Annotated in this window: 50 protein-coding genes (1 of these 50 running past the window's edge); 22 read left to right on the top strand and 28 right to left on the bottom strand. The window is 63.4% G+C overall.

Annotation, left to right across the window (positions count from 1 at the left end; translation table 11 throughout):
* Both P3T40_RS30870 and P3T40_RS30875 read left to right on the top strand, forming a co-directional pair.
* Positions 1-1,142: MFS transporter (locus tag P3T40_RS30870; RefSeq protein ID WP_429271506.1), on the top strand; the 1,142-nt coding region annotated here is incomplete at its 5' end.
* 1 nt (position 1,143) lies between these two features.
* The gene (locus P3T40_RS30875) at positions 1,144-2,904 is read left to right on the top strand and encodes an efflux transporter outer membrane subunit (protein ID WP_429271507.1); all 1,761 of its coding nucleotides are present in this window, start codon (positions 1,144-1,146) and stop codon (positions 2,902-2,904) included.
* Between the two features lie 10 nt (positions 2,905-2,914).
* On the opposite strand, the gene P3T40_RS30880 is transcribed toward P3T40_RS30875, so the two are convergent.
* The 3 genes from P3T40_RS30880 to glgX form a co-directional block, all read right to left on the bottom strand.
* Positions 2,915-5,074, bottom strand: coding sequence for an AI-2E family transporter (locus P3T40_RS30880; RefSeq protein ID WP_429271508.1), 2,160 nt, complete (start codon positions 5,072-5,074; stop codon positions 2,915-2,917).
* Between the two features lie 116 nt (positions 5,075-5,190).
* The gene (locus P3T40_RS30885) at positions 5,191-5,418 is read right to left on the bottom strand and encodes a DUF2934 domain-containing protein (RefSeq protein ID WP_429271509.1); all 228 of its coding nucleotides are present in this window, start codon (positions 5,416-5,418) and stop codon (positions 5,191-5,193) included.
* A 77-nt stretch (positions 5,419-5,495) separates the two neighbouring features.
* Positions 5,496-7,724 carry a glycogen debranching protein GlgX gene (gene glgX, locus P3T40_RS30890; protein ID WP_429271510.1) on the bottom strand — a complete coding sequence of 743 codons (2,229 nt, stop codon included), beginning with the start codon at positions 7,722-7,724 and terminating at the stop codon, positions 5,496-5,498.
* Between the two features lie 261 nt (positions 7,725-7,985).
* On the opposite strand from glgX, the gene P3T40_RS30895 reads away from it, so the two are divergent.
* Positions 7,986-8,378, top strand: a complete 393-nt coding sequence (locus P3T40_RS30895; RefSeq protein ID WP_429271511.1) for a PRC-barrel domain-containing protein — start codon at positions 7,986-7,988, stop codon at positions 8,376-8,378.
* Positions 8,379-8,551: 173 nt separating this feature from the next.
* A complete protein-coding gene (locus P3T40_RS30900) occupies positions 8,552-9,052 on the top strand; it encodes a PRC-barrel domain-containing protein (protein ID WP_429271512.1) in 501 nt (166 codons plus the stop codon).
* Positions 9,053-9,149: 97 nt separating this feature from the next.
* Here the strand turns inward: P3T40_RS30900 and P3T40_RS30905 are convergent, their stop codons facing one another.
* The 3 genes from P3T40_RS30905 to P3T40_RS30915 all read right to left on the bottom strand — a co-directional run bounded on the left by P3T40_RS30905 (position 9,150) and on the right by P3T40_RS30915 (position 12,618).
* Positions 9,150-9,605 carry a response regulator gene (locus tag P3T40_RS30905; protein ID WP_429271513.1) on the bottom strand — a complete coding sequence of 152 codons (456 nt, stop codon included), beginning with the start codon at positions 9,603-9,605 and terminating at the stop codon, positions 9,150-9,152.
* 210 nt (positions 9,606-9,815) lie between these two features.
* A complete protein-coding gene (locus P3T40_RS30910; protein ID WP_429271514.1) occupies positions 9,816-11,522 on the bottom strand; it encodes an ATP-dependent DNA ligase in 1,707 nt (568 codons plus the stop codon).
* 10 nt (positions 11,523-11,532) lie between these two features.
* Complete coding sequence (locus P3T40_RS30915; RefSeq protein ID WP_429271515.1) at positions 11,533-12,618, bottom strand: ligase-associated DNA damage response exonuclease; 1,086 nt, start codon at positions 12,616-12,618, stop codon at positions 11,533-11,535.
* A 386-nt stretch (positions 12,619-13,004) separates the two neighbouring features.
* Here P3T40_RS30915 and P3T40_RS30920 point away from each other — a divergent pair, with 386 nt between their 5' ends.
* A complete protein-coding gene (locus P3T40_RS30920; protein ID WP_429271516.1) occupies positions 13,005-14,075 on the top strand; it encodes a hypothetical protein in 1,071 nt (356 codons plus the stop codon).
* Between the two features lie 113 nt (positions 14,076-14,188).
* Here the strand turns inward: P3T40_RS30920 and tkt are convergent, their stop codons facing one another.
* Entirely contained in the window at positions 14,189-16,261 is a 2,073-nt protein-coding gene (gene tkt / locus P3T40_RS30925) for a transketolase (protein ID WP_429271517.1), read from the bottom strand.
* Positions 16,262-16,521: 260 nt separating this feature from the next.
* A complete protein-coding gene (locus tag P3T40_RS30930) occupies positions 16,522-17,067 on the bottom strand; it encodes a cupin (RefSeq protein ID WP_429271518.1) in 546 nt (181 codons plus the stop codon).
* Positions 17,068-17,246: 179 nt separating this feature from the next.
* Between P3T40_RS30930 and P3T40_RS30935 the strand changes: the two genes are divergently transcribed.
* Positions 17,247-19,214 (top strand): potassium transporter Kup, encoded by a 1,968-nt coding sequence (locus P3T40_RS30935; RefSeq protein WP_429271519.1) that lies wholly within the window; start codon positions 17,247-17,249, stop codon positions 19,212-19,214.
* 37 nt (positions 19,215-19,251) lie between these two features.
* Here P3T40_RS30935 and P3T40_RS30940 read toward each other — a convergent pair whose 3' ends face one another.
* A complete protein-coding gene (locus P3T40_RS30940; RefSeq protein WP_429271520.1) occupies positions 19,252-19,488 on the bottom strand; it encodes a hypothetical protein in 237 nt (78 codons plus the stop codon).
* Positions 19,489-19,795: 307 nt separating this feature from the next.
* Positions 19,796-20,041: a DUF6723 family protein gene (locus P3T40_RS30945; protein WP_429271521.1), complete on the bottom strand. Its 246-nt coding sequence runs from the start codon at positions 20,039-20,041 to the stop codon at positions 19,796-19,798.
* Positions 20,042-20,257: 216 nt separating this feature from the next.
* On the opposite strand from P3T40_RS30945, the gene P3T40_RS30950 reads away from it, so the two are divergent.
* The 5 genes from P3T40_RS30950 to P3T40_RS30970 all read left to right on the top strand — a co-directional run bounded on the left by P3T40_RS30950 (position 20,258) and on the right by P3T40_RS30970 (position 25,747).
* Positions 20,258-20,965 (top strand): MgtC/SapB family protein, encoded by a 708-nt coding sequence (locus P3T40_RS30950; RefSeq protein WP_429271522.1) that lies wholly within the window; start codon positions 20,258-20,260, stop codon positions 20,963-20,965.
* Positions 20,966-21,115: 150 nt separating this feature from the next.
* The gene (locus tag P3T40_RS30955; RefSeq protein ID WP_429271523.1) at positions 21,116-23,425 is read left to right on the top strand and encodes an FdhF/YdeP family oxidoreductase; all 2,310 of its coding nucleotides are present in this window, start codon (positions 21,116-21,118) and stop codon (positions 23,423-23,425) included.
* Positions 23,426-23,551: 126 nt separating this feature from the next.
* A complete protein-coding gene (locus P3T40_RS30960; protein WP_429271524.1) occupies positions 23,552-24,466 on the top strand; it encodes a LysR substrate-binding domain-containing protein in 915 nt (304 codons plus the stop codon).
* Between the two features lie 11 nt (positions 24,467-24,477).
* On the top strand, positions 24,478-24,669 hold the full coding sequence (locus P3T40_RS30965) for a hypothetical protein (protein ID WP_429271525.1): 192 nt from the start codon (positions 24,478-24,480) through the stop codon (positions 24,667-24,669).
* Between the two features lie 205 nt (positions 24,670-24,874).
* Entirely contained in the window at positions 24,875-25,747 is an 873-nt protein-coding gene (locus tag P3T40_RS30970) for a DMT family transporter (protein ID WP_429271526.1), read from the top strand.
* 11 nt (positions 25,748-25,758) lie between these two features.
* On the opposite strand, the gene P3T40_RS30975 is transcribed toward P3T40_RS30970, so the two are convergent.
* Complete coding sequence (locus P3T40_RS30975) at positions 25,759-25,890, bottom strand: hypothetical protein (protein ID WP_429271527.1); 132 nt, start codon at positions 25,888-25,890, stop codon at positions 25,759-25,761.
* A 17-nt stretch (positions 25,891-25,907) separates the two neighbouring features.
* The gene (locus tag P3T40_RS30980; RefSeq protein WP_429271528.1) at positions 25,908-26,768 is read right to left on the bottom strand and encodes a LysR family transcriptional regulator; all 861 of its coding nucleotides are present in this window, start codon (positions 26,766-26,768) and stop codon (positions 25,908-25,910) included.
* 180 nt (positions 26,769-26,948) lie between these two features.
* Here P3T40_RS30980 and mdtD point away from each other — a divergent pair, with 180 nt between their 5' ends.
* The gene (gene mdtD / locus P3T40_RS30985; protein ID WP_429271529.1) at positions 26,949-28,349 is read left to right on the top strand and encodes a multidrug transporter subunit MdtD; all 1,401 of its coding nucleotides are present in this window, start codon (positions 26,949-26,951) and stop codon (positions 28,347-28,349) included.
* 80 nt (positions 28,350-28,429) lie between these two features.
* On the opposite strand, the gene P3T40_RS30990 is transcribed toward mdtD, so the two are convergent.
* The 3 genes from P3T40_RS30990 to P3T40_RS31000 form a co-directional block, all read right to left on the bottom strand.
* Entirely contained in the window at positions 28,430-28,576 is a 147-nt protein-coding gene (locus P3T40_RS30990) for a DUF3096 domain-containing protein (protein ID WP_074264617.1), read from the bottom strand.
* A gap of 37 nt (positions 28,577-28,613) precedes the next feature.
* A complete protein-coding gene (locus P3T40_RS30995; RefSeq protein ID WP_429271530.1) occupies positions 28,614-28,736 on the bottom strand; it encodes a hypothetical protein in 123 nt (40 codons plus the stop codon).
* Positions 28,737-28,866: 130 nt separating this feature from the next.
* Entirely contained in the window at positions 28,867-29,640 is a 774-nt protein-coding gene (locus P3T40_RS31000; protein ID WP_429271531.1) for an SDR family NAD(P)-dependent oxidoreductase, read from the bottom strand.
* A 313-nt stretch (positions 29,641-29,953) separates the two neighbouring features.
* Between P3T40_RS31000 and P3T40_RS31005 the strand changes: the two genes are divergently transcribed.
* Entirely contained in the window at positions 29,954-30,694 is a 741-nt protein-coding gene (locus P3T40_RS31005; RefSeq protein WP_429271532.1) for an SH3 domain-containing protein, read from the top strand.
* A gap of 49 nt (positions 30,695-30,743) precedes the next feature.
* A complete protein-coding gene (locus tag P3T40_RS31010) occupies positions 30,744-31,298 on the top strand; it encodes an ankyrin repeat domain-containing protein (protein ID WP_429271533.1) in 555 nt (184 codons plus the stop codon).
* Positions 31,299-31,362: 64 nt separating this feature from the next.
* Here P3T40_RS31010 and P3T40_RS31015 read toward each other — a convergent pair whose 3' ends face one another.
* From P3T40_RS31015 to P3T40_RS31025, 3 genes are all read right to left on the bottom strand, one after another.
* The gene (locus P3T40_RS31015; RefSeq protein ID WP_429271534.1) at positions 31,363-32,112 is read right to left on the bottom strand and encodes a glycosyltransferase; all 750 of its coding nucleotides are present in this window, start codon (positions 32,110-32,112) and stop codon (positions 31,363-31,365) included.
* Positions 32,109-32,708, bottom strand: a complete 600-nt coding sequence (locus P3T40_RS31020) for a class I SAM-dependent methyltransferase (RefSeq protein WP_429271535.1) — start codon at positions 32,706-32,708, stop codon at positions 32,109-32,111. The genes P3T40_RS31015 and P3T40_RS31020 overlap by 4 nt, the downstream gene beginning before the upstream one ends.
* Before the next feature lie 96 nt (positions 32,709-32,804).
* Positions 32,805-33,932, bottom strand: a complete 1,128-nt coding sequence (locus P3T40_RS31025) for an acyl-CoA dehydrogenase (protein WP_429271536.1) — start codon at positions 33,930-33,932, stop codon at positions 32,805-32,807.
* Positions 33,933-34,135: 203 nt separating this feature from the next.
* Here P3T40_RS31025 and P3T40_RS31030 point away from each other — a divergent pair, with 203 nt between their 5' ends.
* The gene (locus P3T40_RS31030) at positions 34,136-34,630 is read left to right on the top strand and encodes a BON domain-containing protein (RefSeq protein ID WP_429271537.1); all 495 of its coding nucleotides are present in this window, start codon (positions 34,136-34,138) and stop codon (positions 34,628-34,630) included.
* A gap of 83 nt (positions 34,631-34,713) precedes the next feature.
* Here the strand turns inward: P3T40_RS31030 and P3T40_RS31035 are convergent, their stop codons facing one another.
* The 4 genes from P3T40_RS31035 to P3T40_RS31050 form a co-directional block, all read right to left on the bottom strand.
* Complete coding sequence (locus tag P3T40_RS31035) at positions 34,714-35,940, bottom strand: acetate/propionate family kinase (RefSeq protein WP_429271538.1); 1,227 nt, start codon at positions 35,938-35,940, stop codon at positions 34,714-34,716.
* Between the two features lie 4 nt (positions 35,941-35,944).
* Positions 35,945-38,329, bottom strand: coding sequence for a phosphoketolase family protein (locus tag P3T40_RS31040; protein ID WP_429271539.1), 2,385 nt, complete (start codon positions 38,327-38,329; stop codon positions 35,945-35,947).
* A 158-nt stretch (positions 38,330-38,487) separates the two neighbouring features.
* On the bottom strand, positions 38,488-39,156 hold the full coding sequence (locus P3T40_RS31045) for an HAD family hydrolase (RefSeq protein WP_429271540.1): 669 nt from the start codon (positions 39,154-39,156) through the stop codon (positions 38,488-38,490).
* A 942-nt stretch (positions 39,157-40,098) separates the two neighbouring features.
* A complete protein-coding gene (locus tag P3T40_RS31050) occupies positions 40,099-41,073 on the bottom strand; it encodes a MerR family transcriptional regulator (RefSeq protein WP_429271541.1) in 975 nt (324 codons plus the stop codon).
* Positions 41,074-41,391: 318 nt separating this feature from the next.
* Between P3T40_RS31050 and P3T40_RS31055 the strand changes: the two genes are divergently transcribed.
* A complete protein-coding gene (locus tag P3T40_RS31055; RefSeq protein ID WP_429271542.1) occupies positions 41,392-42,789 on the top strand; it encodes an MFS transporter in 1,398 nt (465 codons plus the stop codon).
* Positions 42,790-42,944: 155 nt separating this feature from the next.
* Here the strand turns inward: P3T40_RS31055 and ltrA are convergent, their stop codons facing one another.
* Positions 42,945-44,312, bottom strand: a complete 1,368-nt coding sequence (gene ltrA / locus P3T40_RS31060) for a group II intron reverse transcriptase/maturase (RefSeq protein ID WP_429271543.1) — start codon at positions 44,310-44,312, stop codon at positions 42,945-42,947.
* Positions 44,313-44,992: 680 nt separating this feature from the next.
* On the opposite strand from ltrA, the gene P3T40_RS31065 reads away from it, so the two are divergent.
* A complete protein-coding gene (locus tag P3T40_RS31065) occupies positions 44,993-45,199 on the top strand; it encodes a hypothetical protein (RefSeq protein WP_429271544.1) in 207 nt (68 codons plus the stop codon).
* A gap of 133 nt (positions 45,200-45,332) precedes the next feature.
* Here P3T40_RS31065 and P3T40_RS31070 read toward each other — a convergent pair whose 3' ends face one another.
* The 3 genes from P3T40_RS31070 to glcC all read right to left on the bottom strand — a co-directional run bounded on the left by P3T40_RS31070 (position 45,333) and on the right by glcC (position 47,881).
* Entirely contained in the window at positions 45,333-46,202 is an 870-nt protein-coding gene (locus P3T40_RS31070) for an MOSC domain-containing protein (protein WP_429271545.1), read from the bottom strand.
* A gap of 75 nt (positions 46,203-46,277) precedes the next feature.
* Entirely contained in the window at positions 46,278-46,871 is a 594-nt protein-coding gene (locus P3T40_RS31075) for a cytochrome b (RefSeq protein WP_429271546.1), read from the bottom strand.
* Between the two features lie 230 nt (positions 46,872-47,101).
* Positions 47,102-47,881 (bottom strand): transcriptional regulator GlcC, encoded by a 780-nt coding sequence (glcC, locus tag P3T40_RS31080; protein ID WP_429271613.1) that lies wholly within the window; start codon positions 47,879-47,881, stop codon positions 47,102-47,104.
* 235 nt (positions 47,882-48,116) lie between these two features.
* Here glcC and glcD point away from each other — a divergent pair, with 235 nt between their 5' ends.
* From glcD to P3T40_RS31105, 5 genes are all read left to right on the top strand, one after another.
* Entirely contained in the window at positions 48,117-49,616 is a 1,500-nt protein-coding gene (gene glcD, locus P3T40_RS31085) for a glycolate oxidase subunit GlcD (protein ID WP_429271547.1), read from the top strand.
* Between the two features lie 2 nt (positions 49,617-49,618).
* Positions 49,619-50,695 (top strand): glycolate oxidase subunit GlcE, encoded by a 1,077-nt coding sequence (glcE, locus tag P3T40_RS31090; protein ID WP_429271614.1) that lies wholly within the window; start codon positions 49,619-49,621, stop codon positions 50,693-50,695.
* Positions 50,696-50,740: 45 nt separating this feature from the next.
* Positions 50,741-51,958, top strand: coding sequence for a glycolate oxidase subunit GlcF (glcF, locus tag P3T40_RS31095; RefSeq protein ID WP_429271548.1), 1,218 nt, complete (start codon positions 50,741-50,743; stop codon positions 51,956-51,958).
* A gap of 19 nt (positions 51,959-51,977) precedes the next feature.
* Positions 51,978-52,382 (top strand): heme-binding protein, encoded by a 405-nt coding sequence (locus tag P3T40_RS31100; protein WP_429271549.1) that lies wholly within the window; start codon positions 51,978-51,980, stop codon positions 52,380-52,382.
* Positions 52,383-52,508: 126 nt separating this feature from the next.
* Positions 52,509-54,683, top strand: a complete 2,175-nt coding sequence (locus P3T40_RS31105) for a malate synthase G (RefSeq protein WP_429271550.1) — start codon at positions 52,509-52,511, stop codon at positions 54,681-54,683.
* 120 nt (positions 54,684-54,803) lie between these two features.
* Here P3T40_RS31105 and P3T40_RS31110 read toward each other — a convergent pair whose 3' ends face one another.
* A complete protein-coding gene (locus P3T40_RS31110; RefSeq protein ID WP_429271551.1) occupies positions 54,804-55,802 on the bottom strand; it encodes a D-2-hydroxyacid dehydrogenase in 999 nt (332 codons plus the stop codon).
* A protein-coding gene (locus P3T40_RS31115; RefSeq protein WP_429271552.1) for an aspartate aminotransferase family protein crosses the window boundary here: on the bottom strand, positions 55,799-56,543 show its 3' portion. The gene runs 533 nt beyond the window's last position; the window shows 745 of its 1,278 coding nt (coding positions 534-1,278); its start codon lies off the right edge, out of view; it ends in the stop codon at positions 55,799-55,801. Before P3T40_RS31115 ends, P3T40_RS31110 begins: the two co-directional genes overlap by 4 nt.

Below are 56,543 nucleotides of genomic sequence, written 5' to 3' on the forward strand. Positions count from 1 at the left end.
TCTTACCCATGGCTGAAAGAGCCTCGTCACATCGCACGCGAGCGCATCCGAAAATATGGGCACGCGCCACGGGCTTAAGTAAGTGCCATTCGCTCAACGTGCCGGTCGGCATTCTGACCTCGCTCGCCGTGATGCAGTTTGTCGAAGATCCGCCCTGGCGCGAGAAGAACGGCGGCAAGGTGTCGATCGACTATATCGGCATTACGCTGATTGCGATTGGCCTCGGCTGCCTGCAGGTGATGCTCGATCGCGGCGAGGACGACGACTGGTTTTCATCGCGCTTCATCTGCACGTTCGCCGTGCTGTCGGTGGCCGGCATCGTCGGGGCGATTTACTGGCTGCTCTATACGAAGAAGCCGGTGGTCGATCTAAGGTGCATGAAAGATCGCAACTTCGCGCTCGGCTGCGCCAGCATGGCGGCCTTCGCGATGATCCTCTATGGCAGTGCAGTGCTCGTACCACAACTCGCGCAGCAGCAACTCGGTTATACGGCCACGCTGGCGGGACTCGTGCTGTCGCCTGGCGCGATATTGATTGTCATGGAGATCCCGATCATCAGCCGCGCGATGCCCTATGTGCAAACCCGCTTTCTGGTGGCGACCGGCTTCCTGCTGCTCGCCGGCGCCCTTGCCTATTCGCATACGCTGGTGCCGGATGTCGACTACGCGACGCTCGTCAAGATGCGCAGCGCGCAGTCGATCGCCATCGGTTTTCTGTTCGTGCCGATCACGACGCTCGCCTATCTGACCGTGCCGCGCGAACTCAACGACGACGCCTCGGCCCTCTTCACGATGTTTCGGAACGTGGCTGGGTCGATCGGCATTTCCCTGTCCACGGCGCTGATCCGCGAACGTACCCAGGCGCGCATGGCTCACCTGTCCGAACATATGTCGACGCTCTCGCAGAACTACAACGACACGTTGCAGCGGACCGCGCATACGATCGCCGGCATGACCGGTCAGCCGCTCGCGCAGGCCTTGCAAACGGCCACCGGGCAGCTCTATACGACCTTCATTTCGCAATCGACGATTCTTGCCTACGTGGATGTGTTCGCCTATCTCGGCGTGTTCTGCTTCCTTTTCATTCCGGTGACATTCTTCTTTTCTCCGACCAAAGCCGCCGGCGGCGCGGGAGGCCACTGATATGAGCCGCGCTCGACGTACCTTCGTTTCCCGGTTGTCCGCGCTGCAGACCGCTACGCCTTTCGCACCACCTGTTGCACGAGCCATTGTGCGGAGTGTTGCTCGGACAGTTGCATGGCCTGCCCTACCGTTTGCGCTGCTGCTTGCGCCATCCGCAGCGCTGCTGCTTGGCGCCTGCTCGGTCGGTCCGAACTTTCACGCGCCGCAAGCCGAGGCGCCAGCGCAATGGCACGATCCGCAACAGGCGGCCTCGGCGCCGGCTGCTGCTTCGGGGACATCAGGGGCATCGGGCGTCCCGGTTGCCTCGGTGCCGACCATGGACTCGGATCCCGATCCGCGCTGGTGGCGCAGCTTCGCGGACCCTACGCTTGATGGCCTGATCGAGCGCGCCGCCCGCGGCAATCTCGATCTGCAGGAAGCGGTGTTGCGCATCGTCGAGGCCCGCACCCAGGAGCAAAGCGCCGCGGCGCAAGGCTTGCCGAATGTGCGCGCGAGCGGCAGTTACCAGCGCGAACAGTTGGGCGCCAAGGGCTTTCTCGAATCGGCAGGCGTTTATAACAAGGTCGATCAACTGGGCGCGCCAAATTCGCCGATCAACGCTATTGCTCCCGGCGCGGGCGCTGCGGTGGAAAACGGCGCCAACAACGTCCTCAACCAACTGACCTCGCCGATCAATCTCTGGCAGGTTGGCTTCGATGCCTCGTGGGAACTGGATCTGTTCGGCCGCGTGCGCCGCTCGGTTGAAGCGGCCCATGCGCAGACCGAAGCGGCGCTGGAAAGCCGCAACGATGCGCTGGTGTCGCTCGAAGCCGAGGTCGCGCAAACCTATATGCAATTGCGCGGCGCGCAGGCGTTGCGGCAGATTACGCAGAGCCTTGTCGATCAGCAGAGCGAGATTGTCAGGTTGACGCAAAGCCAGGCCAAAGTGGGACTCGCCAGCGAGTTGGACGTGAAGAGCGCCTCGGCGCAACTCGCACAGACGCAAGCGCAGTTGCCGCAATACGATCAGCAGATCGCACAGGCGCTGAACGGTCTGTCGTATCTGCTTGGTGAACCGCCGGGTTCGCTTGAGGCGGAACTGTCCACGCCTGCCGAGGTGCCGCCCGTGCCGCCGGCTGTGCCGGTGGGTTTGCCGTCGACGCTCGCGCGCCGGCGCCCCGACATTCGCCGCGCCGAGGCGAGTCTGCACGCCGCGACCGCCGATGTCGGCGTAGCGGTGGCGCAGTTCTATCCGGATATCTCGCTGACCGGCCAGGTCGGCACGCGCGCCACGAACGCGAGCGGCTTGACCCATTGGTCGAGCCTGTTTTATTCATTCGGGCCGAGCATCTCGCTGCCGATCTTCGAGGGCGGAACGCTCGTGGCCAACCTCCATTTATCGCAGGCGCAACAACAGGAGGCCGCGCTGGATTATCGCAAGACGGTGTTGATGGCACTGCGCGATGTCGACAATGCGCTAGCCGTGTATCGCACCGACCAGGCGCGCCGCACGGCGCTCGGCGATAGTGTGACGGCGTTGCAGGCGTCGTTCGATCTCGCGCGCGACAGCTATCGAAAGGGTCTCGTGACCTTCATCAACGTGCTCGATGCCGAGCGGCAACTCAGCGACGCGCAACAGCAATACGCGCAAGGTACGACGCAGGTCAGCACCGATCTGGTTGCGCTCTACAAGGCGCTAGGCGGTGGCTGGCAAGCGGATGCGGCGGTGTCCGGCGGTGTGGATGATGGTGCGGCGGGCGTAGCGCAAGCGCCGGGTAGCTGAGGCTGCCGGACTACGCAGCGAGACCGTCAACTGCCCGCTCCCGCTCCGGCTCCCGCTGCAACGGAGCCGCCACAGCGATCCTGCGGCACGCGTTCAGCATGTCGCGCATCGAGGTCGCATAGCAATCGGCGCCTATAGCGCTTTGCAGGTCTTCGCTCCACGTTTCAGGCTGCCCTTGCGGCCACAGGCCGACCACGATCGCCGCATGCGGCAGCCGCTGTCGAACGCGCTTGACGAGATAGCGCAGGTGCGATGGAATCCCTTCGATGTTCAGATAGAACAGACACACGATCGTGACCGCCGAAGTGTCTAGCGTGTCGATCGCGGTGCGTGACGCGGCTTCATGCGGCAGCACGCGACAATCCAGATCGTGCTTGCCAAGGACTTGCATGAGGAGGCTCGCCGCCAGTTGATCGAGCGGGCCGCGGCCGGCGATGCACAGCACATGGTGCCGGGCACGATTGAGCGCAGCGCGTTCGTGGTGAAGGCTCTGTTGCAGGCTCGCCTCTTCGCCGGTCCTTCGACTCGAACTCTGACCCGTGGCATCGCGTGTGCCTTCGTTAGCATCTTCGTTCAACCCTTCGCGCATCCGGTTGACCGCGTCTGCCTCGCTCGCGTCTGCCGACCTGCCCTCGAGCGATGTGTCCCTTTCCTCCGTAGGCGACAGTGGATGTGCCTCAGTTGCCGCCACCGCGGTCAAGTTGTTTTCCTGCTCGTCAAGCGCCGGTTCGTGGTCCGCATAACTGTCGAGCCCTTCGACCAGGTCGTTGGTCGTCGATTCGATCCGGGCGAGTTGCGCAGCGCTCACACCGCCTCGCTGGACGTCGTTGGCTGCCAGTTGCAGGCCCTTCAGCGCGACCTCGTCATAGTACGTGCACAGCGAGCGGTCACGCAGCAGAACTTCAGCCTGCGCGAGCGCTTCGTCCGGATCGCCGGCAAGCGCGCGCTGATAGAAGTTTTCGATAGGCGTAAGCGCCGGCTGATCGCCGAGCAGCACGTCGAGAAACTCGAGCCGTCGCACATGACGGCCCAACACCAGCAGGCACAACGTCAACGGTGTCGAGAGGATCAGGCCGATCGGCCCCCAGATCCAGCTCCAGAAAATCGCGGCAACGACCACCGAAAACGGCGAAAGACCCGTGCTATGTCCGTATAGCAGCGGCTCGACCACCTGCCCCACCAGCAATTCCACGGTGACGAATAGCGCGAGCGACCAGATTGCCATCGACCATCCGGGACTGACCGCTGCCGCGAGGCCGGTTGCGAGCGCCGCCGAAATCCAGATGCCCACGTACGGCACGAGCCGCAACAGCGCGGCCATGATGCCCCACAGAATGGGGCTTGGAACGCCGACGCAGAACAGCCCCACGCCGATTACGACGCCCACGCCGGCGTTCACGCCGAGTTGCGACACGAAATAGCGGCTCAGGCGCCGCGCGGCCTCGTCCATGACGGTGGTCGTGCGATGCAGATCGCGCGAGCCGAACAGGCGGATGGCGCGGTCGCGCAGATCGTCGCGCTGTAGCAGGATCACGATGGTGACGACGAACACGATAAACGCAGTTTCGAGCGGACTGATCGCGGGCGACAGAAAACGCCGCGCCAGTTCGAAAGGCGTCGGCACCGGTTCACGGACTTCGACCGGCATGGCGGCAGGCACGTGCGCCTCGGACGACGGCGCGACGGCACTCTGTGAGGACGCCGATGCGGCTGAGGACGACGGCTGCGACGGCTCGGCGGTCACGCGCTGCAGCGCCTGGCCCGCCACGCTCGAGAGACGGTCGAGCTTGCCGATGGTCATACTGTGTGCGGCCTCGATCTTGCGCTCGATGGTGGCCTGATAACGCGGCGCGTTGGTGACGAGCTCAGTGAGCTGCGTGCCGATTACGCTGCCCAGCAGCACGATGACCGATACCGACAACAGCACCGCAGCGAAGACGGAGGCGACGTGCCCAAGACGGATGCGCAACAGGAAATCCGCCAACGGCGCGACGAGAAAGCTGAGCATGATTGCCAGCGTGATCGGAATCAGGACGTCGCGCGCGAAGTAAAGCCCGGCAACAGCGAGGACCCCGACCGCAAGCGTAATCAGGCCCTCGATGCCCAAGGCGGCGGAAGGCGCGATGCGCGTCGCCGGCCGCGTCAGCCGCGAATCGTCGAAGTTTTTCATGCTGAGGCGTTAATCCGGTTGCATTCGGTGGTCGTACACGCGGGCGTTCTGGTCTTCTCCAGCGAATGGCTGAGCAACATTGCACCGCTGCCGCCTCGCGGGCGGCAGCGGCACACCTAGCTTTTGCGCGCCGGTGTCGGCGTTGGTGCGGGCAGAACACCGTGGCCCGGAGTGTCCTCGTTCGGCGACTCCTTTTCTACCTCAGTTCGCGCCTGCTCCCAGTATTCGTCCGGCGTGCCCTTGGGATCAGTCGCCTGCTCCCACAGGTAATACGCGCGAGTGCGAATCTTTTCTTCGTTGCTTGCCTGATCGAGTCCCTGATACTGCTCCTGTTCCTGGTCCATCCTGGCCTCCCGGTGGGGTGTGGTGTGGTGTGCTTCGTCCCCGTATGGTTCAGCAAGCGCTGTACCTGGCGCAAACCTCAACCTACCTTGTCGGGATCCTCCGTGGTCAGTTGCTGCTCGAGCCCGTCCAGCACGCGCTGAGTAGCACGGCTCGATGCGTCGAGCGCGAACAAAAGCAGCGAGCGGCCGGTTACCTGGTAGGACTGTCCTGCGGCAAATGCCGGTAATTCGTCACGCACCGGCATATTGGTATCGAGCAGGACGGTCCACTTATCGCCTTCGGGAACATCCGGAAACGTGAAATTCACCACGTCGTGATGCGCATTGAGGACCAGCAGCAAGGTCGCGTCCGAGGCCGGACGGCGGATGCCGCTCGCCTGGGCGCGGCCGTCGATCACGAGGCCGAAGCAGCGCATCGCCGTGTCGTCCCATTGCTCCTGCGAGAGGTCGGCGCCGGTCGGTGACAGCCAGCGGGTATCGGTGACGTCCAGCTCGGCGTTGTACTCGCCAGTCAGGAAACGTCCGCGCCGCAGTACCGGCAGGCGATGCCGCAGCGTGGTGAGGTTCTTGACGAATTCGGTCAGCGCGCGTCCTTCGTCGTCGATGCCTTCCCAGTCGAGCCAGCTGATCTCGTTGTCCTGACAATAGGCGTTGTTGTTGCCCTTCTGGGTACGGCCGAATTCATCGCCGGCCAGAATCATCGGCGTGCCTTGCGAGAGCAGCAAGCTGGCCAGCAGATTGCGCTTCTGCCGCTCGCGCTGCTGACGGATATCCGGGTCGTCGGTCGGCCCTTCTACGCCGAAATTCCACGACTTGTTGTCGGAGTGGCCGTCCTTGTTGTCCTCGCCGTTCGCCTCGTTGTGCTTGTCGTTGTAAGAGACCAGGTCATTGGTGGTGAAGCCGTCGTGGGCGGCGATGAAGTTCACGCTCGCCCATGGGCGCCGGCCGCGCCGGTCGAATTTGTCGCCGGAGCCGGTAAGCCGCTTGGCAAGATCCGGCACTATGCCCTCGTCGCCCTTCCAGAACGCGCGGGTCGTGTCACGAAAGCGGTCATTCCACTCGGCCCAGCCGGGCGGAAAGCCACCCACCTGATAGCCGCCGGGACCGCAGTCCCAAGGCTCGGCCACGAGGCGCACACTCGAGAGCACCGGATCTTGCCGGCAACTGTCGAGAAACCCGCCGCCCTCGTCGAAGCCATGCGACTCGCGGCCGAGAATCGTGGCGAGATCGAAGCGAAAACCGTCGACCTTCATCTCGCTCACCCAGTAGCGCAGGCTGTCGGTCACCATCTGGAGCACGCGTGGGTGCGACAGGTTCAGCGTGTTGCCGGTGCCGGTGTCGTTGATGTAATAACGTGGTTCGTCTGGCATCAGACGGTAGTACGAGGCGTTGTCAATGCCCTTGAACGACAGCGTCGGCCCGCGTTCATTGCCCTCGGCCGTGTGGTTGTAAACCACGTCGAGAATCACTTCCAGACTGGCGTTGTGAAAGCGGTCGACCATCTGCTTGAATTCTTCCACCGAAGCGTTAGCCCCCGCAAAGAAGCGCGGGTCGGCGGCGAAAAAACCGATCGTGTTGTAGCCCCAGTAGTTCGTCAGACCTTTGTCGAGCAGATAACTGTCGTTGACGAACATCTGGATCGGCAACAGTTCGACGGTGGTGACGTTCAGCCCCTTGATGTAGTCGATCACCGGCTGCTGGCCGAGACCGGCGAAGGTGCCGCGCAGGTTTTCGGGCACCGCGGGATGACGCATGGTGAAGCCGCGCACATGGGTCTCGTAGAAAATCACCCGCTCCCACGGCAGCGCGTTGCGTTCGGGATGACTCCAGGAGAAGTTTGCGTCGACGACCTTGCACTTCGGCACGAAGGGCGCGCTGTCGCGCGCATCGAAAGACAGATCGCCGTCCTCGTGATCCAGCGTGTAGCCGAAGATTTCCGGTGCCCATTTGAGCTCGCCGATATGGGCTTTGGCATAGGGGTCGAGCAACAGCTTGTTCGGATTGAAACGATGCCCTTCTTCAGGTGCATAGGGTCCATGGACACGGTAGCCGTACACCGCCCCCGGCTTCAGGTCGGGCACGAAAACGTGCCATACCTCATCGGTATATTCGGGCAGTTCGATACGCTCGATTTCCTCGCGACCGGTTGCGTCGAACAGGCACAGTTCGACCTTGGTGGCATGCGCCGAAAACAGCGCGAAATTCACGCCGACGCCGTTCCACGTCGCGCCCAGCGGAAAAGGGACGCCTTCGGCGATGCGTGCGGCGTAACGGGCATGAGGAGCCTGGGGGGCCTCGCTTGACATGGTTTTTCCTTGGACAGTGGAATGTATTCGCACCAGGAGCCGGTGCCAGAGGCTTACCGAAGCAAGTTGTGGTCCTGATCTCCTGGCGAACCACCGCACTTACGGTCGCGCGGGCTTTTTGCCTCCTGCGTAGGCGACAAGGCACGCGTTTTGCCTCCTTGCTTATGAACATGGACCAGAGCGGCGGCTTTCGCAAGACCTTGCCGCCTTGTTGCATGACTGACCCAATGCGTCCGCGAGGCGCCCCCGAGGGTGAACACCATGATCCGACTCAACAAAATGCAGTTCGCGGCGGGCGCACTCGCCACTGTTCTTTCCTGCGGGGCGTTCGCTCAAGGCGCCCCGCAAGCGGTCACCGAGAAGCGAACCGACGTGGTGCAACTCGGCAGCGGCTATCGCGCTTCGAAACTGCACGGCGCGTCGGTCTACAACCGCAACAAGGATGAGATTGGCACGTTCGATGATCTGATCGTGTCACCAGGTGACCGCAGCGCTTATGCCGTCCTCTCGGTCGGTGGCTTTCTGGGAATGGGCAAGCATCTGGTTGCGGTGCCGTTCGCCGATCTGCAGATCGACAACCGCCAGGTGATCTTGCCCGACGCGACGAAGAAGTCGATCGAGGAGATGCCGGAATTCAAATACGCGCCGGATTGAGGGTGGGTCGCAGTGAGTGAGTGCGTGCGCGGGGAACGGCGGTTGCTTGAGTGAGAGGTACGCCGGCATGTCTTCCCGCGCAGGCTGAATTGCGGCAGCACGATCTCCGCAAGGTGTGTTCCTCGCGTGCCCGTCGGGCCTGCGTCACGTATCGATCGACATGGAGTGTCATCATGAATCTCTCAACCCAGATCACACCGTTATCAGCGACGCAGCCGAGTGGCCCCGGCCCCGACGTCATGGGCGCGAGCACGCTCGACGGCAACAAGGTGCTCAGCAGCGAGGGCGAAGACGTCGGCAAGATCAAGGAAATCATGCTCGACGCGCGCTCCGGGCATATTGCCTACGCCGTGCTGTCGGTCGGCGGATTCCTCGGGATCGGCGACAAACTGCTCGCGATTCCATGGAGTTCGCTTGCGCTCGATACGGAGAACAAGTCCTTCGTGCTCTCGGTGCCCGCCGAACAGATCAAGAACGCGCCCGGCTTCGACAAGGACAATTGGCCCACCATGGCAGACCCTAAATGGGCCGCAACGGTCCACGCCTACTACGGCAGCGAACCGTATTGGGGACGCGGCACGGAAGGCCGGAGCGAGGAACTGGACGATCTGCGTCTGGGCGAGTCGGTGCCGGATTCGCCGGCATCGCCGGTCAGGGGCGACGTCAATCTGTGAGGCCGTGACTCTGTCAGCTCATGCCATATGACATAAACGCCGGTGAACCGCTTTCGAGCGGCAAGCCGGCTTTTTTCAACGGCTTCGCTTAATGCTCTCACCACTCATGCGCCCGATGCGTCGTGGCCTCTTCGAGCACGCGCAAGAGGCGCTGCGGCGTCAGAGGCTTTGCGCAATGCGCATCGAAACCGGCAGATCTTGCAAGCGCGCGGTCATTCGTTGAGGAGAATGCCGTGCACGCCACCAGCAGCATATGCGCGGTAGCAGGATCGGCGCGCAGGCGCCGTGCGAGTTCGAAGCCGTCCAGTCCCGGCATCTTGATGTCGAGCACCACCGCGAAGGGCTGCCACTCGATGGCCAGCTCGCATACGGCAAGCGGGTCCTCCAGCGCGCGACATTCGAAACCGTCCGCATTGAGCAGTAATTGCAATGCGTCGGCGGCCTCCCGATAGTCATCGACAACCAGCACGCGGCGATGCGATGCCATCGCGCGAGCGATCGGCCGCCATACCACCACGTCATCGTTGTCGTCCTTCCCGTAGTCTGCGGTCACTGTTTTCTCTCCACTGCGCCGCGAGCCGGCACATCGGATTGCCATTGCAAGATTCGGTCCCGATAACGGCGTGCGTAAGCGTCTAACCGCGTAAGGAGTATCAAAATGCCACGGACGTGACCACTCGCGAAAAACCCTTGTGCCCGCAACCACCGCCCGCCAGCTAGAGATCGGGCGCGGCCATCAGGGAAAGTCCCGAGGCGGTTCACCTCAGGCGGGGCGGTCGTCAATAAAGCCTTTAAGCATTGCCAGCGAATCGGCCTCGTCGATGGTCTTGTCAGTGCGCCATCGCAACATGCGTGGAAAGCGCACCGCTACGCCTGACTTGTGCCGTGGGCTCGCCTGAATGCCTTCGAAGCCGATCTCGAACACGAGCGATGGCGTCACGCTGCGCACCGGGCCGAACTTTTCGATCGTGGTCTTGCGCACGATTGCATCCACCTGGCGCATCTCCTCATCCGTGAGGCCGGAATAGGCCTTGGCAAACGGCACCAACGTGCGCACGCCGTCGGCCTCGTCCCATACGGCGAAGGTGAAATCGGTGTAGAGGCTCGCGCGTCGGCCGTGTCCGCGTTGCGCATAGACCAGCACAGCATCTACTGCGTATGGATCGATCTTCCATTTCCACCACGTGCCCGAGGCCTTGGTGCGGCCGACACCGTACATCGATTGGCGCTCCTTCAGCATCAGGCCTTCCACACCGCGTTCGCGGCTTTCTTCACGCAAGCGCGCGAGCGTGGCCCAGTCCGGCGCCTCAACGCGTGGCGAAACCCGCAGCAGATCGTGGGTCAACGTACTGTCGAGTGAAACCGCCAGTGCATCGAGTTGCGCGCGCCGTTCGGCAAGTGGTGTCATGCGCAAATCGTTACCGTTCGCTTCGAGCAGATCGTAGGCGAGGAACGTGGCGGGCGAATCGGCGAGAATCTTCTTACTCAGCGTCTTGCGCGCAATACGGGGCTGCAGCCTTGCAAACGGCAACGGTGCCAGCGCATCCGGTTCCCACGCGAGAATTTCGCCGTCGAGCACGAAGCCGTCCGGCAACGCTTCACCCAACGCGGTGACTTCGGGAAAACGTGCGGTGATCAGGTCTTCGCCGCGCGACCACAGCCACACACGTCCGGCGCGTTTGACGAGTTGGGCACGGATGCCATCCCACTTCCATTCGATCTGCCAATGATTCGTGTCGCCGAGCGTCTGCGGTTCGGCCTGCAACGGATGCGCGAGAAAGAACGGGTATGGCAGGCCGAGGTCGCTATCGCTGACTGCGTCATGGAGCACGCCCTGCTCCGCCCCATTCAATGCTTCGCCGTTTGCCGCACTCACGGTCTCCGGTGCAATCAGACGCAGATAGCGCACGGCATCGGGCTTCTGCTGCGAATCGGTCCAGCCCACCATACGCTGAGCGATGCGCTTATGATCGACGCCCGCCACCTCGGCCAGCGCGCGCACCACCAGTTGCCGCGCCACGCCGACCCGAAATCCGCCGCCGATCAGCTTGGTCAACAGAAACCGCCCGCCCCAGTCGAGCTCGTCCCAGTAGCCGACGAGCCGTGTGCGCAGTTCATCCGGTTGGACGCCACGCAAGGTCAGCACGCGTTGCTCGACCCACTGCGTGAGCCCCAACTCCGAGATGCGCTGCGCCGGCGGCAGAATGTGCGCGATGGTCTCGGCCAGATCACCCACTGCCTGATACGACTCCTCAAAGAGCCACGCAGGCAAGCCGGCTCGCTCGCACGCAATGTCGCGCAAAAGACGCGTCGGCACCGACTGACGTGGCTTGCCACCTGCCAGAAAGTACGACGCCCACGCTGCATCCTCGGGCGCTGCTGCGGCGAAATAGGTCGTCAGCGCTTCGAGCTTGTCGTGCGTCGAGGTGGTGGCATCGAGCGCCGTGTAGAGCGCGGCAAATCGTTTCATGGTGCGCGGCTCATGGTGAATCTGACGTGGCAGGTGCAACGGCTTCAGCAGCATTTGCCGCATCTTCCAGCGCATCGTCGCCGTATTGCGTCGTAAACGCGCCGGCTTCGAGGCCTTGTTCGCGTAGCCAACGCACCATGGGCTCTACCTGACCGTGCGTGACGATCACGCGCAGAGCGCCGGTCTCGCGAATCGCAGTCTGCAGACCCGGCCAGTCCGCGTGGTCGGATAGCACGAAGCCACGGTCGACGCCGCGCCTGCGCCGTGCGCCACGCAAGCGCATCCAGCCCGACGCAAACGCATCGCTGTAGTCGCCGAAGCGCTTCAGCCACGGGCTGCCTTGCGCCGAGGGTGGCGCGACAATAAGCGCCTGTTTGAAGACGGCTTTGTCTTTCGCGGCAACCTCGCTGGCGAGTCGCACCGGCGGCAACTCGACGCCCGCGGCGATGTACGCGCGGTTGATCGGTTCGAGCGCGCCGTGACAAAAGATCGGACCGATGGCCACGTCGACGCCGGCGAGAAGATGCTGCGCCTTGCCGAACGAATAGCAGAACAGCACGGACGCACGCCCCTCGGCAGCGTTATGCCGCCACCACGAATCGATGCTGTCGAACACGGTTTGCGGCGCTTCCCAGCGGTAGATCGGCAGTCCGAAGGTCGACTCCGTGATGAAGGTGTGACAGCGTACCGGCTCAAACGGCGCGCAGGTCGGATCGGTATCGAGCTTGTAGTCGCCTGAGGCGACCCACACGCGGCCGTGATGCTCGACCCGGACCTGCGCCGAGCCTAGCACATGGCCGGCCGGATGCAGCGAGACCGTTACGCCATTGATGTCGAGGCGTTCGCCATATGCTGCGGTCTGCAGATCGATTCCAGGCAGCCGCGATACGAGGACCCCTGCACCCGGCTGCGCGGCGAGGTAGTGCGTGTGACCCCAGCGCGCATGGTCGGAATGGGCATGCGTGATGACCGCACGGTCGACGGGCTGCCAGGGATCGATATAGAAATCGCCGGGCGGGCAATAGAGCCCTTCCGACCGGGAGACGATCAGATCTGAGTCGCCTGACGGGCGCGTCGGCAATTCGGTTGGCGGCATCGATTTGATTCCAGAGCGGTAAGAGGAACAGGCGCGAGGAGACGGTCACGCTCCCGGGTCCGGTCATTAAGTGGACCTCAGCATCTCAACATGGGCAACTTACGCGAAAACCATTATCGGACATCCCCCGCAATTACGGCGCCCGACCCATCGCGAGCAAAACGCTGCGCGTCGCGGCACGTCCACCGGCGAGCCGCGGCCGTCGCCTGGAAATATTGCATTCGTCTGTGGAATCTACGCTGCCACATTCAGCCCGCGCCAATCGCCGGTCCCGCCTGAGGCCCACACCACGGTCCTCCGCGGCGCATTCCTAAGACCAGGCATGCGCCCTGCTACAGCGCCTCCGATGCCATCCTTCTACGCGGCCCGCTCCGCACTCGCCCCCCATGACCATAAAAGCCCCGGTTCTCGCGGCCCTCTGCGCAGCCTGTCTAACCACTGCCTGCGTGCACCTCGGTCCCACCCATCTGAAAGCCGATCAGGTGGATTACGCAAGAGCCTTGGGTGATGCCAAAAAACGCGAGATCCTCGCGGCGATCGTCGGGTTACGCTACGGTGACGCGCCGGCATTCCTCTCAGTCAGCTCGATCATTGCGGCCTATCAGTTCGATGCGACCGCAGGCGCGACCGGTAACATCGGCTCCGGCAGCGAACCAAACTACGCGCTGGCGACGGGCAGCGTGTCCTACTCGAACCACCCTACCTTCACATTCACGCCGACGACAGGCGAAGCTTTCGCCTCGGCCTATATCCGGCCGCTCGCGCCCGAGCTGGTATTGCCGCTCGCCGAAGGCGGCATCCCGATCGACCTGTTGTTGCGCATCACCGCGCAATCGATTGGCGGCTTACAGAACGGCAACGCGCTCGGCGGCGACAATGCCGCGGGCGCACCGGGCTTCTTCGAGTTGCTGCAGTCGCTCAGACGCTTGCAGATGGCAGGCGAGCTGAATGTGGAATCGCGGCAGGAAAACGGCAAGAGCAGCGTTTATCTGGCATTGGGCGCGGCCACCAGCGGCGTCTCGCCGCAAATCACTGCGGACCTCGCGCGCGTGCGACAGTTGCTGAATCTCTCGCCGAACACACGCACCTATCAGATCGTCTATGGACCGTCGTCGCAAGAGGGAGACCGGATTCCGATGGTCACGCGCTCGGTGCTCGGCATCATGACCGACCTCGGCGCGCAGGTGCAGGTCCCGCAGGAGCAGATCGACAGCGGCTCGACCAAGCCGACCGTGGGCCTGATCGGCGGCGAAACGCGGCCTACCATCATCGTGCATTCGGGTACGAAAGCGCCAGGCGACGCCTATGTGCTCATCAACTATGGCGCCGCGGTCTATTGGGTGGAGCGCAACGACTTCGACTCGAAATACGCCTTCACGGTGGTGCAGAATCTGATGGCGCTGGCCGAGGCCGACACCAGCAGCAAGGCTCCAGTCGTGACGATCCCGGCGAACTAGTAACGAAATAGCAACGAACCAGCGAAAGCGTCTCCGCCAAAGAAAAAAGCATTCAGGCGGCCCATCAACGAGCCGGCCTGAATGCCTTCGCGGGACTCAAGACTCAAGCAAACCTACTTCTTCTGCACCCGCGCAATCTGCTTCTTCGCTTCGTCGTAGACATGCTCCGGCGTGAAGCCGAACTTGCGTTTCAGATCGCTCCACGGCGCGGACGCGCCAAACGTACGCATCACCACTTTCGCGCCGTAACGGCCCGCATAGCGGTCCCAGCCGATCTCCGCGGCCGCTTCGACGCAGACCCGCGCCTCCACATCCGGCGGCAGCACGGCATCCTTATAAGCGTTGTCCTGCTTCTCGAAGATATCCCATGACGGCATCGACACCACGCGTGCGGCAATGCCCTCGCTCTTCAGCTTTTCGTACGCATCCACGCAGACCGACACTTCGCTACCCGTCGCGAGCAGCAGCACTTGCGGCTTCTTGCCGTCTGGGGCATCGGCCAGTACATAGGCGCCTTTGCGTACCCCTTCGGCCGAGGCGTACTTGCTGCGGTCTAACGTAGGCAGCGGCTGGCGCGTCAGCACGATGCACGATGGATGGCGCGGATTCGATAACGCGACGCGCCACGTCTCGACGACCTCATTGGCATCGCCAGGACGCAGCAAGGTCAGACCCGGCAGGCCGCGCAGCGCCGCCAGTTGTTCGATCGACTGGTGCGTCGGACCGTCTTCGCCCAAGCCGATCGAATCGTGCGTGAACACGAAGATAGAGGGCACTTCCATGACGGCCGACAAGCGGATCGGCGGCTTCATGTAATCGCTGAAGATCAGGAAGGTCGAACCGTAGGGACGCAGGTTGGACAACGCCAGCCCGTTCACCGCCGCGCCCATGCCATGCTCGCGAATGCCGAAGTGCAGATTGCGGCCACCGTAGCTCTCGTGCTCGAAACTGCCCGCGCCTTCGAACTTCAGATTGGTCTTGGTGGACGGCGAAAGGTCGGCCGAACCACCGATCAGCCAGGGCACGCGTGCGGCAATCGCGTTGAGCACCTTGCCCGACGATTCGCGCGATGCGACACCCTTGGCATCCGCCGGGAAAGTGGGCAGATCCGCGTCCCAGTCGTCCGGCAGTTCGTGCGCTTCGATCTTCGCGAACTCGCGCGCCAGGTCCGGATGCTTTTGCTGGTAGGCGTCCAGCTTCGCGAGCCAGTCACTGCGCGCGGCTTTGCCGCGTGCGCCGATGCCTTCGGTAAAGCGCGCCATGACGCCGTCCGGCACATAGAATTTCTTGTCTTCCGGCCAGCCGTAAAAGCGCTTGGCGGCGGTGACTTCCTCGTCGCCGAGCGGTTCGCCGTGCGCGGCCGAGCTGTCCTGCTTCTTCGGCGCGCCCCAGCCGATGATGCTGTTCACCACGATCAGCGTCGGCTTGTCGGTCACGCTTTTCGCTTCGGTGAAAGCGGCTTCGAGTGCGGCAGCGTCGTTTACGTCTTTGACGTGGATGGTGTGCCAGTGGTAGCCGTGAAAACGCGCCTCTACGTCGTCGCTATAGGCGAGATCCGTGTGCCCTTCGATCGTCACGCGGTTGCTGTCGTAGATCCACGTGAGGTTCGACAACTGCAGATGGCCCGCGAGCGAAGCCGCTTCGTGCGAGATGCCTTCCATCATGTCACCGTCGCCGCATAGCGCGTAGACGCGGTAATCGAACAGCGGCGCATCGGGCTGGTTGAAATGCGCCTCGTACCAGCGCGACGCCATCGCCATACCGACGCTGTTGCCGAGCCCCTGGCCGAGCGGGCCGGTGGTGGTTTCGACGCCGCTCGTCATGCGGTATTCAGGGTGCCCAGGCGTGTTGCTGTCGAGCTGACGGAACTGCTTGATGTCGTCCAGCGACACGGCGGCCCGGGCAGTCGGCTTGCCATTCTCGTCGACGGCCTTCACGCCCGCCAGATGCAAGGCCGAATACAGCAGCATCGACGCATGCCCCACCGACAGCACGAAGCGGTCGCGATTGGGCCACAGCGGCTCGTCGGGGTCATAACGCAGATGGTTCTGCCACAGATGATAGACAACCGGGGCCAGTGCCATCGGCGTGCCGGGGTGGCCTGAATTCGCCTTTTGCACGGCATCCATCGATAGCGTACGGATCGTGTCGATACACAGCTTATCGAGGGAGGGATTGTTTTGCATGGGAAGCTCCTGTTCGACGGGTAGCAACGTCGTGGTGACGCGCTGCAATGAACATTCCTGCGGAAACGGTTCGCTGAATGCGTTCCGTTGGGACGGCCGGTTTCAAACAAGCCGGGCGGCCGACCGTCCGATCATGCGCCGATGCGCGGCAATAGCCAACTGTCTGGCGTGCAACGACCCGCCGCGTGCCGCTCAATAATGGCGAGCGGGTCAAGCTTTCAAAGCTTGCGGGTCGAGCGCCAAGGCTCGCCCGCCCGCTGTCAGGCCGCGTGCAACCAATGCTCGACCACCGGTCCGTGCGTGCCGTCGAGCGGATCTCGCGACGGAAACGGCAGCGCCTCCATGGCAGCCTGCTCTTCGGGGGTCAAGGCTTCGCGGCGGATATCCCATTGCTGGCCCTCCGGATAGCCGCCTACCACCTGAAATCCACCCGCATGCGATTGCAGACAATGGCCGGTGCCGGCCGGCAGAAGTAGCGCATCGCCCGCCGAGACCCGCACGAGGCGCCCGCTGGGTCCGCCAATGATCACTTCGGCCGAACCCGACGCAATGCCTAGGACCTCATGTGCGGTGGCATGGAAATGGTGGTAGTCGAAAATGCCGTCGCGCCACTGCGGCGGCCAGTCATTGCGCTCGAAAAGAATTTCGAAGGCGGACGCGAGATCGCCACTGTCGGGACGTAGGGCATGCCGGTAAATCACGACCGGCAGTTTGCGATTATTCGGCACCCAGTCATGGGGTTCCAGCTTGAAAACTTCGTACTGCTCGTTTGCCGCGTTGCGCGCGTATTCCAGATCGTTGTACATGGTGGGCTCCGGGATGTTCCTGCAACCCTTCAGGCGTAGCATAAACCGCGCCCGCTCCGGTTCGCCTGCCGTCGCGCCGGGTCAGTTGGTGCCCCAGTCGGGGAACGGGTCTTGCTGAAGTACATGCTGAAGTACAGGTACGTACCTTTTGTCTGGAGAGACGCTTTCCGCCTGTGACGATGTCCACTTCCTCCACCGAAACCCGCGCACGCCGCGGCACAGGCGACGCCGCCGGGCATCGCGCGGCTCAGCACCATCACGGCACCTCGGCGCTCATGCTAGGCGCGCTCGGCGTGGTGTTCGGCGATATCGGCACCAGTCCAATTTACGCGTTGCGCCAGGGCGTGCTCGATGCCGGCTCCGCGACGCAACTGATCGTGATGGGCGTGCTGTCGACGATCGTGTGGGCGGTCGTCGTGGTGGTGATGTTGAAATACGTCTGCTATGTCATGCGCGCGGACAACGAAGGCGAAGGTGGGATTATCGCGCTGACCGCACTCGTGCGCTCCGGCTGCGAAGAAAACCCCAAAGCAAATGGCAAAGCAGACGGTAAAACGGCACCCCGCGCGCTGGTGCTGGTGGGCCTGTTCGGCGCGGCGATGTTCTACGGCGATTCGATGATTACACCCGCCGTCTCCGTGCTATCCGCAGCCGAGGGGCTGCCGCAGATCAGTCATTCGTTCGCCCCGGTGGTGGTGCCGGGCGCCGTCGCGATCCTGATTGCGCTGTTCGCGTTCCAGAAGCGTGGCACCGAAACGGTCGGGCGCTGGTTCGGGCCGGTCATGACGGTCTGGTTCCTCTGGCTCGCTGCGCTTGGGATCTATCGGCTCGCGCAGCATCCGCAGGTGCTGCGTGCGCTGTCGCCAGAGTGGGCCATACAACTCGTGCAGCAGCGCCCGGCGATCGCCTTCGTGATCCTTGGCGCGGTCATTCTCGCGCTGACCGGTGCAGAGGCGCTGTATGCCGACATCGGCCACTTCGGACGGCGGCCCATCCGCGTGGCGTGGCTCAGTATCGTGTTTCCTTCGATCATCCTCGGCTATTTCGGCCAGGGGGCGACGCTGCTCTACGAGCCGGGGCCCAAAGACCAGCCGTTTTTCGCCATGGCGCCAGGCTGGGCGTTAATCCCGACTATCGTGATTGCGCTGCTCGCCACCATCATCGCGTCTCAAGCGGTCATCTCCGGCGCCTTCTCGATGACTAGCCAGGCGATCGAACTCGGCTTTCTGCCGCGCATGCGCGTGGTTGAAACCTCTCGTGAACACCGCGGACAGGTGTATGTGCCGGCGGTCAACTTCGTCCTGTTTGCGGCGGTAATGTTCCTCGTGCTGACGTTCCGTTCTTCCGCGCGGCTGACATCCGCCTATGGCATTGCAGTGGGTCTGACCATGCTCACCACCACGATCCAGATGATCAGCCTGTCGCGCCGCGTCTGGCATTGGCCGCGCATTGCAGTGGCGGCGGTCAGCGTGCCGCTGCTGGTGATAGACGGCCTGCTGGTGGCGGCTAACGTGCCGAAGATTCCGCAAGGGGGCTGGTTTCCCGTCACGATCGGCATAGTGATGTTCGTGCTGATGACCACCTGGCAGCGCGGTCGCGACGCGGAGGCGCATCGCGGCGCGACGACTGCGCCGCTGGAGACGTTTCTGGCCGAAACGTTGGGCGACCCCGAACCGCCCGCGCGGGTGGCGGGGACCGCGGTTTATCCGGGCAGTCTGCGCGGCATGACACCGGCCGCGCTACGCAGCAACGTGCGCCACAATCGCGTGCTGCATCAGACCTCGATCTTCTTTACCAATCTGTCTGAGTCTGCGCCACGGGTCGACGAGAAGACCCGTATCGAGACCCGCGACCTCGGCCACGGTTGCTATGAGGTCGTCGCGCGGCACGGTTTTGTGGAGCGGCCCAATCTGCCCGCGCTACTCGCTTCGCTGGATGGCCGGCTCGATGACTGGCGCTATGAGCCGAAGCACACCACCTTCTTTTTGCCGCGCGAAGAAGTGGTCAAGGGCCATCCCGGCGATGCGATGCAGGGCTGGCGCAAGTCGCTGTTCGCGGCCATGTCGTTTCATTCTGCGTCGAGCGCCGAGTACTACGGCCTAGATGGCGAGGATGTGGTGGAACTTGGGGTGCAGGTGGTTTTGTGAGCCGTTGGGGTGAGCCGGATCAACCGGCTCAGTGAGGTCAATGTCTATCGCCCTTATCCGGTGACACTCGCTGCGACTGACGCCCCCCGCCTCCTGGCGGCTCGGGGTGGCCACCCGTGCCGAGCGGCACCTCTGCCGTCTGCTTCGGTCGTTGGCTAGCGCGCCGCGGATCGGTGCGCTCGGCCTCTTCCTTCTGGCTCGCCGTTCTTGTATCGCGTTGCGCGTCGTGCTCGTCGAGCGGTCCTGCCTCTTCCGGCTTTGCATCCTGTTGCATCACAACCTCCTGATCATGATTACCCCAACGTTGCAGCAACAACCGGACCGCCCTCTCTGTTTTCTACGAGCAGGAACAACGCGGAGGCCAGGCAGGTGCGTCAAACCATCCGACGCGCTCAAAACCGATTCAAAACCACGCGCCTGGCACAGCGGTTGCAGCAAAATTCCTGCCGACTTTGTAAAAAGGAGAACGCCATGACCGGTGAAACCGACCATGCCTGACAAGCAACCTGACGATCCGAACCGCAGCGGCGCGACTTCGCCGTCACTCGGCGATATGCTTTGAGCGTGCCCTATGCGCTGTTTCAGGGCTCCGGCGCGGCGCGGTCCGCCGCGACAATCGAGCGGCCGTACTCCACTGCGGCGCGGCGGGCTTCCTCCGCGCTTTCGTAGGGGCCGATCTGCGGCGCGCCGTCGAAGGGAAACAGGATCCTGCGGTCGGCTTTGCGGATGACCTTTAGGCCACCGATATATCGGCCGTCTCCAGTGCTGTGGTAACTCGCGAAGATCTCGAATTCATCATCGGCTACGTCGGCTTTGTGTCGCGCCATTCTGCATACTTCCCTGTATAGAGGCTTTCTTCGCCGCGTCCCTCTGCGCTCAGCGGGCGGCTTCGCGCGTTGGAGCGTTTCCCGAGCGGCGAGCAACACCTGTTCCTGAGCACGCCGAAAGATCGGCGCAACGGACTGCTCCGCCAGGTGGCATAAGCATTGCAAGAGCAGCGCTACGCCTCTCGCTCAACACTTCCCCTCTGCCAACAAACCATCATGACGCCGATGCCCCTCATCCTTGTCTGGCAAGACGTCGCCATACGGCTTTTGGTGGCGCTCGCGGCCGGTGCGCTGCTTGGCTTGAATCGTGGCGAGTCGGGTAAGGCCGCGGGCTTGCGCACCACCATGCTCGTGTGTCTCGCCGCTTGCCTCGCCAACCTGCAGATGAACGTGCTGCTGCCGCAGACCGGCAAGCCCGAGGGTGCGTTCGCGGTGCTCGACCTCATGCGTCTGCCGCTCGGCATCCTGTCCGGAGTCGGCTTCATCGGAGCGGGCGCCATCCTGCGCAAGGATGGCCTCATCACCGGCCTGACTACCGCTGCGACGCTGTGGTTCGTCACCGTGGTCGGCTTGTGCGCCGGCGCGGGACAGGTTGCGCTTGCGGTGATCGGCATCGTGCTCGGCATGTTCGTGCTCGGCGTCCTCACCGAAGTCGAACGCAGGCTGCCGCGCAACCTGCGCGCTTCGCTCACGATTCGCTATGACCCCGCAACCGGCGAGCGCGCTCAATGGCTCGACGAACTCAAACGCTTGCGTTGCCGCGTGGCGTCACGCGGTTTGCGGGCGGATCCGGCGAACGGCGTCCTCGAGGAACGCTTTCAGGTGCACTGGAGGGCGTCCGAAAGCACCGACACGGTTGAACGTGCGATGGCACGCATGGCAAGCGTCAATGGTCAGCCCGCGGAATGGTCGATCGAGGACTGATCCGCATCGCTCATTGTGGCGATGTGTGCTTCGGGCGGTGCGTGACAGGCGTCCGTCCTGCGCCGAGTTCAGTGACCGCGGCCCGCTTCTTGCGGTCCCGCTTGGTGTCGCTGCGCTGTCGCGCGTCTACCCATTCGCCAAGGAGCCACCATGAGTAAGGAATCCCCAATCAAGAAATACGCTCACCCTGCAGGCGGCTGGGGCTCCGCAAAGGCTGTTGTGTCGATCCTGGTGCAGGAGCACGTCACGCTGCACGGCACCCGCGTGTTGATGCATCAGAACAAGCCCGACGGCTTTGCCTGCGTGAGCTGCTCCTGGGCCAAGCCCGCGGATCCGCATCTATTCGAGTTCTGCGAAAACGGCGCGAAAGCGACGGCATGGGAGATCACCAGCAAACGCCTGGACGCCGATTTCTTCGCCGCTCACACGCTGACCGAACTGGAGTCGTGGTCCGGTTTCGAACTGGAATCGCAAGGACGCCTCACCGCCCCGCTACGCTGGGACCCGGTCAGCGACCGCTATGTGCAGACCACCTGGGAACATGCATTTGCTGACATCGCCAGCGAACTGAGTGCGCTCGATCCAAAGGAAGTGGTGTTCTACGCGTCGGGCCGCGCCTCGCTGGAAACCTCGTACATGTATCAGCTGCTCGCACGCATGTACGGCTGCAACAACCTGCCCGACAGTTCCAACATGTGCCACGAGAGCACCTCGGTGGGCCTGTTGCCGGCCATCGGCGTACCGGTCGGCACGGTCACGCTTGCCGATTTCGAGCAAGCCGATTGTCTGTTTTTCTTCGGCCATAACACCGGCACCAACGCGCCGCGCATGCTGCACCAGTTACAGGACGCGCGCAAACGCGGCGTGGAAATCGTCACGTTCAATCCGCTCAGGGAACGTGGCCTCGTGGAGTTCGCCAATCCGCAAGCGCCGCTCGAAATGCTGACGCCCGGTGGCACGCAGATCAGCACCCAGTATCACCAGGTCAAGGTAGGCGGCGACGCGGCCGCGATTGCCGGCCTGTGCAAGCTGCTGATCGAATGGGACGACGAGGCGCAGATGAGCGGCGCGCCGCGTGTGCTCGACGCCGGCTTTATCGCCGAGCATACACACGGCTTCGACGAATTTGCCGCGGCAATGCGCGCCACCACCTGGGAAGAAATCGAGGGCCATGCGCAACTGAGCCGCGCCGCGCTCGAAGCAGCCGCGCGCGCGTACGCCAATGCCAAAGCGACCATGGTGCTGTACGGCATGGGCATTACGCAACATCGCAGCGGCGTGCATAACGTGCAGATGCTTACCAATCTGCTGTTGTTACGCGGCAATATCGGCCGGCCCGGCGCGGGGATTTGTCCGATTCGCGGCCATTCGAATGTGCAGGGGCAGCGCACCGTTGGCATTACGGAGAAGCCGGAACTCGCGCCGCTCGACAAGCTCGCCGAGATGTACGACTTCGAGCCGCCGCGCGACAAAGGCATGAGCACCGTCGAAGCGTGTCAGGGCGTGCTCGACGGCAAGGTGAAGGGTTTCATCGGTCTGGGCGGTAACTTCCAGGTAGCAACCCCGGATCATCACGTGATGGACCCGGCCTGGCGCAATCTGCGGCTCACCGTGCAGATTGCGACCAAGCTCAACCACAGCCATCTGGTCCACGGCGAGGTGGCGTACCTGCTGCCGTGCCTCGGGCGCATCGAGGTCGACCGTCAGGCAGGCGGCGAACAGGCGGTCAGCGTGGAAGACAGCACGGCCTGCATTCACGGCTCGCACGGCTATGTCGAGCCGGCAAGCGAGATGCTGCTCTCGGAACCGGCGATTGTCGCGGGCATTGCCGATGCGCTGCTGCCGCGCAATCCGCGTATCGACTGGCAGGCGTGGGTGGACGATTACGCGAAAATCCGCGACGCCATCGAAGAGACCTACCCCGAGCAGTTCCGCGATTTCAATGCGCGTTTCTGGCAACCGGGCGGTTTTCACCGGCCGATCGCCGCATGCAAGCGGGAATGGAAAACGCCGAACGGCAAGGCGAATTTCATCGTGCCGAAAACGCTCGACGAAGACGCGGACATGCCGTCTACTGGTCCGGACGTGCTGCGCCTGATGACGACGCGCGGCGACAGCCAGTTCAATACCACGGTCTACGGTCTGGACGATCGCTTTCGCGGCGTGACCGGCACGCGTGAAGTGCTGCTGATGCACCGCGACGACCTGGAGCGCCTCGGTTTCGAGGAAGGCGACGCGGTGTGTATCACGACGGTATCGAACGACGGCATCACGCGCGAACTCGACGGCATGCGGGTCCATGCGTTCGATATTCCGCGGGGCTGCATGATGGGCTATTACCCGGAATGCAATCCGTTGATCCCGCTTTACCACCACGCGAAGTCGAGCCTCGTGCCGGCGGCGAAGTCAATTCCGGTGCGGTTGCGCAAATCGGCTTCAGTTGAGGCCGAAGCGGCTTGAGTCTAGCCGCGGCGACGATCCGATGAACGCAAGCGTGCCGGGAGACGCGCTAGCGCCCTTTCGCGCTACCTTGGCAAACGAGGATGATTTGGCTTAGGCTAAAGAAAATCTATCACCTGGCCATCCATGCGTCCTCATCTCCCGCTTAATGCATTACGTGCCTTCGAGTCGTCGGCGCGCCACCTGAGCTTCACTCGCGCGGCGCTCGAACTGAGCGTGACGCAGGCCGCCGTCAGCCAGCAGGTCCGCATGCTGGAAGAGCGGCTGGGTACCGCACTCTTCAAACGGCTGCCGCGCGGGCTGGGCATCACAGACGAGGGTCGCGCGCTGCTTCCTGTCCTCAGCGACGCGTTCGGTCGCATCGAGAGCGTGCTCAAGCAATTCGAGGGGGGCCATTTTCATGAGGTGCTGACGGTCGGCGTGGTGGGGACGTTCGCGGTCGGCTGGCTGATGCCGCGCCTCAAATCATTCCGCGCAGCGCACCCGTTCGTCGAATTGCGCCTCTTGACCCATAACAATCTGGTGGATCTGGCCGCCGAGGGCCTGGATTTCGCGATTCGCTTCGGCGAGGGCATCTGGCCGGCCACCCACAACGAATTGTTGCTCGACGCGCCGCTCACGGTACTGTGCGCACCGGAGATCGCGAAGCAGTTGGCCGCACCCGCGGATCTGGCGCTGCAGACCCTGCTGCGCTCGTATCGCGCTGACGAATGGAATCTTTGGCTCGCCGCCGCCGGGCTCGAACCGTGGACGGTCAATGGTCCGGTATTCGACTCGTCGCGCCTGATGGTGGAAGCCGCCGTACAGGGCGCTGGCGTTGCGCTGGCGCCGCCGCGCATGTTTGTGCGCGAGTTGCAGGCCGGGATGCTGGTGTGCCCATTCGACACGCAGGTGAGCACCGGCAGCTACTGGCTGACCCGGCTGAAATCGCGGCACATGGCGCCGGCTATGGAGTTGTTTCGGAACTGGATTCTCGCGGAGGCGCGCGGCATGCCGCTTGCTGCTGAAGAGGTATCTGCCGAAATCCGGCCGTCCACCTGAAGGAGCACGCCATGTCCAAGCGCCCCGCTGAGCAAAACCCGCATGCCCACAAGAGCGAATCCCAGATCGACCACACCGTCGAGGACAGTTTTCCGGCCAGCGATCCGCCTGCGACCGGCGGCAAGACCCGGATCGAACCCGACGAAGCGCAGCGTAAGCATGCCGAGAAGCGCGACCACGCGAAGCAAGCCAAGTCGCACTAACAATGCGCACCGCGGCTCTGTCAGCCTTGGGCTAACCAACGCCCGCGAGTAACATTCAGGAATGCCGAGTCATGGCCGCCATTGTGCGGCCCTTTTTACGTCCACGGCGCATTCAAACTCATGTCCGAATCCGGCCAGACCTATGGCGGCCCTTCCTCTAGAGTCCAGACATCCCCTCGACCTGAAGAAGTGTCCACTTCCCGCCATGAATTTTCTCGAACTCCTGCTGCTCGCCGCCATCTGGGGCGCCTCTTTTCTCTTCATGCGCATTGCCGCACCTGAATTCGGTCCGATTCCGTTAATGGCGTTGCGGGTCGGTATTGCCATGCTGGTGCTGATGCCGGTCCTGCGCTCGGCTGCCGCGCGGCAACAGTTGCGCGCGAAACTCTGGCCGCTGTTCGTCGTCGGCGTGACGAACTCCGCGGTTCCCTTCTGCCTGCTGGCTTACGCAGCGCTCTCGGTGAACGCCGGGATGGACTCCATCCTCAACGCAACGACACCGCTATGGGCCGCGTTGATCGCTTCGGCCGGCTTTCAGGTATCGCTGGGGCGCCAGCAGATCTTCGGTCTGCTAACCGGTTTCGCGGGCGTCGTGGTGCTGGTGTGGGATTCGCTAAGCGCAGGTTCCGCCGGCGTGCCGCTCGCTATCGCGGCCGCCCTGCTCGCGGCGCTCTTCTACGGTTTCGCCGTGAATTACTCGAAACGACATCTGGCCGGCGTGAAGCCACAGATCGTCGCATTCGGCAGTCAGTGCTTCGCCACGCTGGTGTTGTGGCCGCTCGCGGCGACCTGCTGGCCGCGGCACGCGATCAGCGCATCGATCTGGGGCTGCGTCGTTGCGCTCGGGGTGGTCTGCACCGCCGTCGCTTATCTGCTGTTCTTCAGGTTGATCGAGCGCGCCGGCTCCGCCTATGCCGCGTCCGTGACGTTTCTGATTCCGGTCTTCGGCGTGCTGTGGGGCGCCGCGTTGCTCGGCGAAAAGGTCACCTTGTTGATGCTCACCGGTTGCCTGATCGTGTTAGCCGGCACCGCCATCGCAAGCGGATGGTTCACCGGTATGAGAACACACCGCGCGTGAGCCGCTTAACGTCACGCCGCCATCATGCCGTCTCCGGCCACCTTGAATGCAGCCGTCGGTTCGCTCAACTGCTGCGCCTGATCCGCCAGCGAACTCGCGGTCGCCGCACTCTCCTCGACCAGCGCCGCCGGCGAATCGCCCAACCCACTTCGCAGCCGCGCTATTCGCCGACCCACGAGCCGCGCAGATCGCTATCGTGCAGGAGTTGCAGCAGCGTGCCGGCGGGACGGCTGAGCCGTTTGGCGGCCAGCGCGATGAACTCGACATCCGGCAAGGTCGGCAGGGCCGCATTGTTGACGGGCGGCGCAAGGCCGCGCGCAGTCAGATAGTGCGGCCGCACGGTGATGCCAAGGCCGCCGCGCGCCGCCGCAATGCAGCCCGAGTGGCTGCTGCTCGTGCACACCACCTGCCAGCTAAAGCCCGCCTCGGCCAGCGCATCCAGCACCACCGCGCGGGTCACGCTGGGCTCGGCCACGAGGATCAGCGGTAGTGGCTGCGCCATGTCCACCAGCGTGCCGGTACGGGCGAGCCACTCCAGCCGCCCGGTGAAAAGCGGCACGCCACGCCGGTCGCCCAGGCGCCGCTTGCCGACCAGCAGGTCGATCGAGCCGGCATCGAGCAATTCGTAGAGCTTGCCCGTCATGCCGATGGTGATCTCGAGTTCCACATCCGGGTGCGCGTTGCGAAACGCCGCGAGCACGGTAGGTAGCGGGCCGAGCGCAACATCGTCCGAGGAACCGAGGCGCACGCGGCCCTTCAGCCGCGGCGCGCGAAACTGCGATTCCGCACGGGTAAGTGCTTGCAGGATCACGCTGGCGTGCGCGAGCATCGCCTCGCCGTCGGGCGTCATCGCCAGTGAATGGGTGTCGCGCACGAAGAGCCGCCGGCCGATTTCCTGTTCCAGACGGCGAATGTGCTCGCTCACGCTCGACTGCGTAAGGCCGAGTTGCCGCCCTGCTTCCGTGAAGCTGTGGCAGGCGGCCACTGTGGCGAAAGTCTTGAGCCAGATGGGATTAAGCATGCCGCATTGTTATCGGCAACGGCGATAACAGTCAATGTCCTTAGTGGGGTTCCCGATTGACGCGTATGTCAATATCATGTCGGCATACCCCATTTTTTGCGTCGCATGGTCTCCCATCGCCGCCGGACGCCGTCAGGCGGCCGAGTTGCCTGAGGCCGCGCCGCCTGCCGAAAAGTACAAATGAGTAAGGATTCAAGCCAGACTGCGTTGCTCTGGATCGTCGCTGCCGGTTTTTTCATGCAGTCGCTCGACACGACGATCGTCAACACTGCGCTGCCCTCCATCGCCCATAGCCTGCATGAAAAGCCACTGGCCATGCAGCCGGTGATCGTCGCCTACACGCTGACCATGGCGATGCTGACGCCCGCCTCCGGCTGGCTCGCCGACCGCTTCGGCACGCGCCGGGTCTATTTCGCCGCAATCCTGATCTTCGTGCTCGGCTCGCTATGCTGCTCGAGCGCCCACACCCTGGGACAACTGGTGATGGCGCGGGTGTTGCAAGGCGTCGGCGGTTCGATGCTGTTGCCAATCGGACGCCTCGCCGTGCTGCGCAGCGTGTCGGGTGAGGAATATGTGGCGGCGCTCGCATTTATTTCGGTCGCGGGACAGGTGGGCCCGATCGTCGGTCCGACGCTCGGTGGCTGGTTCGTCGAGGCCATTTCCTGGCACTGGATTTTCCTGATCAACGTGCCCATTGGGGCAATTGGCCTCTTCGCGGTGAATCGTTATCTGCCGCGCAGCAGCACATCCGCTGCGCCGCCGTTCGATTTCTTCGGCTGCGCCCTGCTCTCGCTATGCATGATCGCGTTCTCGCTCGCCGTGGAAACGCCGGTGCAGACGCATCGTGCCGCGTGGGCCTCCGGCTTGTTCGTGCTCGGCCTGGTTGCCGCGCTCGCCTATGTGCCGTATGCAAAGCGCCGCGCCAACCCGCTCTTCAAACTCAGACTGTTTAGCGAACCTAACTTCAGTGTGGGCCTGATCGGCAATCTGGTGTGCCGCATCGGCTCCAGCGCGGTGCCGTTCCTGCTGCCGCTCCTGATGCAGCTGGAGCTCGGTTACACGCCGCTGCATTCGGGCATGATGATGCTGCCCGCCGCGCTCGCCGGCACCGTCGCCAAGCGCTGGATCGCGCCGCTCATCCGGCGTTATGGCTATGACACGTTCCTGCTGGTCAATACGGTGATCGTCGGCTCGGCGATCGTTGCGTTCGCATTGATCTCGCGCGGCACGCCGCTCTTCGTCGAAATTGCGGTGCTGGTCGTGTTCGGCGCGGCCAACTCGATGCAGTTCGCGGCCATGAACAGCGTCACCCTGAAGGGGCTCTCGCACGAGGACGCGGGCAGCGGCAACAGCCTGTTTTCGATGGTGCAGATGCTGGCAATGGGTCTTGGCGTATCGATCGGCGGCGGACTCGTGAATCTGTTCTCCGCGCAACTCGGTTCGCCGGCCATGGGGTTCCGCTTGAGCTTCGTGTGCGTCGGTGTGATAACGCTGGTCTCGGCGCTGGTGTTCCGGCGGCTCGAAGAAGCACCCGTTGTGGCGGCGTCGGTCAGGCGCGCGGCGCCCAGCGCGGGCCGTTGATTATTTAGTTGGCTACACGCGGTGACCGGCGAATGACAGGACGCCGGCGCCGTTGTCCAGGGCCAGGCGTCCAGCGTCGATCAACGAATGTGATCGCCGAACAGGCCCAGCAGGCCGATGATGATCAGATAAAGCGCCACGATGTAGTTGAGCAGGCGCGGCACGACGAGGATCAGAATGCCGGCGATCAGCGCCGCGAGCGGGCCCACGTTCGTCACGATATGCATGTTTTTTTTCTCCAGAATCGAAAGCGGAAAATGCCGCTCAGCCGACGTGCCGGCAACCCGGCTCGACCCGCCGCAGATGCAGCGTATCGGTTCGCACAGCGGCGAACGTCGCCTCCGGAGTAGCAAGCGCCGTACCTGCTCCGGATGCCTGCGCAGTCATGCGCATCGCATGGCGCGTACTGATGTGCTTTTGGCGCTGACGCGGCCCACTTGGGCCCGCGCTCCGCAGAACGAAAAGCGTGCGCGGGTTCATCCTCCGTCTCTTCCTGGCCAACCCAGCCCCCTCACATTCAATCCGGCAGACGAACACCAGAGAGCCGCTCGCAGGCGTCGAGCAGGCGCTCCTGCACCGACACGTCGTACACGACCGGATGCGGCTCGCGCGGCTTCATGTGATAGAAATACGCGCCGCTCACGGTCGCTGCAGGCTCATCGCTGACAGCGAGCCAGACCTGGGTCTTCGGTGCGGCTTCCAGATCGTCAGGCGCCTCGGCTCCGCCCATCTTCGTTGCCACCCAGCCGGGTTCAAGCGAAGTCGACAACACCTGCGGCCAGCGGCGCGCCATCGCAAACGCGAGTAGCGCGTCGTGCAGCTTCGAATCCGAGTAAGCCTGCGTGCCCTGCCATGGGCGCTTCTCCCAGGTGAGGTCCTGCAGCGTGCCGTCACCGTGCTGATGCAGCGCGGAACTCAGATAGACCAGCCGCCGCGGCTTTTCGATCAGCGCGGTCAGGATGTACGGTGCCAGCGTGTTGACGGCGAACACATGCGACAAGCCGTCGACGGTGGCGATGCGCCGCGGCTCGCGATAGCCTACCGCCGCGTTGTGGATGACGGCGTCGAAGCGGCCGAGCCGGTTGACCTCATCGGCGAGCGCGACCGTCTCAGCGATGCTCGACAGATCCCCCTGAACCGCGCTCTGCGCGCCTGGTGCGCCCTTTAATGCAGCCTGCGCGCGAGCCTCGTTGCGGCCGTGCAGCACGACTTCGTGTCCTGCGTCGATCAACAAGCGGGCAGCCATCTGGCCGAGACCATCCGCGGAGCCGGTAATGAAAATGCGTGACATGATGCCTTCCTTCAAGAATCAAACCGATGAATGGGGTTCGGTGCCTGGGTTGCCGCAGCGTGCCAGGTAACGCTTGCAGTCTGTGGTGAACGCACACCCTGAGGCGCGATGACGTCGAGCTTAGCCGCCGACGCGCCATCACGCGAGAGCCGGTGGGTCATATGGATCATGACCATTTATCATGAATAGTTCAGAGCAGATGCCACTTGGTATTTCGCATTGGCATTTTCGCTGACCGGGGTCGCTGCATAAGCGCCGCCCATCTGCTAACCTGACCGCGTCAACACTACAGCGTCCTTTAGGCGCGCTTCACATGCCCATTCGGCTTACCTCGCGGCCCACTGCGCTCAAGCTCACCACCCGCGCGGCGCTTGCCGCGCTGCTTTCGCTGCCATGCGTGGCCTTCTCCCAGGCGCAGGCCGTCACGAATCAGCCGGTCAACCTGATGGCCGGACCCGGCGAGGACTATCCGGTGGTCACTGGCCTCGGGCCCAATCAGCCGGTCGAGGTGATGGGCTGCGTCAGCACCTACGAATGGTGCGACGTAGCGCTCGACGACCTGCGCGGCTGGATCGACGGCAACGCACTCACCTATGCGTACGAAGGGAACTACGTGCCGCTCGAAAGCTATGGCGCGGTCATCGGCTTGCCCGTCATCGGGTTCTCGATCGACACCTACTGGGACCGCTACTATCACGGCCGGCCGTGGTACGGCGATCGCGACCGCTGGCGACATGGCGGGCCGCCTGGCTATCCTGGCGGCGGGCATCCCAATGAGCCCCCGCCGCACGGGCCGGAACCGTATCGGCCACCAGGCCAGCCGCAGCCGAATGGCGGCGCGCCCTATCGGCCGCCGATGCAGGAGCAGGGGCAACCGGTTTACCGTCCCAACGCCGGACCTGTGCCGCACGGCGGGCCGCAGCAACAGGCACCGTCGCAGCAATACGGCGGACGTCCGCCCGTTCAGGCGCCGCGTCCGCAACCGCAGCCACAGGCTCAACCGCAGGGGCGCGGGCAGCCCAATGAGGGGCATCGCGAGCCGCAGCCTCAGTGACGCCGGGGCTGCGTCCCGCACCGACCGATCTTATTGCACGGAGTCCACCATGACCGACGAACTCAACCCACCCAACGCGCCAGCCCAGGCCAACATGGTCCAGCCCGAGATTGACCCAGACCTGCAGGCAGTCGCGAGCGAAGTATTCGACCTCGCGCGGCGCGGTGACGCGGCCACGTTGGCAGCGGTCATCCGCAAAGGCGTACCGCCCAACCTGCGTAACGAAAAAGGCGACGGCCTGCTGATGCTGGCGAGCTATCACGGTCACGCCGACGCCGTGCGCACGCTTGCCGAACTCGGCGCCGATCCGAACCTGCGCAACGACAATGGCCAAAGCCCGATTGCCGGTGCCGCGTTCAAGGGCTTCAAGGAAGTCGTCGAAGCCCTGCTTGCTGCCGGCGCAGATGTCGAAGGGGCATCGCCCGACGGCCGCACCGCGTTGATGATTGCCGCGATGTTCAATCGGACCGAGATCGTCGACCTGCTGATCGCTCATGGCGCCGACCCGCAGGCGCGCGACGCGTCAGGTGTCACGCCTCTCGATGCGGCCAATCGCATGGGGGCGCCCGATACGCCCGCGCAACTTGCGAAGGCACGCACCTGATCAAAGAGGCCAACACCACGTCCACAGCCGGCACCAAAGCGGGATTCGCGGCCCGGTCCAAAGCCTAGTCGAAGGCCGGGTCCAGATCCGAGTCCAGAGCCCGGTCAAAGGCCGGGTCGAGTTCCAATTCCGGCGCCCGATGCTGCGCGGCGTCGTGCGCCAGCGCCGCGGCCCACGCGCACAGCGTATCGCCGAAGCCGCCACGCGCCCGGCTCGCGCGCCGCGCACTCGTCACCACACGCGGCGCCGCACTCCACGCGATGCGCGCGCCTGTCGCCTGCAACTGCTCCACCAGCGCGACATCCTCACTGCAGGCGAGCGGCGCGAAACCGCCTGCGCGCAGATAAGCCTGCGCCGACACGCCAAGGTTGGCGCCGTGCACATGCCGGTGCCCGTCCGCGTCCATGTAGGTCCGGCGGAAATAGTCGCGCAGTTCTTGCGGATGAGCCGTCCAGTCGTCGACGCAAATCGAGCCACACACCGCATCGGCGCCAAGCGCCAACTGCGCCGCAAGCCAACCGGGTGAGACGCGGCTGTCGGCATCGGTAAACGCCAGCCAGCGCACGCCCTCCTCCACCAACCGTTGCGCGCCGGCAGCGCGCGCGACACCGACATTGCGCGCCTGCAACGCGAGAGTTTCGACGCCGTAGTGCCTGGCAATCTCGGCGGAGCGGTCCGTGCAGTCGTCGAGTACCACGACCGTGCGCACCGCTTCGCCGGCGAGCGCCGGATTGCATGCTGCTGCGAGAATCGAGCTGAGGCAACGCGCCAGCGAAGCCTCCTCATTGTGTGCGGGAATCACGATGCCGATCATGCGAGCCCCTCTTGTTCAGCGACCGAGCGGGAGTCATGCGACCACACGTCGAGCAGCACATCCGGATCTTCGTGACGTACGAGCCGTGTCAGTCCGCAGCGCGCATCGAGCAATGCGTGCACGCACGCTGCCGTTTGCGGTGCGGCATCAAAAGGTCGGCGCCAGTGACAGGCCAGCAACGTGCCGTCGGGCGTAAGCGAGCTCTTGATGCGTTCGGCCAGTTGGTCCAGTCCGGACGCGTCCAGGTAATAGGCCAGTTCGCTGATCACGATCAGGTCGAAGGAGCCGTCGGGCCAGTCCTGCGGCACGCTGCGGCACTCGACTTGCACATGAGGCGTGGCCGCCACACGCTCAGCGGCGAGGCGCACGGCGGTCTCGTTCAGGTCGGCCGCGAGCAGATTGTCGCAACGGTCGGCAAGTTGTGCCGACAGTTCGCCGTTCCCGCAGCCCGGCTCGAAGGCGCGCCGGTAGCGCTCGCGCGGCAGCATGGCCATCGTAAGCAGGCGTTTGCGGCGCTCGTACCAGCGGTTGCGAAAGCCCCAAGGGTCGTCGCACGCGTCGTAGAGCGCGTCGAAATAGCCGTCGGAGGAAATCATATCGGACTCCTTGTCATCCACCCTGCGGCCCGCCGCCAGTAAGCGGCGGACGCGCCTTATTTCTCTTGCATGCCTCTCACGGCAACCCAGCGACCCTTAAAGCTCCCACGGATCGCCGTGGTCGCCGCGCTGTCCCAGCGTGCGTTCGCCGAGCGCGGCGAGATCGCGCTCCGCGTGGCTCTGTCGGAGGAACACCGGCAGATCGGCCATCGCCCGTGCAAACCGTTCGTTACGGCAGAGCGGCGCCGCGCCGAGCGCCCGGCCCGCGTGCTCCACCACCGTGGTGGCAGCCGCCTCGACCACGAGCCGCGCGCGCATCGCCGCACTCTGCATGTCGCCGCCGGGATGCGCGTCGATCTGGAGCGCGGTGGCGCGCAACACCGCCGCCGCCCCCGCCAGCGCGACATCCACGGCGCCCATGTGCGCGAGGCGATGCGCGTCGGGGCGAGCGGCAACCGCCTCGGCCATCATGCTTGCGAGGCCCGCAGCCGCGCCGTACCAGCACGCGGCAATTCCCGCACCGCCCTGCCAGAACCCGGCCCGTCGGACATAGCCATGCGGCGCGCCGAGTTGGACCGCTCGTGTCTCATCGAAGCGGACGTCACCGCTCTGCGTCGCGCGCATGCCGACCGCGTGCCAGTGATGCGTGGTGATCGAGATCGACGGCTGGTCCATCGTGAGCGCCGCCAGTACCGGTTCGTCACCGACCCAGGCGGTCACCAGCGCGTGGCTGACTGCCTGCGCGCCGGAGCACCATGCTTTGGTGCCGCTGAGCCGCAGTTGACCGTCAGCGAGCGGCGTGGCGAGGACGCGTGCGTCGGGGGCTTCCGCCGCCCACACCCCCCAGCGGCTGCCGGGAGGCACATGAGGCGCGTCCAGTTCAGCGAGGATCGCGAGCGCGTCGGTGTGACCTTCGAACAGCTTGACGAGACCGAGATCGCGTGCGGCGACCGCCGCCAGCGCACGCCACCGCGTGAGCGTTCGACCGCTCCCCGGCAAGGGCAAACGGTCATATCCGGCATCGACCATCTGCTTCAGCATTTCGCCGAGTGCGCCGGGGTCTGCCGCGTCGAAGCACGCGCGATTGAGGAACGCGTCGAGGGCAGCGAGTGGATTTTTTACAGAGTCCTGATGATTGGCCGCGACCGGATCATCGTCATTTGCGGCGCCACGGGCACGCCGCTTTGCCTCGTGATTGGCTGCACGAATACGGATATCAAGCATCTGGCCTCCCTTGACCGCGTCGAATGGGCTGCGCGGCCGTTGGGAAACCGCAGCGCTTGCCCGTGTTCGAGCAAGCGTCGTGCCGTGCCCTGCAATTCACGTGCGCAGCGCGACTCGAGCGAAGCTCGCATAATGGCGAGGCGCGCCCGCGGGGCGTTCTGGCGCCCGGCTGACGAGCGCCGTGCGAAGGAGATCAGAGCCCGATGAAACCCGTCCTTTCAAACGACGACGCATTGCAACGCGCCGTACTTGCCGAGTTAAGCGCGGCCGGCGTGTCTGCGGGCCACGTCGGTGTCACCGCGCAGGCTGGCATGGTGACGCTGTTAGGCCACGTGGAGCACGCCGCCCAGAAGCATCAGGCCGAGAGCGCCGCGTTGCGGCTCAAGGACGTCAAGGCGGTGGTCGTCGCCATCGAGATTCGCAACACGAACACGACCAAACAGCGCGATGACCAGCTCGCCGCGGAAGTGCTGACGCGCCTCGCCTGGGACACGTGGGTGCCGCGGGATGCAATCAAGGTCAAAGTCGAACACGGATGGGTGACGCTGATCGGTCAGGTTGACCGGAATGAGCAGAAGGCGGCCGCGCTAGAGGATGTCAGCAGGTTGTTCGGCGTCGCGGGCGTATCCGATCATATGACCGTCAAGGCCGGTGGCACCGCGCGGGCGACCGGGAGCAAGCCCGGCAAGCGTGTTTGAGTGTGTTTGAGCGCCGTTGCGCAATGGCATGGGTACGTCGTCACGGCGTCAAGGCACAAACCGCGCACGGACACGCCCATGTGTTATTGCGCTGGTTGCCCCAGCAACGCCCGGCAATGGCGCGCAATCTGCCGCTCTTCCTCGGTGTGCATGACCCGCACCTTGCCGGCGGGGTCCTCGGCCCTCAAGCCCATGAACTCGAGACCCGTGCAGACACGCCGCCGCACTTCGGCGCTGTGCTCACCTATACCGCCTGCAAACACCAGCAGGTCGATCCCGCCCAGCAACGCAGCATAGGCGCCCACATATTTGCGCACGCCCGTGGCAAACGCGTCGATCGCCAGTTCGGCGTCCTGATCGCCTGCCGCGCTGCGCTTCTCCAGCGCCTGCATATCGCCCTCGCCCCCAGTGAAGCCGGCGAGGCCGCTCTCGCGGTTCAGCAGCGTTTCGAGCTGGTCCGCGCCGACGTGCTCGGTGCGCATCATGTAGAGCAGCACGCCGGGGTCGAGATCGCCGCTGCGGGTGGCCATGGGTATGCCACCGGTCGGCGTGAGCCCCATCGACGTATCGACGGAGCGCCTATCACGCAGCGCGCACACGCTCGAGCCATTGCCCAGATGCGCAAACACCGCGCGTGCAGGCAGATCGTTACCGAGTTGCCGCACCAGCGATTCATACGACAAGCCGTGAAAGCCGTAGCGAATCACACCGGCCTCGGCGTAGCGGCGCGGCAACGCGAGTTGCGAAGCCACCGCTGGCATCGTGCGATGAAAGGCGGTATCGAAGCAGGCGTAATGCTGCGCGTCGCTGAAAATCTGCATGGCCTGATCGATCAACGCCAGCGCCGGCGGGATATGCAGCGGCGCAAAATGCACCGCCTCCTGCAGTTGTTGCCTGACTTCGGGCGTGAGAAGCTGATGCTCGCGCAGATGAGGCCCGCCATGCACCACCCGGTGCCCAACCGCTGACGGCCGGGTATGGCCATGCTCCGCCAATGCGCCGGCGAGCTTCTGCAAGGCGTCGGTTTGCGACTCCATCAGATGTGCCTCTTGTAGCAGAACGGTGCCGTCCGCGGTTTGAATCTTCAGGCTACCGTCCGGCCGGCCGATGCCCTGCGCGCTGCCTTCCAGCAGAAGCGTTTCGTCATCCTCATCGGTGCTGGCGTCCGGAGAACCCGCCGCCGCGCCGCCGCCCGCTGCTGCGCCGGCACGGCCAGCCTTGAAGAGGCCGAACTTGAGCGACGACGAGCCGCTGTTCAGGACGAGAATCGTCGCCGGATTCTTCTGCGTCTGGATCTGCGTGTCGCCCATCACCCTAGCCCGTCCATGTCCAGTTGCGGATCTCGTCCCTGTCGATGCCCTCGGCATGCGCATACGCGACATGCTCGATGATCTGGCCGCGCAGCCACTCCTTGACGTGATCGCCGACACCCCGGAGACCCGGTACGCGATCGATCGCGTCGATTGCCAGCGAGAAGCGGTCGACCTGGTTGATGATGGCTAGTTCGAGCGGCGTATTGATGTTGCCCTTCTCGTGATAGCCATGCACGTGCAGGTTCTCGTGATTCGCGCGGCGGTAGGTAAGCTTGTGCACCAGCGACGAATACGAGTGGAAGTTGAAGATGACCGGTTTGTCACGCGTGAACAGCGAATCGAAGTCGCGGTCCGACAAGCCGTGCGGATGTTCGGTGTCGGGCATCAGCCGGAACAGGTCGACCACGTTGACGAAGCGGATCTTCAGCCCGGGAAACTTCTCCTTCAGGATCTGCACCGCCGCCAGCGACTCCATGGTCGGGATGTCACCCGCGCAGGCCATCACCACGTCCGGCTCAGCACCATGATCCGTCGAAGCCCAGTCCCAGATGCCGATGCCCTTGGTGCAGTGAATCACGGCCGCCGCCATGTCGAGGTACTGCAAATGCGGCTGCTTGTCAGCGACGATCACATTGACGTAGTCGCGCGAGCGCAGGCAATGGTCGGCCACGCTCAGCAGGCAATTGGCGTCGGGCGGCATGTAGATGCGCACCACGGTGGGACTCTTGTTGGTGACGACGTCGAGAAAACCCGGGTCCTGGTGCGTAAAGCCGTTGTGATCCTGACGCCAGACGAGTGACGTGATCAGCAGGTTGATGGACGGCACCGGTTGCCGCCATCTCAACTCGAGCTTCGCTTTTTCCAGCCATTTGGCGTGCTGGTTGAACATCGAATCGATCACGTGCACGAATGCTTCGTAGGTGGCGAAAAGGCCGTGCCGGCCCGTGAGCACGTAGCCCTCGAACCATCCTTCGAGTGTGTGCTCGCTGAGCATTTCCATCACACGGCCGTCCACCGACAGCTCGCCGCCGTCCGCGTCGCTGGGCTCGAAATTGGCCAGCCACGTTTTCTCCGATGCCGCGTAAATCGCAGTCAGGCGGTTGCTGGCGGTTTCGTCCGGGCCGAACACGCGGAAGTCGCTCATATTGCGCCGCATGACTTCGCAGAGAAATTTGCCGAGCACATCCGTGGGCGACACATAGGTTGTAGCGGGCGAACCGACCTCGACGCCGAACTCGCGAAAATCCGGCATCTCGAGCGCCTTGCACAGCAACCCGCCGTTCGCGTGAGGATTGGCGCTGATCCGGCGCGAACCGGTGGGCGCGAGTTCACGCAGCTCGGCAACCAGCCGGCCGTTTTCGTCGAACAGTTCTTCGGGCCTGTAACGGCGCATCCAGTCTTCGAGGAGTTGCAGGTTCTTGTCGTTGGTGGCGGGATCGAGAATCGGCACCTGGTGCGCGCGCCAGGAACCCTCCACGCGATGTCCATCCACTTCCTTAGGGCCCGTCCAACCCTTCGGCGAACGCAGCACGATCATCGGCCAGCGCGGCCGCTCGGCACGGCCACTGTCGCGCGCCTGCTGCTGAATCGAGCGGATCTCTCCGATACAGTGTTCGAGCGTGGCGGCCATTTTCTGGTGCATCGCCTCCGGCTCGTCGCCCTCGACGAAATACGGCTTGTGTCCGTATCCCGTCAGCAGCGCCTCCAGTTCCTCACGCGGAATGCGGGCGAGGATGGTTGGATTGGCGATCTTGTAGCCGTTCAGATGGAGCACCGGCAACACGGCGCCATCGCGGATCGGATTGAGGAATTTGTTCGAATGCCATGAGGTGGCGAGCGGCCCCGTTTCCGCTTCGCCGTCGCCCACCATCACGGTGACGATCAGATCCGGGTTGTCGAACGCCGCGCCATAACCGTGCGAGAGGCTGTAGCCAAGTTCACCGCCTTCGTGAATCGAGCCCGGCGTTTCCGGCGTGCAATGCGAGCCGATCCCGCCAGGAAACGAAAACTGGCGAAAAAAGCGCTGCATGCCGGCTTCGTCTTCGCTGCGGTCCGGATAGATCTCTGAGTAATGGCCTTCAAGGTAACTGCTCGCCAGGGTCGCCGGCGCGCCATGGCCGGGACCGGCGATGTACACGACATTCAGGTCGAGTTTCCTGATCAGGCGATTGAGGTGAACCAGCAGGAAACTCTGACCGGGATCCGAGCCCCAGTGCCCGAGCAGGCGCCGTTTGATGTGTTCGGGCTTCAGCGGTTCGCGCAACAGCGGATTGTCGCGCAGGTAGATCATGCCGGCCGCGAGGTAGTTGCATGCGCTCCAGTAGCGGTCCATCTTGCGCAGCGTTTCGGCATCCAGCACCGGGGTCTGGGTGTTGATCTCGGCCATCGGGTCACTCCATGGTATGGACTGCCTGTTGAGAATACGGGGATCAGAAGTTCCACTTTCCGTCCGGGGTGTGACAAACGTGGGACAGCAACGTTCGCACCAGCCGCGCGTCAGGCTGCATTTCAGGCCACCCCTCAGGCCGCTTCTAAAGCCGTCCCTCAGGCCGAAAACACCGCGAGATCCATGGTGGCCAGTTCGCCGATATGCTCGATCGTGATATCGGCCGGGGGATACGTGACAAGATTGGCCTTGTCCAGCGCGTAATGCCCCTGGCGTGGAAAGACCGTGATCAACCGCTCCTTCCAGATCTGCTTCATCGCGGCAAGGATCCGCAGCTTGTCATCGATCATGACGTAGCGGCGGGCCGGGTAGCGTTGCACGACCTCGTCGAGCATCTGCTCCTTGTGGATGTAGATCAGCACGCGCCCTTCCACCGCGTCCCAGAGACCCGACTGCTTGATCTTACGGGGCTGGAACACGACGTCACCGTCGGACAGGATCACCGTCGGTCCAAGCGTGCGCAGACGCGCGAGTGCCGCGAGCACGTTGGGAAACAGGCGGGTCGGAAACGGATAGTCGATCAGGAACGACGACATCAGCATCAGCCGCGTATCGCACTGACGCTCCTGCCGGTAGCGCTGCAGCGCCCCGAGGTAGTCGGCGTAGCCGAGCTCGCTGCGCAGTGTTTCGAAGATTTCCCAGTACCGGTCACTGCTCGCGCCGAACTCCTGCTTCAGATGGGTGCGTAAATCCGCCACCACCTCATCGTTGTTCAGCAGTGTGTTGTCGACATCGAGCAGGAATACGACTTCTTCAGGCGCGCTCATATGCTAGGTTCCTCCACAAGCGATAGTGTTGGGTACAGTCGCCTCGCGCGGCGTGCGCCGGCAGGTGGCCATACCTTGGGGATCGGCGAAGCGGTTTAGCCGGTATTGATCATACCCGCGCTGAGGCGACGGCGTCGTCAAGGTGGGCGACGCCGTCGCTCCGACGTAATCGCACAAGAAAGTGCGGACGAGAAAGTGGGATGATCCAACAGTCCGTTGAATGATAAGTTATCCGAACTGAACTCGCGCCGCGGAATGCCGTCGTGAATCAGGTTGGGTGCGAATGAGATGCGCAGCGAACTGCGGCTGGATCGAAGCGTGACGCACGTTCGACGCGCAGACAAAAAGATGCGCGCTCCCGGGACCAAAATGGGCGCGCGCAATACACTTGCTACACGGCGGCATCAACCGGACCGGGGAATCCATTGCTCGACGCCTCCGCACTCTTAGATTACGCGGATCCGCTGCGGACTAAAAGCGATAAATCTGCGTCAATGCCGATTCATTGCCATCCCGGCAAATAAAGGCTTCAGCGTTTCAACATGGGAATCAACCAGCGGTAGTCTGATTAAATGATGTTTCGACGCATGATGTCTGCGATGAACCGGATATTGTCCTTCCTGTACCGGCCGCTGCACGGGCGATGGTGTGGCGTGATCGCTCGAGGCAAAAAAAAGCCCGCTCTAATACGCGGGCCTAAACGTTCGGTGGAGAACGTTCCAGAAAGCCGTTTAAATTTAGCCTGGAAAAATTCATTGTCAATGAAGAGTTGTTTTCCTGTTGTCCGCTTATTCAATAAAGAGGGCATGACACTCGTCGAATAACATCAATAATCAGATCAATTCATAACGAACGAATCGAAATTGAATAAGTATGATGTGACCGGCGGCTTCCTGTCGCCCTCGCCCCTTTAGGCAGCGGGCGAGCCGCCGCGTAAAGGATTCAGCCAGCATCCGACGCCCAGCGTTCCTCGCGCGCAACTCGCTCGAGCGCCAGTTCGAACATCGCGCGGGCGCGATTCGCGACCTCCGCCAGATAGCGATGCAGTGCCGCATCGGCCGGCGTGCGCGACATGCAGTCGTCGCTGTATTGCTCGAACGATGATAATTGCCGCACCAGATCGGCCAGATGGCGCGGGCACTCGCAGGCAATGGTCGACGAGCGCCCGGCGATCGACGCGAGCGCTTCGTCGGAATAGCGGCGCGGCGTGCGAGCATAGAGCTCGGCCGAATCGCGAGGCTGCGTGGCGGGCGCGAGGTCGTGCAGTATCTGCATGGCCAGCGACTTTTCGAGCGGCTCGCGATAGACCCGCACACCGGAATAACGCAGCGCATTCACGCTGTGCTCGGTGCCGAATGCATAGACAACGGCGACCACCTTGGCATGACAGGTCTCGCCGAGCGTGAGGATCGCTTGCACCAGTTCGTCCTGCAGCGAGGCCACGTGAATCACCAGCGCATCGGTTTTCAGCGGATGTGCCTGGGCGTCCTTGATATCGTCGAATACGGTCAGCCGCTGCTGGCTCGCGGATTGCAACGCGGGCAGATCGCCACGCAAGCGTCGCGCCAGTGCCACGCCGACGATTACGAGTGTCGACTCGGCGGCACTCTCTGCCAGATTGGGGGGAGAGGCTGCCTCGGCATAGGTCAGCGCGAGACGGTCCAGCTGATCGAGTTCCAGCCTCGCGATCGAACCGATCGCATGACCGCGTTCAACCAGTTTCTTCAGCACGATCAACCGCTGTACGTCTTGCGACGAGTAAAGGCGTTGCCCCGAAGCGCTCTTGGGCGGCGACACGACGCCGTAGCGCCGTTCCCAGATGCGCAGGGTCGTGACGGGCATCCGCGCAAGGCGCGCGGCCGCGCCGCTGCGATAGCACGGAAGGCTGTTTTTCTCTTCGTCGCTGGTGGCTGACATGGCAATGAGATGCTCGGGAAGACGGCCGTGGGACCCTTGCGCTCCGTACCAGCCTGACGCATTTATGAGTCGGTTAAGTCTCATTGTAGGACGCTGTTCAGACTCAAATAGCCGTGAGTTGTAATATTTATCGAGTCATTTACGTTTCATTCACATTTCGCGATTTACGAAAACGGATTAAGCGATCCCTTCTCCGTATTCGTCCGCATTGCGAACGCGCGCGGGGCCGTGCGAAATTGCCGCCAGCCAGTCACACGCTCGGCGGCCAACCTTACAGAATTCTTAAGACATCCAGAACATCTAGAACAAGAGGCGTACATGTCCACACAAAAGGCGGCTGAAATCGCTGCCCGGTTTGACCGGTTGCCCCCTTCGCGCACCGTCTGGATCATGGTGATCCTGATCTCGCTGGGTGGCGTGTTCGAGTTCTACGATCTGTTCTTTACCGGCTATGTCGCACCTGGCATGGTCGAGTCGGGGCTGTTCAAGCCCGAATCGCTAGGCTTTTTCGCGGCGCTGCAGCCGCTCGCGGTGGCCGGCTTCGGCACCTTCGTGTTTGCCACCTTCGCCGGCCTGTGGATCGGCACGGTGGCGTTCGGCTTTGTGGCGGACCGCTTCGGGCGGCGTCTTGTGTTCACGTGGTCGCTGATCTGGTACATGGTCTGCACGATCATCATGGCCTTTCAGACCTCGGGATTCGCGCTCGATATCTGGCGCCTCATCTCCGGCATCGGTATCGGCGTCGAGCTGGTCACCATCGACACCTACATCTCCGAGTTGATCCCGAGCGGCGAACGTGGCCGTGCGTATGCCGTCAACCAGTTCATCACCTTCTCGGTCGTGCCGGTCGTTGCGTTCCTCGCCTATGCGTTAAAGGGCACGCAGCCGTTCGGCCTCGAATATTGGCGGGTGGTGATCCTGATCGGCTCGGTCGGCGCGGTAATCGTCTGGATCCTGCGCCGCAAGATCCCCGAGAGCCCGCGCTGGCTCGCGCGGCACGGGCGCATCGAGGAAGCCGAGCGCATCGTCGCCGATATCGAACGCCGTGTCGCTGCCGAGAAAGGCGTGGTGCTGCCGGCCCCTCAGCCGGTCTCGCCCGAACAGTCCGGCACCGGTTCATACAAAGAGATTTTCGGGCCGCGCTACCGGACCCGCACCATTCTCCTGTCGATCTTCAACATGGCCCAGGTGATCGGCTTTTACGGCTTCGCCGCGTGGGTGCCGACGCTCCTGATCCATCGCGGCATCCACGTGACGGCGAGCCTCGGGTACGCCTTCGTGATTGCCATCGCCAATCCGTTCGGGCCGCTCCTCGGCGTGTGGTTCGCCGACAAGCTGGAACGCAAGACGCAGATTTGCGGCGGGCTGATTACGATGGCCGTGGTTATCGCAGTGTTCTCGCAGGTTTCCGCGCCGTGGTTGCTGATCGTGCTGGGCGTGCTGTTCACGCTGGCCGCGAACATCATGTCCTATGCGTATCACGGCTATCAGGCCGAGTTGTTCCCAACGCGGGTGCGGGCCCGGGCGATCGGCTTTGTCTATTCGTGGAGCCGGATTTCCGCCGCGTTTGCGGGGCTGGCTATCGGCGTTCTGTTGCATGGGTACGGCGTGCCGGGCGTGGCGGCGTTCATCGGCGTCTCGATGCTGGTCGGGATCTGCATGATCCTGCTCGGGCCGTCGACACGCGGACTGTCGCTCGAGACCATCAGCCATTGATTCGTACGCGGGCGCCTCAGCGGATCCTCTGTAACGTGTCAGATGGATGACGATCGATACGCCCAAATCGGGATAGGGGCAGGCCTCGCGGCCCGACCCCTCCCACACCACCGTGCGTACGGGTCCGTACACGGCGGTTCGGATCGGTTGATCGACTACTGACATAAAGATGGAAGACCGAGGGACCGCAGGAAGCGGTTGGTCAGTGCGTGCTGGAGCGCGGGGCTATTGCTCAGTCTCCATGCAGCGTGCGGAGAACCCGCCGTCTGGGCGGCAAGGTCCCGGCTGACACCACGCGCGGTCAACTCCCGGAATCGCGTTCGGCCCCGCTTCCACTGCTTCCAGAAGAAGCAGCGTACGCGACGGCGTACCCATTCATCCAGGCGCTGCAGCACGCTTGGCGTTTCGCAGAAACCGAAGTAGCCACGCCAACCCGTCAGGTACCGGTTCAGCGTGCCGATCATCTGGTCAGCGCTGACCCCTCGCGTGCGTTGAGTCAACTCCCGGATTCGATCCTTGAAGCGAGCCAGCGCCTTGGGCGCAATGCGCCGTTTGACCTGTACCCGGTTCGAGAAGGCGAATCCGAGGAATTTGCGCGTGTGTGGCCGCGCGACCGCGCTCTTCGCCTCATTGACCTTCAGCTTCAGCTTGCCGGTGAGGAAGGCTTTCAGCCCCACCATCACCCGTTGGCCCGCGCGTTCGCTGCGTACATAGACGTTACAGTCGTCGGCGTACCTCGCGAATCGCAGTCCGCGTCGCTCAAGCTCCCGGTCGAGGTCGTCGAGCATCAGGTTGGATAACAACGGTGACAGCGGACCGCCCTGGGGCGTCCCTTCGTCCGTTGCCCCAACCAGCCCGTTTTCCAGCACGCCCGCCGTCAGGAAGGAGCGGATCAGCTTCAGGACTCGCCTGTCGCTGACACGCTTTGCCACCCGGCTCATCAGGATATCGTGGCTCACGCGATCGAAGAATTTCTCGATATCCAGATCTACCACCCATCGATACCCCGACAGGATGTAGCTTTGTGCCTTTGCCACGGCCTGATGCGCCGAGCGTCCCGGCCGGAAACCATAACTGGAGTCCGAGAACGTTGGGTCCCACTGCCTTTGCAGCACCTGCAAGACCGCCTGCTGAATGAATCGATCAAGTGCGCACGGGATGCCGAGCTTGCGCACGCCACCTCCATCCGGCTTGGGTATCTCGACCCGTCTGACAGGTTGTGGCTTGTACGTGCCTTCCAGCAGCATGGACCGTATCGTCGGCCAGTGCTCACGCAGGTACGCCGGTAATGCCTGAACCGTCATGCCGTCCACGCCCGGTGCACCTTTGTTTGCTCTCACACGTTTCAACGCCTGCTTCAGGTTCTCCCGTTCACAGACTTCCTCCATCAGTCGGTCACACGCCGACGGGCTTTCAGACTCGGGGTTCGCCGCCATAGGTTCAGCCCCTCGATAGCCAGTCCTCGGGGCTTCACCCCTACCTCCGGCATCAAGGACGCGATGCGTTTTCTGCTGCGTTCCCATGTCGAGTTCTCCGGCTTATTCGCCGCTCCTCTCCGTTTGGGCCTTCAGGCATCGCTGCCCTACTATGCCCGCTGCTGACTCCTGCACGGTGGTCAACGACCCTTGCGAGCCGTTCAGTCCTGAGTCCAGGACACCGGGCAGGCCTCCCGAGGTAAGCACAACCGCCTTCACCACACGCCTGCCAGATCTACCACCCCGTGCCTTGATGGTTATGGACTTCGCGATCATTAGCTCGCTCGTCCGCCCGGGTAGGCCTCATATCTGGTTTCTGTTCGTCAGGTCGTGGTTTTGCTATACGCATCCTTCAGACCCCGCCTCGCGACGACGCCCTTGCGTTTCACTAGCCCTTCACCACCATCAGGTTGGGCAGGGGACTTGCACCCCCAAGCTGCTGCGCATGCTCGGCGCACTAAAAGAAAGGCCCGGCTACGAGCCGGGCCTGCAAAGGTTACCCCGCTGCAAAGGCCAAGGGGCAACTGGACGTGACTATCGGGGGAATGCTGATTGCGCCGGGCGATGGGTTCGACCTCGGGCGGATGACCCCAATGTATTCGCTCTGACTTAAAGGCACCTTAAGCTCGTACACAAGTTTGCTATCAGGAGTGCGCGTGCCCCCTCGTCGCTGCGGCAATCAAGGATGCGATGCATAATTAGCGACGACAACCAACGGACGCGCAGTCATGACGGAACGTGAGAGCGGAACAGCAAGCACTGTAACGGCAGGCGAGGCCAAGGGGATCTCGAGCCGCGCGTCGAAGGAGCCCACGCCGTCGCCCAGATCGTATCGGACCTTGTGGGTCATTGTGCTGACGCTGCCGGCTACGATCGCGGGGCTCGCGATCGCCTTCGAGATCTTCGGTCTGCTCTTGCGCCTAAGTTTGCATTGATCTGAAATCGCCGCCGCAAAGCTCAGAAAATAAAGCCCGTATTGATGAATTGCGGCCCGTGGTCCGCGACGATGGCATCGAGGAATGCCTTGGTGCTATAGGTCTGCCTGGCGGCGATCATCAAACGGATTGGCTAATCGTCGAAGCCCAGTTCGGCATCGACCTGCTGGCCGAGTGCCAGCACCGCGCCGAAGCCCGACGACACGATCGCATTCTGACCGAACGTGAGCGCGCCGCCGAGCCGCGCATTGCCACGGTAGACGCTCATCGTATCGAGCGGTTCGTTCGGCCAATCCGGATCGGGGAAACCGCTCGCCTGATCGATGGTGGGGATCGGACAGCGCGCGCACGGCTTGACGAGGTGAAGCTGCACCGCTTCGTCACCGACCCAGACCGTGAGATTTTCCACATAATCTTCGTCGTACGCGTCGAGACCCGTGAAGACCAGGTTGGGCCTGAAACGGTTCATCGGGATCGGCGGTGCACCTTTGCCGGCCAGACGCCGGTTCAGGTCGGCAAGCGAGGCTTCGCCCAGCACCAGCAAGGGAAAACCGTCGGCAAACTGGGTGATCGCTGCAATATCGCCCGTCCATAGCGGATCGACCACGCGCCGTACCGCGGGATCGAAGCGCACGAGCCGCGCGGGCACGCCGAGGAACTCCGAAAACCAGGCCTCGGTTTGCGTGCCGGTATCGAAGGCCGACATCGTATCGCGCCACACCCTGGTCTCGATCAGCGCCGGCCGTTCGAGCGCCGCCACGGAGAGTGGCGTACGCAAGTCAGGCATGCCGGGCGCCGAGATAATCAGCTCGCGCTCGACCAAGCCAACGCGGATAAGCGCGAGTCGCCCATGACTGCGCTGAGTCAGCATGAGTCCGGTGGGGTCGACCACCATCCAGTTACGGTCGTATTCCAGACCCGTGTCGAGAAGCCGCGCTTCCTTTAATGCAATACCCGCGCACGATTTGATCGGATAGATGTATAGACCGCTGACGGTTGGCATGGTGGATGGATTTTTTATAAATGCGTTGAGACCGATTGTAGTGCGAGTTGCCCGCCTGGTTCGCTGAGAAAAATATCAGTGCTTCCCCGCGCGTCCCGTCATCCGGCCCAGCAGATCGATGCGCTGGATCAACTGATGGTAGATCACCGCGAGCACGTGCCCGGCGATCAGCGCGTACGTGACGTATGCGAGCAGATAGTGCACGCGCGAACCGAGATGAGAGAGGGCTTTGTCCTGTGGCACCACCGCAGGGACCTGGAACAGCCAGAACCAGTTCACCGCGTGACCGCCGCCATAGGAATTGATATAGCCGCTGATCGGCATGGCAAACAGGATCACATACAGCAAGCCGTGGCCGATGTGCGCGAGCGTCTGCTCGGCGGCGGGGATGCTGGCCGGCAGAGTCGGCGCGGTGCCCGACAGCCGCGTGACCACGCGAATCAGCGTCAGCAGCAAGATCGTAAGGCCGATCGACTTGTGCAGGTTAAACCAGTTGTTCCGCAGCGGATCGTGACGGTCGAGGTTGGTCATGTACCAGGCGAGCGGAATCACGACGAACATGCACAACGCGGTCAGCCAGTGCAGCACCCGTAGCGTGAGGCTATAGGTCAGGTGGCTCGACGGCATGGCGGCGCTCGCCGGAGAAGAAGTTTGCGATGGACGGGACATGACGAAGGCCTTTCGATCGAATCCAGACGAGAAAAGCGTGACATAGAAATAAGGCAAGCGCGCTGGTGGTCCGCTTGCCGTGTATTACGCGCCGTTACATACGCCGTCACCTGGTTTGGCGCGTCATTCACACGCCATTCATCTGCCATCATCGTGCCATTTACGTGCCACTTTGGCGCCATCAAATCGCGCTATCCGCTGTCAAGCTACTCAGTTCGCCGAAGCAATCTTCATTCCCAGCCCTCAAGCCTGAGGGTCGCGCGCACAAGCCGCTGTTCCTCCTGCTCGATCTCCCTGAGACTCTCGCACATGCCGGTGACATGCGCACTCGCCGCCTTGCGGGCCTGTTCCGGTAGTTTGCCGGTCACGGCGTTATAGAGCCGTGCATGTTGCCGGTCAATCACGCGCTTGTACGGTTCCCGGTGGTATAGGTTGTTGACCGACGCGAATACCGAACTCAACAGCAGGTCGGTCAGCGAGCTCAGCGTATGGACCAGCACAGGGTTATGCGACGCTTCGCAGATCGCCAGATGAAAGGCATGGTCGAGCCGAGCGTGCGCCGAGGCGCTGGTTTCCTTGCCGTGCGCAGCGATCATTTCCTCATAGCGCCGGGTAATCATCACGAAGTCGGCGGGCGTGCCGCGCAATGCCGCGAGCCTCGCGGATTCGGCCTCGAGCATGCCGCGCACTTCAAAGAGGTCGTACAGCGTGCGCGGTTGAGAGCCAAGCAGATGCATCAGCGGCGAGAGTGCCGGCTGCGCCGTGAGGCTTGCGACGAACGAACCCTTGCCCTGCGACGTCTCGATGATGCCACGCGCCCGCAGCAGCTTGAGCCCCTCTCTGAGCGCGGTGCGCGAGACGCCGAGCTTTTCGGTGAGGCGCCGCTCGGACGGCAGCGCGTGACCGGACTTGAGCACCCCATCGACGATCAGACGCTCGATGCGCTCGGCAACCACGTCCGCCACCTGGCGGCGGCTGTCTGAATCCGCTGTCTGCAACGATTCCTGCATCACTTTCTCACTGGTATGACCATGTGAAAATGCTATCACGATCTGCTCCAGGCGATCGCGCAGTAGCCCTTCACGCAATGGATCACGGGCTCAGCACGCTTTTCCGGCTTGCTCAAAAAGTGGTATGACCAGTGCACCGGCCTGTCGACACGCCCCGCCGTAGGCGGAACAATCACGGCTTGGACAGGCTTGCGGGACCGTTTCCAACGGCACGACGCCGGCCGAGGAGACCCCCATGAGCTATCACTACGACGAGACAATCGACGGCCCGCTCGTCACGCACGATAAGGCGGCCGTGGTCACGCAACTGCAGGCCCGCGTGCCGGACCTGCTGATCCTGCACGAGCAGGAAGACCTGCGCCCCTTTGAATGCGATGGACTCGCCGCCTACCGCACCACGCCGATGCTGGTCGCGTTGCCGGAGCGGACCGACCAGGTGCAGGCACTGCTGCGGTTCGCCAGCGAGCAGCGCATCCCGGTGGTGGCGCGTGGCTCGGGCACAGGTCTGTCGGGCGGCGCGCTGCCGCTCGAAAAAGGCATCCTTCTGGTAATGTCGCGGTTTAACCGCATCCTCGAACTCGATCCCGAAGCGTGCACCGCACGCGTGCAGCCTGGCGTGCGCAACCTCGCCATTTCGCAGGCGGCCGCCCCGCATGGCCTCTACTACGCCCCCGACCCGTCGTCGCAGATTGCCTGCTCGATTGGCGGCAATGTCGCGGAAAACGCCGGCGGCATCCATTGCCTGAAATACGGCCTGACCGTGAACAACATTCTGAAGCTGGAGATCCTCACGATCGACGGCGAGCATCTCACGCTCGGCTCCGAGGCGCTCGACGCTCCCGGTTTCGATCTGCTCGCGCTCTTCACCGGCTCCGAGGGGATGCTCGGCATTGTCGTCGAAGTGACCGTGAAGCTGCTCACAAAGCCGCAAAGCGCGAAGGTATTGCTGGCCAGTTTCGACAATGTTGGCAAGGCCGGTGCAGCGGTGGCGCAGATCATCGGCGCCGGCGTGATTCCGGGCGGCCTGGAAATGATGGACAACCTCGCGATTCGCGCCGCGGAAGACTTTATCCACGCCGGCTACCCCGTGGATGCCGAGGCCATCCTGCTATGCGAAGTCGACGGCGTCGAGAGTGATGTCCGCGAGGATTGCGAATGCGTCGAGGCGCTGTTGCGCAGCGCGGGCGCCACCGAAGTGCGGCTTGCCAAAGACGAGGCAGAGCGGCAACGCTTCTGGGCGGGCCGCAAGAACGCCTTCCCGGCGGTCGGGCGCATTTCGCCCGATTACTACTGCATGGACGGCACGATTCCACGCCGCGAACTGCCGGGCGTGCTCAAGGGCATCGCGGAGCTGTCCGCCGAATACGGCCTGCAGGTGGCCAACGTGTTTCATGCGGGCGACGGCAACATGCACCCGTTGATCCTGTTCGACGCCAACGCGCCGGGCGAGACGGAGCGCGCCGAGCAGATCGGCGCGCGCATCCTCGAACTGTGCGTGGCGGTGGGCGGCAACATCACCGGCGAACACGGCGTGGGCCGCGAAAAAATCAACCAGATGTGCGTGCAGTTCAACAGCGATGAACTGAAGGTGTTTCACGCGCTGAAGGCCGCTTTCGATCCCGAGGGCCTGCTGAATCCCGGCAAGAACATCCCGACGCTGCATCGCTGCGCCGAGTTTGGCTCGATGCACGTTCATCACGGCAAATTGCCCTTCCCCGAACTGGAGCGTTTCTGATGATGCGAGCCGAACTGCACCTGAACGACGACAGCGAGCGCCTCGTCGACGAGGTGGCGCGCTCGTTCGTTCGCCGCGCGCCTTTGCGCATTCGCGGCGGCGACAGCAAATCTCACCTCGGGCGGCCGGTCAGCGGCGCCGAGATCGACACGCGCTCGCATCGCGGCGTGGTCAGCTATGACCCCACTGAACTGGTGATCACCGCGCGCGCCGGCACGCCGCTCGCGGAACTGAATGCGGTGCTCGACGCCGCCGGCCAGATGCTGCCCTGCGAGCCGCCGGCCTTCGGCGGCGCTGCGACGGTAGGCGGCGCGGTCGCCACAGGCCTCGCCGGTCCACGCCGGCCATGGGCCGGTTCGGTACGCGATTTCGTGCTGGGCTGCCGGGTCATCACCGGTGAAGCGAAGCACCTGCGCTTCGGCGGCGAAGTCATGAAGAACGTGGCGGGCTACGACATGTCGCGCCTGCTGGCCGGCAGCTACGGCTGTCTCGGCCTGATCACCGAAGTCTCCCTCAAGGTCCTGCCGCGACCGCGCGCCCAGCGCAGCCTCACGCTCGAACTGGATGCAGGCGAAGCGCTGCGCGAACTGGCCGCGTGGCGCAAGGCGGTGTTGCCGGTCAGCGGCGCGTGTTATCTCGACGGCCGGCTGCATGTGCGGCTCGAAGGCGGGACGGGGTCGGTGGCGGCTGCGGTGGACCGGATCGGCGGCGCGGATCTGGAGATGGGCTTCTGGGAGGCGCTGCGCGAGCACCGCCTGGCATTTTTCGACGACCCGCGCCCGCTCTGGCGACTCTCGCTGCCGAATTCCACGCCGCTGGCCGCCAGTGCCGCGCTGCCCGGTGCGATGCTGATCGACTGGGCCGGCGCGCAGCGCTGGCTGAAAAGCGACGCGCCAGCCGCGACGATCCGCGACGTTGCGGCAGCGGCCGGCGGCCACGCCACCTGCTTCACGCCGCTCGCCGGCGCCGAGCCGTTTCAGCCGCTGGCCGCCCCGCTGCTGCGCTATCACCAGCAACTGAAGCAGCGGCTCGACCCGCGTGGGATCTTCAATCCGGGCCGGATGTACGCCGACCTTTGAGCACAAGCTGAATGCAACTGAGCGCCCCCGGGCGCGACCGACACCATGCAAACCAATCTCAGCGAATCCGCCCAGACCCTGCCACGCGCCGCCGAAGCCGAGAAGATCCTGCGCTCGTGCGTGCATTGCGGCTTCTGCAATGCGACCTGCCCGACCTACCAGATCCTCGGTAACGAACTCGACGGCCCGCGCGGCCGCATTTATCTGATCAAGCAATTGCTCGAAGGCGAGCCGGTCACGCAGAAGACCCAGTTGCACCTCGACCGCTGCCTCAGTTGCCGCAACTGCGAGACGACCTGCCCGTCCGGCGTGACCTATCATGCGCTGCTCGACATCGGCCGTGCCGAGCTGGAGCGGCGCGTCGAGCGGCCCGCCGGCGAGCGGGCGTTGCGCGCCGGTTTGCGGCAAGTGGTGCCGCGTCCGGCGGTGTTCGACGCGCTGCTGAAGACCGGACGTTTATTTCGGCCGTTACTTCCCACGGCGCTTGGACGTAAAATTCCGAAGCGCAGCGTTGTCGCGAAGCCTCGGCCGCCGGAGCGGCATGCCCGCAAGGTGCTGATGCTCGAAGGGTGCGTCCAGCCGTCCCTGTCGCCCAACACCAACGCGGCGGCGGCACGGGTGCTCGACCGGCTCGGCATCAGCGTGGTGAGCGCGGAGCGCGCCGGCTGTTGCGGCGCCACCGACTATCATCTGAATGCTCAGGAAGCCGGCCTGATGCGGGCACGCCGCAATATCGACGCGTGGTGGCCCGCCATCGAGGCAGGTGCCGAGGCGATCGTGCAAACGGCCAGCGGCTGTGGCGCGTTCGTCAAGGAATATGGACATCTGCTGCGCGACGACCCCGGCTATGCTCACAAGGCAGAGCGGGTCAGCCTCCTCGCCCGCGATCTGGTGGAAGTTCTCGCCGCGGAGCCATTGGATGCGCTGCAAGCGAACGCGCAACAGCGCATCGCGTTTCACTGCCCGTGCACGCTACAGCATGCACAGAAACTGGGTGGCGCGGTTGAGGGTGTACTTCAGCGGCTCGGTTTCGACCTGACCGCGGTGCCCGACGCCCATCTGTGCTGCGGATCGGCCGGCACCTACTCGATCACGCAACCCGAGCTTGCGGAAACATTACGCAACAACAAGCTCGACGCATTGGAAAGCGGCAAGCCCGATCTGATCGTGACGGCCAACATTGGCTGCCAGACGCATCTGGACGGCGCGGGACGCACGGGTGTGCGTCACTGGATCGAACTTGTCGAAGAAGCCTTACCATAACCGAAACAGGAAATTGATTATGCTGACGAAATCCGTATTGACCGTTGCCGAAACGACGAAGATTCTCGACGCCGCGCGTGCCGAGGCCGAGAAGAACAACTGGGCCGTCACGATCGCGGTGGCCGATGACGGTGGCCATCTGCTGAGCCTGTTGCGTCTCGACGGCTGTGCACCGGTCGGCGCCTACATCGCGCCCGAAAAGGCCCGCACGGCCGCACTCGGCCGGCGCGAATCGAAGGTCTACGAAGACATGATCAACGGTGGGCGTACCGCCTTCCTGAGCGCGCCGCTCGCAGGCACCCTCGAAGGCGGCGTGCCGGTGATCGTCGACGGCCAGGTGGTCGGCGCAGTCGGCGTGTCCGGTGTGAAGGCGGATCAGGACGCGCAAATCGCCAAGGCAGGCGCCGCCGCACTGAACGGTTAAGCTGAACCCGCAATCCGAGCAGACCGACCGACCAAAACGCAGTAATCGGTAGTGACGCAAACGAAGCAAACGAAGCAACAAGCCGGTGACCTCGCACCGGCCCAGCCCAAACAGATGGAGCAGTCGATGACTCAGATGACCAAGCGAAGCGGACTGCAGGTAGCCGCGAATCTCGACCAGTTTGTCGAACAGGAAGTCCTGCCGGGCACGGGCGTGGACAGCGCCGCCTTCTGGGCGGGGTTCGACGCGCTGGTGCACGACCTCGCCCCGAAGAACCGCGCCCTGCTGGCCGAGCGCGATCGCCTGCAAACCGAGCTCGATCAGTGGCATCGCGCCCATCCGGGTCCGGTGCGCGATCTGCCCGCTTATCGCACCTTCCTCGAAAGCATCGGCTATCTCGTGCCGGTACCGGCCCGCGTCAAAGCCACGACCGAGAATGTGGACCGTGAGATCGCCGAGCAGGCCGGCCCGCAGCTCGTCGTGCCGCTGTCGAACCAGCGCTACGCGCTGAACGCGGCCAATGCCCGCTGGGGCAGCCTGTACGACGCCCTGTACGGCACGGATGCAATTCCCGAGACCGATGGCGCAGAGAAGAAAGGCGCCTTCAATCCGGTGCGTGGCGCGCGTGTGATTGCCCGTGCCCGTGCTTTCCTCGACGAAGCGGCGCCGCTCGCCAACGGCTCGCATGTCGACGCGACGCTCTATAGCGTCGAAGCCGGCGAGCTGGTTGTGAAGTTGAAGAACGGCGCGACCGCGCTGAAAACGCCGGCGCAATTTATCGGCTATCAGGGCGAAGCCAGCGCGCCGTCAGCTGTGCTGCTGAAGCACAACGGCCTGCACTTCGAAATCCAGATCGACGCCAACGATTCGATCGGCAAGACCGATGCCGCGCACGTCAAGGATGTGCTGATGGAAGCGGCGGTCAGCACGATCATCGACTGCGAAGACTCGGTGGCGGCCGTGGATGCGGACGACAAGGTCCAGCTCTACCGCAACTGGCTCGGCCTGATGAACGGCGATCTGACCGAAGAGGTCACGAAGAACGGCAAGACTTTCACGCGCCGTCTGAACGCCGATCGCGTGTATACCGCCGCGAACGGCACCGCGCCGGTCGTGCTGCATGGCCGCTCGCTGCTGTTTATCCGTAACGTCGGTCATTTGATGACCAACCCGTCGGTGCTGACGAAAGACGGCCAGGAGATTCCGGAAGGCATTCTCGATGCGGTGATGACCACGCTGTGCGCATTGCACGATCGCAAGCAGCATCTAAATTCGCGTACCGGCTCGGTGTATATCGTGAAGCCGAAAATGCATGGACCGGCCGAAGTCGCGTTTGCGAGCGAACTGTTCGCGCGCGTCGAAGACCTGCTCGGCCTCGAGCGCAACACGATCAAGATGGGCATCATGGACGAGGAGCGCCGCACCAGCGTGAACCTCGCCGCCTGTATCGCCGAAGCATCGGCGAGGGTCGCGTTCATCAACACGGGTTTCCTCGACCGCACTGGCGACGAGATGCATACCGCCATGCAGGCCGGCCCGATGCTGCGCAAGGGCGACATGAAGTCGACCGCGTGGATCAGCGCTTACGAGCGCAGCAACGTGCTGGTCGGCCTCTCTGCGGGCCTGCGTGGCCGCGCACAGATCGGCAAGGGCATGTGGGCGATGCCGGATCTGATGCATGCGATGCTCGAACAGAAGATCGCGCATCCAAAGGCCGGCGCGAATACGGCATGGGTGCCCTCGCCGACTGCTGCGACGCTGCATGCACTGCACTATCACCAGGTCGACGTACAGGCCGTGCAGAAAGAGCTGGAGAAGGTCGATCTGGCCAGCGTGCGCGACGAACTGCTGAACGGCCTACTGACGATTCCGGTTGTCGAAGCCGCCAAGTGGAACGACGACGAAATCCGCCAGGAGATCGAGAACAACGCACAGGGCATTCTCGGCTATGTGGTGCGCTGGATCGATCAGGGCGTCGGTTGCTCGAAGGTGCCCGATATCCACAACGTCGGCCTGATGGAAGACCGTGCAACGCTGCGTATTTCCAGCCAGCACATCGCCAACTGGCTGTATCACGGGGTCGTCACGCGCGAGCAGGTGGAAGAAACGTTCAAGCGCATGGCCAAGGTCGTGGACGAGCAGAACGCCGGCGATCCGCAATACAAGCCGATGGCGCCGGGCTTCGACACGATTGCGTTCAAGGCGGCGCAGGCACTGGTGTTTGAAGGACGCGAGCAGCCGAGCGGCTATACGGAACCGTTGCTGCACAAGTTCCGGCTCGAGGTGAAGGCTTCCGTCTGATACGGAATCCCGAACATCTGAAGGAGAGACTCGCGGGCGGCAGCTTGCCCGCGAGTCGATCATCCCAGGTTCGCTGGTGCCTGCGTTATTCCTTCCAGCACGCCAGCGTTGAACCCGTCATCAGCCTCGCTCGTCTATTGCAAGCACCAATTCGTTGAGCAAGGGCCGCCCGGAATTCCATCGAGCCAGGTTGTCCGAGAAGCGCTGAGCCATGCGAGTCGGCCATCCCACGATATTGTCGGCACTGTGAGGCGACAGGATCAGGTTACGGCATGTCCAAAGCGGACTGTCGTGCGGCAAAGGCTCCTGTTCGAACACATCCAGGTAAGCGCCAGCCAGCCGCTCCTCTTCGAGTGCAGCCACGAGGGCTCGCTCGTCCACAATGGCGCCACGCGCGGTGTTGATCAAGATGGTCTCGGGCTTCATCAGCGCCAGTGTCTTCGCGTCAATCAGATGGGTGGTCTCATCCGTATGCCGCACGTGCAAACTCACCACGTCAGCGCGAGGCAACAACTCACTTAACTGCGTCAACGGATACTGCTCATCGATCCCGGGATGCGTTTCGTGCACACGGCTCGTGATCGCGATCACTCGCATTCCAAAGCTCTTCGCCCGCGCCGCCACCTCCAGCCCGATAGCGCCCAGGCCGACAACGAGCAAGGTTTGATCCGCGAGAGATCGGAAAGCGAGCGACTTCCAGAGTCTGCGGCTTTGTTGATCGACGTACTTCACGAATCGTCCGTTTAGCGTCAGCATGCCGCCAATTGCCGTCTCCGCGACGAAGGGAGCCAGTACGCCGCGCCCATTCGTCACGCAGATGTCACTCCGTTCGATCGGCAAGAGGTGTTCGTACCCGGAGCCTCCGACATGAACCCAGCGTACTCCCGGAAAGAACGCCGCCCGGCGATGCGGCAGGCCGCCGAATCCTGTCTTGCGGATGGCGAAAACCGCATCCGGCTTCGCCGAGGACATGACCGCGTCGACCTGCTCGAGATCAGACACCCAGTGGAATTTCACTTCTGGATGCGCACCCTCCAGGGTGTGACGAAAGTCGTCCGGCGTTGCATGAAGCACCACCACTCTCGTGATCGGCGTAGCTCGTTGAACAGCACCTGTCATCGGATTTCCTTGAGAACCTGATCCAGCCGGTCACAAAACTCGCCGCAGATCGCTTCGTCGTGCGCAATCGAAAGGTAGAGTTTGGTACCCATCGGGTTCAGGAATACCCCGCGCTGGAACAGGCCAAACATCATTCGCTTCGCCATGACCTTGTCTCCCGAGGCCGTCGAACGATAGTCGTTGACCTTGCGCTCCGTAAACACGATCTGCGCCAGCGGACCATCACCAATCACCTGTGCAACCTGCTCGTGCTTAAGCAGGAGCTGACGCAACTCACCCCGGAACCACTCTCCGAGCTGGTGCAAACGGTCATAGGTGCCGGGCCTGCGAAGCACCGAGAGCGCCGCGTTGGCAGCAGATGCAGACACCGGGTTTCCGCCGAGCGTCGAGGCCATCCATACATAGTTGTCCGAGCCGATATGGCGCTCGTTGACGAGATCCATAATGTCTCGCCGCCCTCCAAAGGCACCGATAGGATAGCCTCCGCCGAGCGCCTTGCCGTAGGCAACCAGATCGGGAACCACGCCGTAGTACGCCTGAGCGCCGCCATACGCTAGCCGGAAGCCGGTGACCACCTCATCGAAAATCAGCAGCACGCCGGACTCGCTGCAGAGCTTTCTCACTCCCTCCAGAAAGCCGGGCTCAGGCGGCGTGCAGCGTTGCAGAGGCTCCATGATCACGCCGGCGAGCTCATGGCGATGTGCACGAATGATCGCTTCGGTCGCCTCAAGATCGTTGTAG

The organism is Paraburkholderia sp. EB58 (assembly GCF_050436665.1).
In the GTDB taxonomy this organism is placed as follows: domain Bacteria; phylum Pseudomonadota; class Gammaproteobacteria; order Burkholderiales; family Burkholderiaceae; genus Paraburkholderia.

Excerpts from the sequence above, each read along its gene's own strand:
- P3T40_RS30875 (WP_429271507.1), top strand. The coding sequence starts at position 1,144 with ATGAGCCGCGCTCGACGTACCTTCGTTTCCCGGTTGTCCGCGCTGCAG.
- P3T40_RS30880 (WP_429271508.1), bottom strand. The coding sequence starts at position 5,074 with ATGAAAAACTTCGACGATTCGCGGCTGACGCGGCCGGCGACGCGCATC.
- P3T40_RS30885 (WP_429271509.1), bottom strand. The coding sequence starts at position 5,418 with ATGGACCAGGAACAGGAGCAGTATCAGGGACTCGATCAGGCAAGCAAC.
- glgX (WP_429271510.1), bottom strand. The coding sequence starts at position 7,724 with ATGTCAAGCGAGGCCCCCCAGGCTCCTCATGCCCGTTACGCCGCACGC.
- P3T40_RS30895 (WP_429271511.1), top strand. The coding sequence starts at position 7,986 with ATGATCCGACTCAACAAAATGCAGTTCGCGGCGGGCGCACTCGCCACT.
- P3T40_RS30900 (WP_429271512.1), top strand. The coding sequence starts at position 8,552 with ATGAATCTCTCAACCCAGATCACACCGTTATCAGCGACGCAGCCGAGT.
- P3T40_RS30910 (WP_429271514.1), bottom strand. The coding sequence starts at position 11,522 with ATGAAACGATTTGCCGCGCTCTACACGGCGCTCGATGCCACCACCTCG.
- P3T40_RS30915 (WP_429271515.1), bottom strand. The coding sequence starts at position 12,618 with ATGCCGCCAACCGAATTGCCGACGCGCCCGTCAGGCGACTCAGATCTG.
- P3T40_RS30920 (WP_429271516.1), top strand. The coding sequence starts at position 13,005 with ATGACCATAAAAGCCCCGGTTCTCGCGGCCCTCTGCGCAGCCTGTCTA.
- tkt (WP_429271517.1), bottom strand. The coding sequence starts at position 16,261 with ATGCAAAACAATCCCTCCCTCGATAAGCTGTGTATCGACACGATCCGT.
- P3T40_RS30930 (WP_429271518.1), bottom strand. The coding sequence starts at position 17,067 with ATGTACAACGATCTGGAATACGCGCGCAACGCGGCAAACGAGCAGTAC.
- P3T40_RS30935 (WP_429271519.1), top strand. The coding sequence starts at position 17,247 with ATGTCCACTTCCTCCACCGAAACCCGCGCACGCCGCGGCACAGGCGAC.
- P3T40_RS30940 (WP_429271520.1), bottom strand. The coding sequence starts at position 19,488 with ATGCAACAGGATGCAAAGCCGGAAGAGGCAGGACCGCTCGACGAGCAC.
- P3T40_RS30945 (WP_429271521.1), bottom strand. The coding sequence starts at position 20,041 with ATGGCGCGACACAAAGCCGACGTAGCCGATGATGAATTCGAGATCTTC.
- P3T40_RS30950 (WP_429271522.1), top strand. The coding sequence starts at position 20,258 with ATGACGCCGATGCCCCTCATCCTTGTCTGGCAAGACGTCGCCATACGG.
- P3T40_RS30955 (WP_429271523.1), top strand. The coding sequence starts at position 21,116 with ATGAGTAAGGAATCCCCAATCAAGAAATACGCTCACCCTGCAGGCGGC.
- P3T40_RS30960 (WP_429271524.1), top strand. The coding sequence starts at position 23,552 with ATGCGTCCTCATCTCCCGCTTAATGCATTACGTGCCTTCGAGTCGTCG.
- P3T40_RS30965 (WP_429271525.1), top strand. The coding sequence starts at position 24,478 with ATGTCCAAGCGCCCCGCTGAGCAAAACCCGCATGCCCACAAGAGCGAA.
- P3T40_RS30970 (WP_429271526.1), top strand. The coding sequence starts at position 24,875 with ATGAATTTTCTCGAACTCCTGCTGCTCGCCGCCATCTGGGGCGCCTCT.
- P3T40_RS30980 (WP_429271528.1), bottom strand. The coding sequence starts at position 26,768 with ATGCTTAATCCCATCTGGCTCAAGACTTTCGCCACAGTGGCCGCCTGC.
- mdtD (WP_429271529.1), top strand. The coding sequence starts at position 26,949 with ATGAGTAAGGATTCAAGCCAGACTGCGTTGCTCTGGATCGTCGCTGCC.
- P3T40_RS30990 (WP_074264617.1), bottom strand. The coding sequence starts at position 28,576 with ATGCATATCGTGACGAACGTGGGCCCGCTCGCGGCGCTGATCGCCGGC.
- P3T40_RS30995 (WP_429271530.1), bottom strand. The coding sequence starts at position 28,736 with ATGACTGCGCAGGCATCCGGAGCAGGTACGGCGCTTGCTACTCCGGAG.
- P3T40_RS31000 (WP_429271531.1), bottom strand. The coding sequence starts at position 29,640 with ATGTCACGCATTTTCATTACCGGCTCCGCGGATGGTCTCGGCCAGATG.
- P3T40_RS31005 (WP_429271532.1), top strand. The coding sequence starts at position 29,954 with ATGCCCATTCGGCTTACCTCGCGGCCCACTGCGCTCAAGCTCACCACC.
- P3T40_RS31010 (WP_429271533.1), top strand. The coding sequence starts at position 30,744 with ATGACCGACGAACTCAACCCACCCAACGCGCCAGCCCAGGCCAACATG.
- P3T40_RS31015 (WP_429271534.1), bottom strand. The coding sequence starts at position 32,112 with ATGATCGGCATCGTGATTCCCGCACACAATGAGGAGGCTTCGCTGGCG.
- P3T40_RS31020 (WP_429271535.1), bottom strand. The coding sequence starts at position 32,708 with ATGATTTCCTCCGACGGCTATTTCGACGCGCTCTACGACGCGTGCGAC.
- P3T40_RS31025 (WP_429271536.1), bottom strand. The coding sequence starts at position 33,932 with ATGCTTGATATCCGTATTCGTGCAGCCAATCACGAGGCAAAGCGGCGT.
- P3T40_RS31030 (WP_429271537.1), top strand. The coding sequence starts at position 34,136 with ATGAAACCCGTCCTTTCAAACGACGACGCATTGCAACGCGCCGTACTT.
- P3T40_RS31035 (WP_429271538.1), bottom strand. The coding sequence starts at position 35,940 with ATGGGCGACACGCAGATCCAGACGCAGAAGAATCCGGCGACGATTCTC.
- P3T40_RS31040 (WP_429271539.1), bottom strand. The coding sequence starts at position 38,329 with ATGGCCGAGATCAACACCCAGACCCCGGTGCTGGATGCCGAAACGCTG.
- P3T40_RS31045 (WP_429271540.1), bottom strand. The coding sequence starts at position 39,156 with ATGAGCGCGCCTGAAGAAGTCGTATTCCTGCTCGATGTCGACAACACA.
- P3T40_RS31050 (WP_429271541.1), bottom strand. The coding sequence starts at position 41,073 with ATGTCAGCCACCAGCGACGAAGAGAAAAACAGCCTTCCGTGCTATCGC.
- P3T40_RS31055 (WP_429271542.1), top strand. The coding sequence starts at position 41,392 with ATGTCCACACAAAAGGCGGCTGAAATCGCTGCCCGGTTTGACCGGTTG.
- ltrA (WP_429271543.1), bottom strand. The coding sequence starts at position 44,312 with ATGGGAACGCAGCAGAAAACGCATCGCGTCCTTGATGCCGGAGGTAGG.
- P3T40_RS31065 (WP_429271544.1), top strand. The coding sequence starts at position 44,993 with ATGACGGAACGTGAGAGCGGAACAGCAAGCACTGTAACGGCAGGCGAG.
- P3T40_RS31070 (WP_429271545.1), bottom strand. The coding sequence starts at position 46,202 with ATGCCAACCGTCAGCGGTCTATACATCTATCCGATCAAATCGTGCGCG.
- P3T40_RS31075 (WP_429271546.1), bottom strand. The coding sequence starts at position 46,871 with ATGTCCCGTCCATCGCAAACTTCTTCTCCGGCGAGCGCCGCCATGCCG.
- glcC (WP_429271613.1), bottom strand. The coding sequence starts at position 47,881 with ATGCAGGAATCGTTGCAGACAGCGGATTCAGACAGCCGCCGCCAGGTG.
- glcD (WP_429271547.1), top strand. The coding sequence starts at position 48,117 with ATGAGCTATCACTACGACGAGACAATCGACGGCCCGCTCGTCACGCAC.
- glcE (WP_429271614.1), top strand. The coding sequence starts at position 49,619 with ATGCGAGCCGAACTGCACCTGAACGACGACAGCGAGCGCCTCGTCGAC.
- glcF (WP_429271548.1), top strand. The coding sequence starts at position 50,741 with ATGCAAACCAATCTCAGCGAATCCGCCCAGACCCTGCCACGCGCCGCC.
- P3T40_RS31100 (WP_429271549.1), top strand. The coding sequence starts at position 51,978 with ATGCTGACGAAATCCGTATTGACCGTTGCCGAAACGACGAAGATTCTC.
- P3T40_RS31105 (WP_429271550.1), top strand. The coding sequence starts at position 52,509 with ATGACTCAGATGACCAAGCGAAGCGGACTGCAGGTAGCCGCGAATCTC.
- P3T40_RS31110 (WP_429271551.1), bottom strand. The coding sequence starts at position 55,802 with ATGACAGGTGCTGTTCAACGAGCTACGCCGATCACGAGAGTGGTGGTG.